General features: G+C 65.3%; 52 protein-coding genes and 7 pseudogenes (2 of these 59 cut by a window edge). 43 read left to right on the forward strand and 16 right to left on the reverse strand.

Annotation, left to right across the window (positions count from 1 at the left end; translation table 11 throughout):
* Positions 1–850: the 5' portion of a replication protein RepA gene (locus tag NBY65_RS30255; protein ID WP_150045525.1), read on the reverse strand. The gene continues 89 nt to the left of window position 1, outside the view; only the first 850 of its 939 coding nucleotides appear in the window; its start codon is at positions 848–850; the stop codon falls past the left edge of the window.
* Between the two features lie 869 nt (positions 851–1719).
* On the opposite strand from NBY65_RS30255, the gene NBY65_RS30260 reads away from it, so the two are divergent.
* From NBY65_RS30260 to NBY65_RS30275, 4 genes are all read left to right on the forward strand, one after another.
* Complete coding sequence (locus NBY65_RS30260) at positions 1720–2085, forward strand: hypothetical protein (protein WP_150045526.1); 366 nt, start codon at positions 1720–1722, stop codon at positions 2083–2085.
* Between the two features lie 335 nt (positions 2086–2420).
* Positions 2421–4076, forward strand: a complete 1656-nt coding sequence (locus NBY65_RS30265; RefSeq protein ID WP_150045527.1) for a Mu transposase C-terminal domain-containing protein — start codon at positions 2421–2423, stop codon at positions 4074–4076.
* Positions 4076–5014, forward strand: a complete 939-nt coding sequence (locus tag NBY65_RS30270) for a TniB family NTP-binding protein (RefSeq protein WP_239003242.1) — start codon at positions 4076–4078, stop codon at positions 5012–5014. The genes NBY65_RS30265 and NBY65_RS30270 overlap by 1 nt, the downstream gene beginning before the upstream one ends.
* 11 nt (positions 5015–5025) lie before the next feature.
* Positions 5026–6126 (forward strand): TniQ family protein, encoded by a 1101-nt coding sequence (locus NBY65_RS30275; RefSeq protein WP_162530895.1) that lies wholly within the window; start codon positions 5026–5028, stop codon positions 6124–6126.
* Positions 6127–6675: 549 nt separating this feature from the next.
* Here NBY65_RS30275 and NBY65_RS30280 read toward each other — a convergent pair.
* A complete protein-coding gene (locus NBY65_RS30280) occupies positions 6676–7743 on the reverse strand; it encodes an IS630 family transposase (protein WP_150045529.1) in 1068 nt (355 codons plus the stop codon).
* Between the two features lie 83 nt (positions 7744–7826).
* Between NBY65_RS30280 and NBY65_RS30285 the strand changes: the two genes are divergently transcribed.
* Positions 7827–8033 (forward strand): type II toxin-antitoxin system prevent-host-death family antitoxin, encoded by a 207-nt coding sequence (locus NBY65_RS30285; RefSeq protein ID WP_150045530.1) that lies wholly within the window; start codon positions 7827–7829, stop codon positions 8031–8033.
* Positions 8034–8082: 49 nt separating this feature from the next.
* Entirely contained in the window at positions 8083–8784 is a 702-nt protein-coding gene (locus NBY65_RS30290) for an IS6 family transposase (protein WP_150045531.1), read from the forward strand.
* A 43-nt stretch (positions 8785–8827) separates the two neighbouring features.
* Here the strand turns inward: NBY65_RS30290 and NBY65_RS30295 are convergent.
* The 4 pseudogenes from NBY65_RS30295 to NBY65_RS30310 form a co-directional block, all read right to left on the reverse strand.
* Positions 8828–9438: pseudogene (locus NBY65_RS30295) on the reverse strand (IS630 family transposase); the annotation flags it as partial.
* 319 nt (positions 9439–9757) lie between these two features.
* Positions 9758–10474 (reverse strand): annotated as a pseudogene (istB, locus tag NBY65_RS30300) (IS21-like element helper ATPase IstB); the annotation flags it as partial.
* A 13-nt stretch (positions 10475–10487) separates the two neighbouring features.
* Positions 10488–12009, reverse strand: a pseudogene (gene istA, locus NBY65_RS30305) (IS21 family transposase).
* A gap of 191 nt (positions 12010–12200) precedes the next feature.
* Positions 12201–12659 (reverse strand): annotated as a pseudogene (locus NBY65_RS30310) (helix-turn-helix domain-containing protein); the annotation flags it as partial.
* Between the two features lie 971 nt (positions 12660–13630).
* Between NBY65_RS30310 and NBY65_RS30315 the strand changes: the two are divergent.
* The 18 genes and pseudogenes from NBY65_RS30315 to tnpA all read left to right on the forward strand — a co-directional run bounded on the left by NBY65_RS30315 (position 13631) and on the right by tnpA (position 33442).
* Positions 13631–14929, forward strand: coding sequence for a Gfo/Idh/MocA family protein (locus tag NBY65_RS30315; protein WP_162530871.1), 1299 nt, complete (start codon positions 13631–13633; stop codon positions 14927–14929).
* Entirely contained in the window at positions 14929–16059 is a 1131-nt protein-coding gene (locus tag NBY65_RS30320) for a DegT/DnrJ/EryC1/StrS family aminotransferase (protein WP_150045378.1), read from the forward strand. Before NBY65_RS30315 ends, NBY65_RS30320 begins: the two co-directional genes overlap by 1 nt.
* On the forward strand, positions 16059–16778 hold the full coding sequence (locus NBY65_RS30325) for a sugar transferase (RefSeq protein WP_203330729.1): 720 nt from the start codon (positions 16059–16061) through the stop codon (positions 16776–16778). The genes NBY65_RS30320 and NBY65_RS30325 overlap by 1 nt, the downstream gene beginning before the upstream one ends.
* On the forward strand, positions 16778–17857 hold the full coding sequence (locus NBY65_RS30330; RefSeq protein ID WP_150045379.1) for a lipid II:glycine glycyltransferase FemX: 1080 nt from the start codon (positions 16778–16780) through the stop codon (positions 17855–17857). Before NBY65_RS30325 ends, NBY65_RS30330 begins: the two co-directional genes overlap by 1 nt.
* A gap of 57 nt (positions 17858–17914) precedes the next feature.
* Complete coding sequence (locus NBY65_RS30335) at positions 17915–19261, forward strand: hypothetical protein (protein ID WP_162530872.1); 1347 nt, start codon at positions 17915–17917, stop codon at positions 19259–19261.
* Positions 19249–21495, forward strand: a complete 2247-nt coding sequence (locus NBY65_RS30340; protein WP_275266341.1) for a GumC family protein — start codon at positions 19249–19251, stop codon at positions 21493–21495. Before NBY65_RS30335 ends, NBY65_RS30340 begins: the two co-directional genes overlap by 13 nt.
* A 70-nt stretch (positions 21496–21565) precedes the next feature.
* A complete protein-coding gene (gene murJ / locus NBY65_RS30345; RefSeq protein ID WP_162530874.1) occupies positions 21566–23206 on the forward strand; it encodes a murein biosynthesis integral membrane protein MurJ in 1641 nt (546 codons plus the stop codon).
* 83 nt (positions 23207–23289) lie between these two features.
* A complete protein-coding gene (locus NBY65_RS30350) occupies positions 23290–24588 on the forward strand; it encodes a glycosyltransferase family 4 protein (RefSeq protein WP_150045382.1) in 1299 nt (432 codons plus the stop codon).
* 10 nt (positions 24589–24598) lie between these two features.
* Positions 24599–25915, forward strand: a complete 1317-nt coding sequence (locus NBY65_RS30355) for a nucleotide sugar dehydrogenase (protein WP_150045383.1) — start codon at positions 24599–24601, stop codon at positions 25913–25915.
* Positions 25916–25953: 38 nt separating this feature from the next.
* The gene (locus NBY65_RS30360) at positions 25954–26439 is read left to right on the forward strand and encodes a hypothetical protein (protein WP_150045384.1); all 486 of its coding nucleotides are present in this window, start codon (positions 25954–25956) and stop codon (positions 26437–26439) included.
* Between the two features lie 139 nt (positions 26440–26578).
* Positions 26579–27937, forward strand: a complete 1359-nt coding sequence (locus tag NBY65_RS30365; RefSeq protein WP_162530875.1) for a right-handed parallel beta-helix repeat-containing protein — start codon at positions 26579–26581, stop codon at positions 27935–27937.
* Between the two features lie 259 nt (positions 27938–28196).
* A pseudogene (locus NBY65_RS30370) lies at positions 28197–29424 on the forward strand (IS256 family transposase).
* Between the two features lie 90 nt (positions 29425–29514).
* Positions 29515–30159, forward strand: coding sequence for a hypothetical protein (locus NBY65_RS30375; RefSeq protein ID WP_150045386.1), 645 nt, complete (start codon positions 29515–29517; stop codon positions 30157–30159).
* A gap of 334 nt (positions 30160–30493) precedes the next feature.
* A complete protein-coding gene (locus tag NBY65_RS30380; protein WP_150045387.1) occupies positions 30494–31657 on the forward strand; it encodes a lipid II:glycine glycyltransferase FemX in 1164 nt (387 codons plus the stop codon).
* A 10-nt stretch (positions 31658–31667) separates the two neighbouring features.
* Positions 31668–32330, forward strand: a complete 663-nt coding sequence (locus tag NBY65_RS30385; protein ID WP_150045388.1) for a class I SAM-dependent methyltransferase — start codon at positions 31668–31670, stop codon at positions 32328–32330.
* A gap of 208 nt (positions 32331–32538) precedes the next feature.
* Entirely contained in the window at positions 32539–32766 is a 228-nt protein-coding gene (locus tag NBY65_RS30390) for a hypothetical protein (protein ID WP_150045389.1), read from the forward strand.
* 27 nt (positions 32767–32793) lie between these two features.
* The gene (locus NBY65_RS30395; protein WP_162530870.1) at positions 32794–32934 is read left to right on the forward strand and encodes a hypothetical protein; all 141 of its coding nucleotides are present in this window, start codon (positions 32794–32796) and stop codon (positions 32932–32934) included.
* Between the two features lie 70 nt (positions 32935–33004).
* Positions 33005–33442: an IS66-like element accessory protein TnpA gene (gene tnpA / locus NBY65_RS30400; protein ID WP_162530876.1), complete on the forward strand. Its 438-nt coding sequence runs from the start codon at positions 33005–33007 to the stop codon at positions 33440–33442.
* Between the two features lie 258 nt (positions 33443–33700).
* On the opposite strand, the gene NBY65_RS30405 is transcribed toward tnpA, so the two are convergent.
* Positions 33701–34333, reverse strand: coding sequence for a UPF0149 family protein (locus NBY65_RS30405; RefSeq protein ID WP_203330757.1), 633 nt, complete (start codon positions 34331–34333; stop codon positions 33701–33703).
* The gene (locus NBY65_RS30410) at positions 34330–34566 is read right to left on the reverse strand and encodes a transposase domain-containing protein (protein WP_348539840.1); all 237 of its coding nucleotides are present in this window, start codon (positions 34564–34566) and stop codon (positions 34330–34332) included. The genes NBY65_RS30405 and NBY65_RS30410 overlap by 4 nt, the downstream gene beginning before the upstream one ends.
* A gap of 317 nt (positions 34567–34883) precedes the next feature.
* Here NBY65_RS30410 and NBY65_RS30415 point away from each other — a divergent pair, with 317 nt between their 5' ends.
* Positions 34884–35309 (forward strand): hypothetical protein, encoded by a 426-nt coding sequence (locus NBY65_RS30415; RefSeq protein ID WP_150045482.1) that lies wholly within the window; start codon positions 34884–34886, stop codon positions 35307–35309.
* Here the strand turns inward: NBY65_RS30415 and NBY65_RS30420 are convergent.
* Positions 35306–36289, reverse strand: a complete 984-nt coding sequence (locus tag NBY65_RS30420; protein WP_150045481.1) for an IS1595 family transposase — start codon at positions 36287–36289, stop codon at positions 35306–35308. The genes NBY65_RS30415 and NBY65_RS30420 overlap by 4 nt on opposite strands.
* Positions 36290–36387: 98 nt before the next feature.
* Here NBY65_RS30420 and NBY65_RS30425 point away from each other — a divergent pair, with 98 nt between their 5' ends.
* The 5 genes from NBY65_RS30425 (at position 36388) to NBY65_RS30445 (ending at position 40525) form a co-directional block, all read left to right on the forward strand.
* Complete coding sequence (locus NBY65_RS30425) at positions 36388–37593, forward strand: tyrosine-type recombinase/integrase (RefSeq protein ID WP_150045663.1); 1206 nt, start codon at positions 36388–36390, stop codon at positions 37591–37593.
* Positions 37590–38555 (forward strand): tyrosine-type recombinase/integrase, encoded by a 966-nt coding sequence (locus NBY65_RS30430; protein ID WP_150045664.1) that lies wholly within the window; start codon positions 37590–37592, stop codon positions 38553–38555. Before NBY65_RS30425 ends, NBY65_RS30430 begins: the two co-directional genes overlap by 4 nt.
* Positions 38548–39558, forward strand: a complete 1011-nt coding sequence (locus NBY65_RS30435) for a tyrosine-type recombinase/integrase (RefSeq protein WP_150045665.1) — start codon at positions 38548–38550, stop codon at positions 39556–39558. Before NBY65_RS30430 ends, NBY65_RS30435 begins: the two co-directional genes overlap by 8 nt.
* A gap of 176 nt (positions 39559–39734) precedes the next feature.
* A complete protein-coding gene (locus NBY65_RS30440; RefSeq protein WP_275266346.1) occupies positions 39735–39896 on the forward strand; it encodes a transposase domain-containing protein in 162 nt (53 codons plus the stop codon).
* On the forward strand, positions 39893–40525 hold the full coding sequence (locus NBY65_RS30445) for a UPF0149 family protein (protein WP_203330757.1): 633 nt from the start codon (positions 39893–39895) through the stop codon (positions 40523–40525). Before NBY65_RS30440 ends, NBY65_RS30445 begins: the two co-directional genes overlap by 4 nt.
* A gap of 165 nt (positions 40526–40690) precedes the next feature.
* Here the strand turns inward: NBY65_RS30445 and NBY65_RS30450 are convergent.
* A pseudogene (locus tag NBY65_RS30450) lies at positions 40691–41038 on the reverse strand (IS6 family transposase); the annotation flags it as partial.
* A 281-nt stretch (positions 41039–41319) separates the two neighbouring features.
* Here NBY65_RS30450 and NBY65_RS30455 point away from each other — a divergent pair.
* Entirely contained in the window at positions 41320–41607 is a 288-nt protein-coding gene (locus NBY65_RS30455; protein ID WP_150045667.1) for a hypothetical protein, read from the forward strand.
* A gap of 95 nt (positions 41608–41702) precedes the next feature.
* Here NBY65_RS30455 and NBY65_RS30460 read toward each other — a convergent pair.
* Positions 41703–42510: pseudogene (locus NBY65_RS30460) on the reverse strand (IS5 family transposase).
* A 119-nt stretch (positions 42511–42629) separates the two neighbouring features.
* On the opposite strand from NBY65_RS30460, the gene NBY65_RS30465 reads away from it, so the two are divergent.
* The 6 genes from NBY65_RS30465 to NBY65_RS30490 all read left to right on the forward strand — a co-directional run bounded on the left by NBY65_RS30465 (position 42630) and on the right by NBY65_RS30490 (position 48570).
* Positions 42630–43751 (forward strand): hypothetical protein, encoded by a 1122-nt coding sequence (locus NBY65_RS30465; protein ID WP_150045668.1) that lies wholly within the window; start codon positions 42630–42632, stop codon positions 43749–43751.
* Complete coding sequence (locus NBY65_RS30470; RefSeq protein WP_150045669.1) at positions 43735–43980, forward strand: hypothetical protein; 246 nt, start codon at positions 43735–43737, stop codon at positions 43978–43980. Before NBY65_RS30465 ends, NBY65_RS30470 begins: the two co-directional genes overlap by 17 nt.
* Positions 43981–44230: 250 nt before the next feature.
* Positions 44231–45139: a DUF3991 and toprim domain-containing protein gene (locus NBY65_RS30475; RefSeq protein WP_150045670.1), complete on the forward strand. Its 909-nt coding sequence runs from the start codon at positions 44231–44233 to the stop codon at positions 45137–45139.
* A gap of 200 nt (positions 45140–45339) precedes the next feature.
* Entirely contained in the window at positions 45340–46365 is a 1026-nt protein-coding gene (locus tag NBY65_RS30480; RefSeq protein WP_162530913.1) for an AAA family ATPase, read from the forward strand.
* Positions 46366–46459: 94 nt separating this feature from the next.
* A complete protein-coding gene (locus tag NBY65_RS30485) occupies positions 46460–47359 on the forward strand; it encodes a hypothetical protein (RefSeq protein ID WP_150045672.1) in 900 nt (299 codons plus the stop codon).
* Positions 47360–47373: 14 nt separating this feature from the next.
* Positions 47374–48570, forward strand: coding sequence for a vWA domain-containing protein (locus NBY65_RS30490; RefSeq protein WP_250265973.1), 1197 nt, complete (start codon positions 47374–47376; stop codon positions 48568–48570).
* Between the two features lie 39 nt (positions 48571–48609).
* Here NBY65_RS30490 and NBY65_RS30495 read toward each other — a convergent pair whose 3' ends face one another.
* The gene (locus NBY65_RS30495) at positions 48610–49179 is read right to left on the reverse strand and encodes a hypothetical protein (protein ID WP_250265974.1); all 570 of its coding nucleotides are present in this window, start codon (positions 49177–49179) and stop codon (positions 48610–48612) included.
* Between the two features lie 567 nt (positions 49180–49746).
* Here NBY65_RS30495 and NBY65_RS30500 point away from each other — a divergent pair.
* Together NBY65_RS30500 and NBY65_RS30505 are read left to right on the forward strand one after the other, a co-directional pair.
* Complete coding sequence (locus NBY65_RS30500) at positions 49747–49968, forward strand: hypothetical protein (RefSeq protein ID WP_150045862.1); 222 nt, start codon at positions 49747–49749, stop codon at positions 49966–49968.
* The gene (locus NBY65_RS30505; RefSeq protein WP_150045861.1) at positions 49965–50549 is read left to right on the forward strand and encodes a zeta toxin family protein; all 585 of its coding nucleotides are present in this window, start codon (positions 49965–49967) and stop codon (positions 50547–50549) included. The genes NBY65_RS30500 and NBY65_RS30505 overlap by 4 nt, the downstream gene beginning before the upstream one ends.
* Here the strand turns inward: NBY65_RS30505 and NBY65_RS30510 are convergent.
* Positions 50530–51078, reverse strand: a complete 549-nt coding sequence (locus NBY65_RS30510; protein ID WP_250265975.1) for a hypothetical protein — start codon at positions 51076–51078, stop codon at positions 50530–50532. The genes NBY65_RS30505 and NBY65_RS30510 overlap by 20 nt on opposite strands.
* A gap of 325 nt (positions 51079–51403) precedes the next feature.
* Here NBY65_RS30510 and NBY65_RS30515 point away from each other — a divergent pair, with 325 nt between their 5' ends.
* The 3 genes from NBY65_RS30515 to NBY65_RS33955 all read left to right on the forward strand — a co-directional run bounded on the left by NBY65_RS30515 (position 51404) and on the right by NBY65_RS33955 (position 54424).
* Positions 51404–53152 (forward strand): ParB/RepB/Spo0J family partition protein, encoded by a 1749-nt coding sequence (locus tag NBY65_RS30515; protein ID WP_250265976.1) that lies wholly within the window; start codon positions 51404–51406, stop codon positions 53150–53152.
* A gap of 358 nt (positions 53153–53510) precedes the next feature.
* Positions 53511–54287: an MOSC domain-containing protein gene (locus NBY65_RS30520; RefSeq protein WP_162530943.1), complete on the forward strand. Its 777-nt coding sequence runs from the start codon at positions 53511–53513 to the stop codon at positions 54285–54287.
* Between the two features lie 11 nt (positions 54288–54298).
* Positions 54299–54424, forward strand: coding sequence for a hypothetical protein (locus NBY65_RS33955; protein ID WP_275266351.1), 126 nt, complete (start codon positions 54299–54301; stop codon positions 54422–54424).
* Positions 54425–54947: 523 nt separating this feature from the next.
* Here the strand turns inward: NBY65_RS33955 and NBY65_RS30525 are convergent.
* The 3 genes from NBY65_RS30525 to NBY65_RS33965 all read right to left on the reverse strand — a co-directional run bounded on the left by NBY65_RS30525 (position 54948) and on the right by NBY65_RS33965 (position 56867).
* Positions 54948–55610 carry a hypothetical protein gene (locus NBY65_RS30525; protein WP_250265977.1) on the reverse strand — a complete coding sequence of 221 codons (663 nt, stop codon included), beginning with the start codon at positions 55608–55610 and terminating at the stop codon, positions 54948–54950.
* Positions 55611–55752: 142 nt separating this feature from the next.
* Positions 55753–56343, reverse strand: a complete 591-nt coding sequence (locus NBY65_RS33960; protein ID WP_150045851.1) for an ISAs1 family transposase — start codon at positions 56341–56343, stop codon at positions 55753–55755.
* Entirely contained in the window at positions 56295–56867 is a 573-nt protein-coding gene (locus tag NBY65_RS33965; protein WP_162530942.1) for an ISAs1 family transposase, read from the reverse strand. Before NBY65_RS33965 ends, NBY65_RS33960 begins: the two co-directional genes overlap by 49 nt.
* A gap of 579 nt (positions 56868–57446) precedes the next feature.
* On the opposite strand from NBY65_RS33965, the gene NBY65_RS30535 reads away from it, so the two are divergent.
* Positions 57447–57671, forward strand: partial view of a DUF1173 family protein gene (locus NBY65_RS30535; protein WP_250265978.1) — the start only. It continues 1029 nt past the right edge of the window; 225 of the gene's 1254 nt are visible here — the first part of the coding sequence; the start codon lies at positions 57447–57449; its stop codon lies beyond the right edge, outside the window.

Genomic DNA, 57671 nt, shown 5'->3' on the forward strand with positions numbered 1-57671 from the left:
TCCGTGCCTCAGGGTACACTGACAATGCCTCTTTCAATGGGCCAATGAACCGAGATTTGAACTGCCGGACAAGCTTGTAGCCAGCACCAAATTGCGTGTGTAGTGCACTCCAGGATACGGGGGTAGGCTGTTGGATGCTGTGTAGGCGGTAGGCGAGCCAGATGTAAATGTCGAGTGCAAGCGAGCTATTCGAGATCTTCTGCAGAGCAGCCTCAGCCACTGGAACCGGATGGTCCTTCAGGGCGGCGTAGAAGGTTGGCGACAGCTTGACCGTGTCAACCCAAAGCTGCATTTGATTGTCAGTTTTGTCGTAAAATTGGATGCCATGCTGGACGATGCTGTCCTTGGTGAAAGCGTTTTGCTTTTCGCCATGCCATAGAAAGGTCAGGCGGCAAGCTGAGATCCGGTCTGCTTGATCGCGGATTTCCCGTACCGTCTTGCCCCCAATGGATACTCCCATTCTGCCGAGCCAGTCTCGCATGCTTCGACCCAGCTCAACTTCGGGAGAGCTGGCCTGAACGGCGCGTGTTTGCAGATAGAGCAGGATCATGCGGGCACGGCTGCCATAAGGCACACCATGGACTTTTGTGACGCCCTGATGGTCAAACAGGACACCTGGCTCGACGACTAAGGTGATATTGTGGCCACGGCGTTCCCAGCGCTCTTCCGTGCCGAGCTGGCGATGAGGGAGGGCAGTTAGACAAAAACCAGAGTAGGTAATTCCGAGCGAAAGCGTTTCCTGCGCAAGAATGTAGGCGGCATTGTCTACTAAATGCCTTTCCTCAGCTGGCACCATAAGCCGCGCGTTAGCATGCCCGTGCTCTCGGACCAGACGATGGATCTTGCTCACAGCTGCCTCCTTGTGTGCCGGACTATCGACCGTTCCGGAGAGGTAGGCAACGTGGACTCTTGTGACGCACCCTACTAGCTAAGCTAGTAGTAATTAATCTATTTGCTTCGTCACAAAAGTCCACGGGATAACTTCGGACGTCAATAGGTTAGCCGGATACAGCGTCGCAAGAGTCCACGGCTGCGTCACAAGAGTCCACGGGATAATTCGGCTTAACTGTGGATAACAGCCCCTGCAGCATAGGCGTCGCAAAACCCCACGCGTCCGCGACTCGGAGGGGCGCGAATGGGCCAAGCGTCACAAAACCCCACACTGCTTGGCAGGATGCGGAGTAGGGCGAGCACCCAGACGTCGCAAAAGTCTACACCCGTTCCGGAACAGGCGGACCGCGGCTAAGAACTTCAAAAGTCGTGATTTCTAGCGTGAGGAAAGGAAAATGCGCTATTCGGGTGTGGCAAAGGTTCACGCTTTTGGCAGGGTGGAATCGAGATGAACTGCCCAGGCGTCACAAGAGTCCACACTTTTTGAGTCGCTACGGTCGGAAGGGCTGTCGCCATGAGGGTCACCGCCCAGGCCGACCAGAAGGACGATAACGTGGACGGCAGTTCGAGCAGCATCTTCTCGGACCTGCAGCAATTGCTGAAGGATCTGAGCACAGTTCAGCGAATAGCGGGACGAGTTTGGAGACCGTTTCAGATTCTGGATGCACCAATAGCACCGACAACGTCAGCTCGGTTATGCAGGGGAACTTGAGCACCCTGATCAGGTGCTATCAGGTTCCGCACAGTCCTGCCAACACGGCCACGCCAAGCGGTTGGCCAGGCCAATCGTGCTATTTACGGTGGCTCTCAAGGCCCGGAGGAACCGCCATGCCTCATCCATCCGCCGCCGGCGGCTCGGCTTTCACCTCGAAGGAACGCGACCTGATTCGTTGGGAAATGGGGCAGCGCTTTGGACAGTACCCGGGCCTGGTCGACGGCATTTACCTGCGCGCCTGGCACAGCGGCCCACAGAAGGGGCAGCCGAAGGTTCCGCTGGCAATGCAGGGCATGCTGGACCGTAGGCTGGTCGAGATCGTGCCGGATCGCATCGGCTTCAAAGCGGTGTTCACCGAGGCAGGGATCCAGGCGCTGCGCGAGATGGCGCAGGATCGCCGGGCGCTCGATCCGGCGCGTTACCCACGCTTGCGGGCCGAACTTGGTTTCGATGACGGGGCGGGTGCGGCTGTCGAGTGAGGGCCGCCTCTGGTCCTGTTGTTGGAGGGCAGACACAAGGCGGGCAGGGGGGCTGGCACGGCTCTCCGGGAGCTTGAGTTTCTGGCCGATGCCCACGGCATCCGGATTTTCGTTAAATCCTGGGCGCGCGGTCGCAGCGCGTGTGGATCATTAGGTTCGACTGTAGCCAGTCTGGCCCTGGTGCTGCTGTCGCGCACTTCAGTTAATGATAACGCCAATCCTTTCTTTTCAATGATCTACGTCTCCACTGGATCATGATAAAATACCTTAGATCGCGATAAAAGCACCAAGGATCGTGCTACATTTTCGCTATGAGTGTCGCCGGCACGGTCCACATGTCCGATCGTTCATCTTTACCCTCGGCTTCCGACGAGGTGTGGGCAGAAGCGGCGCGACGTGAAGCGGTCATCCGGCCATTGGCGCAGGCGCCGCGGCTGACGCGCGCCGTGGTCACGACCGCCGCCCATGTGCTGGACTTGAGCATCCCGCACGTTTACCGCCTGATCCAGGCCTTCCGCCGCCGGCCGGAAACGGCGTCGCTGCTGCTGTCGCAGCCCGGTCCGGCGAAAGGCCGGCGCCGGCTGGACCCGGCGGTTGAGGCGCGGATCGAAGCGGCGTTGGCGCGGGTCTACCTGCAGCCGGAGCGGCCGACGCTGCGGTACTTGTTCGTCCAGGTCCGGCAGGACTGCCAGGCCGCCGGCCTTACGTCGCCGTCCATGAACGCGTTGCGGGCGCGTGTCTCGGCGCGCAGCTTGCGCGAGCGGGTGCGGGCGCGCGAAGGCAGCGCCGCCGCGGACCGCTTCCGCCAGGTGACAGGCGGCCTGCGTACCGAGCGGCCACTGCAGGTCGTGCAGATCGACCACACCAAGGTCGACATCATGCTGGTGGACGACGTCATGCGCGCCTGCATCGGCCGGCCCTGGCTGACGCTGGTGCTGGACGTGCACACGCGCATGGTGGCCGGCTTTCTGTTGTCGTTGGATCCACCCTGCGCGGCCAGTGTCGCATTGGCCGTGTCCCATGCCGTGCTGCCGAAGGCCGCCTGGCTCGCCGACCGCGACATTGCGCTGGCTTGGCCGGTGCACGGGTTGCCGGAGACCATCCATGTCGATAACGGCGCCGAGTTCCATGCCCATGCGTTTGAGCGCGGCTGCCAGCGGCACGGCATCCGCATCGAGTACCGGCCGCCGGCGACGCCACGTTTCGGTGGCCACATCGAGCGCCTGATGGGCACGCTGATGGAGCGGGTGCATGCCCTGCCGGGCACGACGTTTTCCAGTGTTGCTGCCCGCGGCGCGTATGCGTCCGAGGCGGAAGCGGTGCTCACCTTGCAGGAGTTCGAGCGGCTGTTGGCGCTGGAAGTGCTGGGTCCCTACCACAACGAGGTGCACAGTGGCCTGGGGCGCTCGCCGGCTGCCGCCTGGGTCGCGGCGCAAGCGACGACACCGCTGCGGCAAGCCAGCGATGAGCCGGCGCTGCGCTTGGATTTCCTGCCGTTCGAGGAGCGGGTGATCCGACGGGACGGCGTACGGCTGTTCAACATTCTCTACCAGGATGGCGCCCTGGCGCATCTGGTCGATCGCGACGTCGGCCGGCTGCGGGTGAAGTATGACCCGCGCGACCTCAGCGCCGTCTTCGTGGAACTGCCGACCGGCGGTCACGTCCGGGTGCCCTATGCCGATTTGGGCCGGCCGGCGATCACGCTGTGGGAACACCGCGAAGCGGTCCGCCGCCTGCACGCCGAGGGACGCCGCGGCGTCGATGAGCCGGCGATCTTCGCCGCGATTGCCGAGCAGCGACACATCCTCGAAGACGCCGCCCGGCGCAGCAAGGCGGCCCGCCGGGCCGTCGCCCGAACCGGCCTGGCGGCGTCGGCCGCAGTGGCGGCGCCGAACCAACCCCCGCATCCACCAGCGGCGCTGGCAGAGGATGACGAGGCGCGCGTGCCGATGCCTCCCGAGGGCGAGGGGAGCGGGGTGGAGTTCTGGTGATGCCAGAGTTCGCCCATCTGCCCGCTGAGCTGCGGCCGATTGCCGGCCTCGATGCGGCAACCCGGATCGCGCATATCCGGGCCGAGCGCTGGATCCCGTATCCTACCGCCACCCGGCTGCTCGGCATCCTGCAGGAAGCCTTCGACCAGCCGCCCCGCGAGCGGATGGAGAACGTGCTGTTGCTGGGCGAGAGCGGCATGGGCAAGACGATGCTCATCCGCAAGTTCGAGCGCGCCAATGCGACCGCATTCGACATCGCCGCCGGCGTCGGGCGCCGTCCGGTGGTGGTGGTGCTGATGCCGCCGCAGCCGGTGGAGGGCGAGTTTTTCGACCGCGTGCTGGCGGCAGTCGATGCGCCCCTGGCAGTGCACTGGGCGAGTGGCCGCCCCGCCCGGCTGCGCGCTGCCGCCAGCCAGATGCTGCGTGAGCTCGGCACCCGGGTGTTGGTGATCGACGAGATCAACTCGGTGCTCGCCGGCACCGGTCGGCAGCAGCGGCTGTTCTTGCAGCTGCTGCGGTTCCTCTCCAATGACCTGCAGTTGGCGCTGGTCTGCGTCGGCGTGCCGGAGGCACGGCATGTGCTGCTCTCCGATAGCCAGCTGCGCAGCCGGTTCAGCGACGAGGAACTGCCGCGCTGGGCGCCTGGGGAGGAATTGCGTGCCTTCATCACCCGTTTGGTCTGGAGCCTGCCGCTGCGGGAACGCTCGCCGGTGGATTCGCCCAAGTTGCGCAGCCTGCTGCTGGAGCGGACCGGCGGCATCACGCTGGCGATCTGCAAGGCGTTCGAACGTGCCGCCGTCGCGGCGGTGCGCAGTGGACGCGAGAAGGTGGACCTGGAGAGTTTCGCCGATCCCGAGATCTGGCACGGGCTGACGGTACAGGATCGGCGCCTGCCACATCAGCCGCAGCAGACGCGACGTGTCGCCCTGCCAGGGTGACGCTACCGCCATTGCCGATTGCCCCGGCACCGGTGACGGGGGAGGCGCTGCTGTCCTGGGTCGCGCGCATCGCCGCCCGCTATCACCTGTCAGGCACCGCCATCCTCGCCCATGCCCTTGGCGAGTTGCCGCATCCGCGGCACACCGCAGTTCTGTCGGCGGCGAATGCAGGGCGGCTGCCAGCGGCGGAAGCGGCGCTGGCGGTCGTGGGTCACAGCTGCCCCGGACAGGTCCATGCCCTGACAACGCGGGGCCTGCTACCCGGCGTGCCGCCAGTGTGGGAGCGCCCCGCAGTGATGTGGTGCCCTGGCTGCCTGCGGGCCGCTCTCGCCGACGCCGGCGAGGTGCATCTGCGGGCGTCGTGGTTCGTCGGCTGTTGCGTCGTGTGTCCGACCCATTGGCTGCCGCTGGAAGACGGCCTGGCACCGGGCTGCTGTCTCTGGCCCGACCTGGATTTTGTCGCCGAGCGCGGCCGGTTACGACTACTTTGCCGATCCTGCCACTCACTGGTGGACGCCCGACCGGTGGAACACCCATGGCCCGAACGATGGCCGCGGCATCCGCCGGCGCGTGGCACCCCGATGGACGTATCGCTGCAGGTGGCGCCGGCAGCACTCCGGCGGGTGCTGGCTTTGCAGGAAGCCTTGTGGCGGGCGCTGGCCGGTCAGACGGGTTCATTCTGGGCCGGCCTGTTGCCGACGGACCTGCGGGTGATCGTCGAGGATTTGGTGCCGCTGCTGCCGCGGGTGTTCGGGTGGCGGTCCAGCCAGGACACGATCGCGGCCGTGTGGTCGGACGGCGCCATTCCAGGGGTCATTGCGCCCCCGCTGGACCACATGACACTGGCGCGGCTACCGGCATCGCTGGCCTTCACGGTTATGGTCTGTCTGGCCGCGGTGCTATCGTCAGTCTTCGCCACGCCAGTGGCTGGCGTCGCCTGGGACGACGGCACCGCTGTCTCGGCACGGACACTGTGGCAACTGCTGTCGGTCGCGGATCAGGACCGGCTGCTCGAGAGCGCCAGCCAGTGGCGCCCTGACCTGCGGGCGGCGCTGTGGGAAGCCATCGTCCTCCCAGAGGAAGCCCTGCTGGCCAGGCCGGAGGTGCAATAGTGCCTGGCGGGCTGCCATGGGAACGGGGCGCCACCGATAGGACTGATTTTCTTGCCTTATCGCCGATTGTGGCAGCATCTTACCTACAATGGTAAGCGGCCATTATCGCGTATGAGCCTCAGCCAAGCCCCGCCGTCACCTGCCTGCCGGCTCGCGCGACGGGGAGGGGCGGTCAGCGTCGCCACGCTCAGGCGCCAAGGAGCAGCGCCGCAGGACGCTGGCACAGAAAGGCGATCAGCAAAGTGACAAGGCAATCTACCCGCGACGACTTTATCGCGATCCCAGGCATTTTCTCATAATCCAGGGCACTTTTTATCCCGAACCAGGGGATTCTTTATCGCGATCCAGGGTACGAAACCGGCCGAACAGGCTCCGCCGGACGGAAATTCTCATCATCCAGGGCACGCGACAGAGTGCAACAAGCTGTTGTTAAATTTATAAAATCCCCAAAAAAGGCACTCCCCCATCACCCGCGATAATGCAGGGTTATCACGTCTGAAGAGCATCTTGCATAAAACCCGCATTTCATGTATTTTGTGTGATAAACCTCTACGCGGATGAAATCTGTGTTTGTTGCGCGTCGATGAAGTGGAAGCGATCGGTGATGAGCGACAGGAGGTCGTTCTTCCAGCGGCTGCTGTCGCTGAAGAAGTCAATGATCCCGGCTTTGAAGTCGGCAAACGTGGGATAATAGACGTTCCATAGCGCGTGCTTCTTGAAAAACCACCAGAAGCGCTCGATCAAGTTGAGGTTCGGCGCATAGGGCGGCAGGTAGACCAGCTTGATCCGCTGCCCATCTTCGGTCGCCAGCCAGTCGCGTACCACCTTCGCCCGGTTATAGGTGGCATTGTCGAGCACCAGGGTGATGGCCGTTGCCGTCGGATGGCGGACCGCGAGTTCGGCGAAGAACGCCACCATCTCCGGGCCAGTCATCTTCTTGGCCTCGCGGGTTACCACCTCACGGCCAGGCCAGCTCAGCGCACCCGCCAGCGTCACGTTCACCCGCCCGTGGTTGCTCTTGAGCATCCGCGTCTCGCCACGCCGGATCCAGCCGCAGGCGGGATGGGCGTCGTAAGCCGGGTGTGTCGCATCGACGAAATAGAGCGGCTGTGCCGGGTTCGCCTCGGCGATGGCCATCAGCGGTGCCAGCGTCTGCGCCAGGAAAGCCCGTTGTGCCTCGGCATCCGCCTTGGCAGGCACGCATTTCGGCCGCTTCCAGACAAAGCCCATGCGCACCAGCAGTTTCGCCATCGCATGCGGCGTGTAGGTGACACCGAAACGCGCCGCCACGAAGCCGCAGACCGCTTTCGCCGTCAGATACAGCCGGGCCGACAGTTCCGTCGCCAACTCGGCCATCTGCGCCTCGGTCAGGGTCGGGGCGTGCCCTTCATAGGCCAACCGCTCGATGCCCGTCCGGCCCTCCAGCGCGTAGCGCCGTCGATGCTCACGTACCGTCTCTGCGTCAATGAACAGCGCCTCCGCCACCCGCTCAGCAGTCCAGCCATCGTCGAGCAGAAGCAGCGTGTTCATCCGCCGGTGCACCGCGCTGTTCGTCTGCCGACGCATCATCGCCAGAAAATGCGCCCGGTCCGCAGGGGTCAGGATGTCACCCGCCATGGAAGGAGCGAATCAAGCTCGCTCCCCCAAGGCAAGCAGATTCTCACGGAGTCGGGGTTTATCAGCAGGTTGGGAGGCTACAGATGTCCACGGGTGATCCCGTCGTGACCACGGCAGGCGAACTGGTGCGGCAGTTCTCCCACTACAGCGACATCGCCCTCAAGCGCCCGGTGATGGTGACCAAGAACGGCCGCCCGCGCACTGTGCTCCTGTCTGTGGAGGAATACGAGCGGCTCAAGCGGCGTGACCAGCAGGCGTTCCAGGCGGTTCTGTTGCAAATTTTGCGATAGAATCGTGGTGGGGTAGGATCGGCCTGGACGAAGGGGCGGGGATGGGGTGGTGGCGGGCTTCAAGGGACGGCATTTCACCGGCGAGGTGATCCTCTGGGCGGTGCGCTGGTATCTGATGTTCCCGATCAGCTACCGGGACCTTGAGTTGATGCTGACGGATCGCGGCGTGGCGGTCGACCACACCACCCTGTTTCGTTGGATCCAGGCCTACGCGGCCGACCTGGAGAAGCGACTTCGGCCCTATCTGCGTCCCTGCACCGGCTCCTGGCGGGTGGATGAAACGTACATCAAGGTGAAGGGCCGCTGGACCTATCTCTATCGGGCGGTCGACAGCCGGGGCCAAACCATCGACTTCCTGCTCAGCGCGAGACGGGACGCGGCGGCAGCGAAGCGGTTCTTCCGCAAGGCGCTGGGCCAGCCGCACACGGTGATCCCGCGGACGATCACGGTTGACAAAAATGCAGCCTATCCGAAGGCGGTTGCCGAGATGAAGAGAGGCGATGAGCTGTGGCGACGGACCAAGCTGCGGCAGTGTAAGTACCTGAACAACATCGTTGAGCAGGACCATCGGCGGATCAAACGATTGACTGATCCAGGTCTGGGCTTCGGCTGTTTCCAAACGGCGCGGCGAACGCTGGCGGGCTACGAGGCAATGGCGATGATGAGGAAAGGACAGGTTCGAAAAGTCGGTGGTCGGGACATGAAGGCGCAGGCCGCCTTCATTGCTGGCTTGTTCCAGATCGCCGCCTGAAATTCACCTCATCCAAGGCCACACTCATACCAATGCCCACTGATCAGAACCGGTGAGCCCAGTCGCGCAGTCCGATGGACATAATGCGCCAGGGCTGGTCCATGAACCGGCACCAGGCGTGGCAGCAGTGATCGAGGATGGCCTCATAGGAGCGGAACACCAGGTTCGACAGCCAGTTGTCGCGCAGGAACTGCCAGACGTTCTCGGTCGGATTCAACTCGGGGCACTTCGGCGGAAGTGGCAGCAGCGTGATGTTGGGCGGCACGATGAGGCGTGCGGAGGTGTGCCATCCCGCCTGGTCGAGCAGCAGCACGGCGTGTGCGCCAGGCGCCACCGCGGTGGCGATCTCGGCCAGGTGCAGGTTCATCGCCGCGATGTTGCAGCAGGGCAGCACCAGCGCCGCGCCCTTGCCCTCCTTGGGGCAGATGGCACCGAAGATGTAGGTGGAGGCGGTGCGCAGATCCTGCGGTGCCGAGGGCCGCGTGCCACGGCGTGCCCAGCGGCGGGTGATCTTGTTCTTCTGACCGATCCTGGCTTCGTCGGCGAACCAGATCTCTATGCGGTCGGGGGAGAGGCCCTTCTCGGCCGCGATCTTCTCCAACTCGGCTGGGAACTTTTTTTAAACGCATCCACCGCGCCTGCCGCCTGGGCATGTCGGTCACGCTGATTTCGGCACCCCGGCACGCTCCAAACCGGCAGGGCATCACGCTGCAAACCGGCACCCGGACACGCTCGAAACCGGCACCGGATCACGCTGCAATCCGGCGCCTGCTCCGCAGGGTTATGGGCACCCGCTCCAGCGGGTCTCTACTGGCAAAACGACCTTACATTGACTCCGCCCTGCGGAGCAACTAACAGTTAATCATTCAGTCTTTCTTCCTGTTGTGGATAAGTGGCTGTGGATTGCGTGAATATCGGGGATAACTTCATTGGCCTCGATACTCGTGCTGCTCTTCCCGTCCACGACCGCCTTGCGCGGACGCCGCGAACCGCCGCGCAGCTCGATGCGGTAGGCGTTGTGGACCAGTCGATCCAGGATCGCATCGGCGTAGGTGGGATCCGCAATTTGGTCGTGCCAGCGATCCACCGGAATTTGCGTCGCCAGAATGGTCGAGCCGCGTTGGTGGCGGTCGTCGATCACCTCCATCAGGTCGCGCCGCTGCTCGCCGGTCAGCTTCACCATCAGCCAGTCGTCCAGGATCAGCAGCCGCACCTTGGCCAACTGCGCCAGCAGCCGGGCGTACTTGCCTTCCGCCCGCGCCATCGCCAGGTCGTCGAGCAGCCGCGAGAGGCGCTGGTAGCGCACCGACACGCCGCCGCGCGCCGCCTGGTTGCCGAGCGCGCAGGCGACAAAGGATTTCCCCACGCCGGTTGCCCCCAACACCAGGACGTTGGTGTGCTGGCGCAGCCAGTCGCCGGTCGCAAGCTGGCGCATCAGGCTGCGGTCCAGCCCACGCGCGCCCTGGTAGTCGAAGTCCTCCATGCAGGCGGCCTGGCGCAGCCGCGCCGCCCGCAGGCGCTGCGCCAGCGCCACGCTCTGCCGTTCGATCTCCTCGCGATCGACCAGCAGGGCCAGCCGTTCGTCGAAGGACAAAGCGGCGATATCCGGCTGGGCAAGTTGCTCCTCCAGCGCCCGCGCCATGCCGGTCAGGCGCATCTGCCGCAGCTTCTCGATGGATGGGTGGATCATCTCCGGCCCCCGCTCAATTGTAGTAGCTCGGCCCACGCACGTTGGCGTGCTGGCCGAGACCGTCGTCGGATCGTGCTTGCAGGAAGGGCTGGCGCTGGTCGGCCTTGAGTAACTGCTCGACGTAGCGCGACGACAGCGCGCCCGCCGCCAGCGCCCGCTCGCAGGCCAGTTCCAGCCGCTCGCGGCCGTAGCTCTTGGCCAACCGCAGCACGCCCAGGCAGGCACGCATGCCCTGCTCGGGGTGCTCGCGCGCCTCCAGCAGTCGCGCCACGTAGGTGGCGGTGGCGATCCCCACTGCCGCCGCGTCCTCGCGCAGCTTCTCCGGCGTGCGCCGGGCCATTGCCTGGTGCGCGGGCGGCATGTGCTCGGTCAGGGTGGTATGGTGGGCGCGCCGGAAGCTGCGGACGTGGGTGGCCACCCGCTCGGTGTTGGCGAACACCGTCACCGCGGTGGCGGTGAGGAACACGTCGACCCGTTCGTGCACCAGCCGATACGGCACCGAGTAGAAGTGGTCGTCGACGGCGATGTGGTAATCAACGTTCACCCGGGCGACCAGCCACTGGCCGATGACAAACGGCTCGGCGGGCAATGGCTTCAAGGCCGGGCGCTCGATCGCCTCGAACAGCGCGCGGCGGCTGCCCTCCCGCGGCGGGCTGAACGGGCGGTTGTTCCACGCCTCCACCAGTTCGGTGATCGCGGCGTTGGCCTCGGCCAGCGACAGGAACCGACGGTGGCGCAACGGTGCCAGTACCCAGCGCTCCACATGCTTCATGCTTCACGGCGCCTTCCACCGACGACTTGTCCCGTGGACGCCGCACCCGCGCCGGAACGACCGCGATGCCGTAGTGCTGCGCCAACTGCTGGTAGGCGCGGTTCAGCACCGGGTCGTAGTACGAGGCGTCGGTAACCCCGCTCCTGAGGTTGTCCGGCACCAGCTTCTCCGGGCAGCCGCCAATCGCCGCCAACGCCCGCACGTGCGAGCCCAACCAGTCCTCCTGGCCCTGCGTCCAGGTCGCCTCGGCGTAGACCAGGTGCGAGCACGGCAGGCAGGCGACGAACACCTGCGCCTCGCGCGGCACGCCCAGGTCCATCACCGTCAGCGTCATCCCGGCGTAGTCGACCTCCAGCGCTTCGCCCGCGCGGTGCACCTGGCGCATCACCGTCGGCCGCGACGCCCGCTGCCAGGCGCGGAAATGCCGCAGGAACTGGGTGTACTGGTAGCCGTCCGGCTGCCCGGCGACGTACTCCAGCCACAACAGCCGCAGCGTCACGCCACGGCGACGGGATTCGCGGTCAATGACCTCCCAGTCCGGCAGTGGGCGCGACATGTCGCGCAGTTCGCGCGGCGGAAACAAACGCCGATCGAGCTCCTCGTCGCTCAGGGCGCACAGTTGCGGGTAATCCAGCCCGGTGGCGGCCACCCTCAGCAGGTAGTCCTGTACGGTCGACCGGGCCAGCCGCGCCCCGGCCGCGACCTGGCTGTCGTTCAGTCCCAACTCGAATTTCAGGCGCAACACTTCCTTGATCCTGCGCATCAACGTTCTCGTCCTCGGCATCCATCACTCCCGGTGAAAGGGAGGGATGTTCTTGGCGATTACTCGCCTGCCAGGAGAGACCCGCCCCCCGCAGCCGGTGCCGCTTCACCCCGTGCCAGGGTGCCGGTTTCCTGCGTGATCCACTGCCGGATTGGAGCGTGATCCACAGCCGGTTTGCTCCGTGCTGTACACTGGGCATGATGACGCGGCCGCGCCGACAGCTTGCGAAAGCCCATCTCCCTCATTTCCCGCCCCAGCGTGCGCCGGTCCACCGGCACGCGGAATTCCTCCCAGAGCCACTGACACAGGTCGATCTGTCGCCAGCGCACCACCCCGTGCACCGCTGGGATCGGCCCGCTCTCGATCATCGCGGCCAATGCGGCCCGATGCTCCGCCGTCAGGCGGCGCGGTTGGCCCGGAGCCTTGCGGTCGATCAGCCCCGCCGGACCAGCGGCGTTGAACTTCAGCACCCAGTCCCGCACGATCTGAACCGTCACCCCGCCCAGCTTCGCCGCATCCGCACGGCTCGCGCCGTCGTAGATCGCTGCCAGAGCCAGCAGGTGGCGGGCCTGTCCCGCCTCCTTCGTCGCTCGCGCCGCGGCCCGGGCCGTCGCGGCATTGAAGTCACCCCGCAGCGGGATGGCGGCCATGGCGAACCTCCTCTGTTCGCCATCTTGAATCAAAATCCCGCCGCGTCGCGCAAGCCCCTTCAGGAGTCTCGCTCAGAGAGCCTTGGTATCAGCCCAACTTCAAACTTTGCAACACAACCAGGTAGGCCGACATCCCAGGCCTGCCGTCGCGCCACAACTCGTTGCGCGAGCGAATGAGCATTGTCTCTTGGATTAGTTGCAAAATTGTATTTTTTGATATCGCTTGGAGAGCTTCATTGGTGGTTATATCGCAACGGTTTATTGATCTCACAGATGTGAGTATCGGCCATCAGATACTGGATATCCTAAACGCAGAAACTGATGTTCTATGCCTGTGCGAAATATTATAATGTAGAAAGAAAATGCAGAGGCACTAGGAATTTTGCTGTTAGGCTAATGCAAATACGAAAACTGACCAGTTTCATCAGAATAATCTCAAGAACGATTCGTGTCGTTGACATATGTTGTGATATAGATTTGATTGTAGATTTATTTAGCAATACAAAAGTATTTTTATGTTTTAATGACCAAGAAAGACGCCATGTCCAGCACTGACATTCAGTCTCCTTCTCTCGCTGAACTGCACCGACTTCCTCCCCCGCCGCGTTCGCGGACATCTTCGTCGGGCCGCGCGTGGCGCGCTACGCCCCGGTACGCACCTCCTCGAATCGCAACTCTGCGGGCGGTCCCGCATAGGCTGGCTAGTTCAACCATTTTTGAAGCGTAATAATTAGCCCGGATCTCGGCATCGGGCTGGCGGAACGTCCAAAGTCATCAGATCCATGGCCTGCCACCAAGCCGCATGTGCAGGTGCATGCGAGGTTCTGTCGTCGCCACGGCAACTGGACCTGCTCTGTGCCGGGCCGGAGTAACGCCAAGGAGGCGGGCCGTGGCATGCCTTGGCCAAAGAGGGCTTGTCTCCAGCAGGTCTTACCCGGCCGGCACGTCCCTGCCGGATGCGGAGCCTGCAAATGGATTGGACCAAAGGAACCAACGCCTGTTCCTACCGGGAACAGGCGCGACAAAGAAGGAAGCCGCAGTTCATGACCTTGAAGAGGAACGACGTACCGGCCAGGTCCAGCCAGTGCAACGGACGGCCGGACCATGCCGTCGCTCTTTTGAGGATGCAGGGTGAGCATGACGTGCTGCCGCATTACGGGTTGGATCGCCGCCCAGAGACCGCCGGCCTCCGCGTCGCCGTGGTCGGCTGCGGCTACTGGGGTTCTAAGCATGTGCGCGTGCTCAGCGCCACGCCCGGCGTGGCGGGTATTACCCTTATCGAGCAGGATCTGGCCCTGGCGCGTTCGCTGCAGGTGCGCTTCCCGACCACCACTATCTGCACCAGTCTGAACGAGGCGCTCCCGTATGTGGACGCGGTCGTCATCGCCACGCCGCCGGAGAGCCATGGTGAACTCGCTCTCGCGGCGTTGCGCGCGCGAAAGCCAGTGCTGGTGGAGAAGCCTCTGACAACCTCGCTCGATGAGGCGAGATTGCTCGTCGCTGAGGCTCGCCGTTCCGGAGCCCTGCTGATGGTGGGGCACACCTTTCAGTTCAACCCTGCAGTGCGCGAGTTGCGCCGCCGCCTACAGGCCGGCGAGTTGGGGGAGATCTACTATATCCATTCAGCACGCCTGAATCTCGGCCTCTATCGGCCCGACGTGAATGTCATCTGGGATCTCGCCCCGCACGATATCTCCATCCTGAATTTCCTGCTCGATGCCGTGCCGCGCTCGGTGGATGCCTGGGGCGCCTCGCTCGCCTTTGGCGGCATCGAGGACATGGCCTATGTGAAATTGCAGTACGACGACCCGAAGGTCACCGGCTACGTCCACCTGTCTTGGCTAGACCCGCGCAAGACGCGTACTGTCACCATCGTAGGCAGTCGAAAGATGGCGGTCTATGACGACATGGCCGAGGAGCCGTTGCGGATTTTCGACCGCAGCGTGCATGGCCACGAGGGATCCCCGCCGTCCCACGAGCGGCCCGCCATGTACCGCTACGGCGACATTGTGGCGCCGTATATTCGCCCGGATGAACCACTAGCCCTGCAGGATCGCCACTTTATTGACAGCATCCGGCAGAACCGGGTGCCCGAGGCGAGCGGGGAGCAGGCGCTCGGCATCATCGCCGCGCTCGAGGCCATCGACCGTTCGATGCGCAACCGTGGCCAGGTCACGGTCCCCAGCCTGGCGGAGCTGGAGCCCCGGCGCGATATGCGCCCGCCAGTGGGGGACAGGCACGCCGAGGCAAGCAGCACGGAGATGCGGTAATGGCGGTTCCCTTCCTCGACCTCTCGGCCATGCATGCCGAAGTCGCAGCCGAGATCGACGGTGCCTGGAGATACGTTATCGGAACGAACCGCTTCGTGGGCGGTCCTGCCGTCGATGCCTTCGAGGCAGAATGGGCCGCCTATTGCGGCACACGACACTGTGTCGGCGTCAGCAGTGGCACCGCTGCCCTCGAACTCGCGCTTGCGGCGCTCGGCATCGGGCCGGGCGCAGAGGTCGTCCTGCCGGCGAACACCTTCATCGCCACCGCTTCCGCCGTCGTGGCGGCAGGCGCCATGCCGGTCTTCGCGGATGTGGACCCCGAGACCTTGCTCCTTACGCCCGAGACCATCCGCCCGCAGCTGACATCGCGGACCGCTGCCATCATCGCCGTGCACCTGTTCGGCCAGCCGGCCGACATGGATGCCATCAACGCTCTTGCGGAGCAATGTGGGCTCTGCGTCATCGAGGATGCCGCACAGGCGCATGGCGCGACCTGGCGGGGGCGCAGGGCGGGCAGCCTGTCGCGGGTGGGCTGCTTCAGCTTCTATCCCGGTAAGAATCTCGGTGCTTTCGGCGATGCCGGCGCCGTGGTCACGGACGACGTGATCCTCGCAGATCGCATCCGTGCGATGAGCAATCATGGACGCCAGGGCAACGATCCCTACCAGCACGACATCCTCGGCGGCAACCACCGCTTGGACGCGCTGCAGGCGGCCGTCCTTTCCGTCAAGCTGCGCCGCCTGGACAACTGGAACGCGGCGCGCCGCCACGCCGCCTCGATCTATGCGACGGCGCTGAAGGGGCTGCCGGTCCGCATGGTCCGGGTCGCCCCCGATGCGGAAAGCAGCTACCACCTCGCCGTAATCCGCGCGACGGCGCGCGATGCGCTCCGCAGCGCCCTCGCCGCCGCCGGCATCGGCACCGGCATCCATTATCCGATCCCCTGCCACCTGCAGGCGCCGTTCCGCTCGGTGCAGCAAGTTCCCTTGCCGGCTGCCGAACGCGCGGCGCGCGAGGTCCTCTCACTGCCCATCTATCCGCACATCAGCGATGCGCAGCTCCGCGAGGTGGCCGGCACCGTTGCGGAGATCGTGGCGGAGCCCATCATTCCGCGGATCGGAGCCGGCTGATGCGGCCGGCAAAGATCGCGCTGGAGACCGCGCAGGCCGGTGCAGGCCCGGTCCAGTCCTGGCCCGCCATGACCGAGGCAGGCCACTGGTCTCCCGGCCAGCCTAGCCTTGCCAAGCGCAGCCTGGACATCTGCCTGGCGCTGGTTACTCTGCTGTTGTTCTCGCCCGTGATGGCGCTGGCGGCCATCCTGGTGCGGATGTCGGGAGCGGGTCCTGTGTTGCTGCGGCAGACCCGGGTCGGCCGACACGAACGGCGCTTCGAAATGCTGAAGTTCCGCACGATGCACGCCAATGCCGATGATCGCGCCATGCGGGCCATGATCGCACGGGAACTCAGCGGTGACCGTTCAGTCGGCGGCAGTGAGGGCGTGTTCAAGCTCAAGGACGACCCGCGCATCACCCCGGTCGGGCGCTGGCTGCGCCGCCTGAGCATCGATGAACTGCCGCAGCTCCTCAACGTGCTCCGCGGCGACATGTCCATGGTGGGCCCGCGCCCCTCCCTGCCCTGGGAGGTGGAGATGTTCACGCCCGAGCAGCGGCGCCGGCACGAATGCCTGCCGGGCATCACCGGCCTCTGGCAGGTGAGCGGCCGGAGCCGCCTTTCGACACCGGAGATGCTCGAACTGGATCTGGTCTATCTGCGCGAGCAGTCGCTGCGACTCGATCTCCGCATCCTCCTCCGCACGCCCACCGCGGTGCTGTTCGACCGGAGCGTCTGATGACCGTCCCCGGCCTGAAACGCCGGCAGGAAGCCGCCTGCCGCGCGGTGCCCCGGCTCATTGAGCCCGACCGCGACGCATCCTGGGCGGCGGTGGCGGACCACCCGCTCACCGGCCTGTTCTCATCGGCGCCCTGGGCGCGCGCGGTCGCGGGCACCTACGGCTTCACCATTTCCGCCGCCGTGCAGGAAGGGGCGGACGGGGCGACCTCGGCCTTGCTCTTCTCCCACGTCTCCGACCTCCGGGGCGACAGGATCGTTTGCGGGCCGTTCTGCGACTACTGCGATCCCCTCCTCGACGACAGCGCCGCCTGGGAGGATCTCGTCGCCCCCCTGATGGCCCTGGGGATTCCGATCACCTTGCGGTGCCTGCGCAACACCATTCCCGCGCAGGATCGGCGCTTCTCGTTCGCTGGCCGGGCGGCCTGGCACGGAATTCATCTCGCCCGTCCCGAGGCGGAGCTTTGGCAGGGCCTCGACGGATCCGCCCGCCAGAACGTGCGCAAGGCGCAGCGCCTCGGCGTGACGGTGCGCGAGGGCCGCAGTCTCGAGGACGTGCGGACTTTCTTCGACATGCACTGCCATGTGCGCAAGACGAAGTATCGGCTGCTGCCGCAGCCTTTCGCGCTGTTCGAGGCGCTGCATGCGAATTTCGCCCCCGAAGACCGTCTCTGTGTCATGCTGGCTGAATGTAACGGCGCGGTGGTTGCGGGCATCCTCTTCCTGATCTGGCGTGATACGCTTTACTACAAGTTCAACGCCTCGACTGACCGGCAGACCTGCCCCAACGACCTCCTCGTCTGGGAAGGCATACGCTTCGGCCAGCGTCGCGGGCTGATGCGTTTCGATTTCGGCGCGTCCGACTACGTTCAACCCGGGTTGCTGCGCTACAAGCGGAAATTTGCGACCGAGGAGTCCGAGATCCTGCGCCTGCGCTGGCAGCCGCCCGGCTATGCCGACCCGCGGGCCGAGCAGGCGGGCTTTGCCCTGTCGCGGATGACGCAGTTGCTGACTGAGCCTGGAGTGCCCGATGTCATCACCCGTGCGGCAGGTGAGGCTTTTTATGCCCAGTTCTGCTGAGCTGCGGCTGCCTGACGCGCCGTGATGGAAATGGTTTTTCTGGTTGGGATGCTGGGGTTGGCGATCTTCGCCGCCATCCTCGCCCGGCCGCTCTTTGGCGCCTGCCTGTTCCTTTTCGGCAATCCGCTGCTCGTCGGCATTGCTCGAGGCGAGATAGGAACGGTTCTAAGGCCGAATGAAATTCTCCTGCTGTTCATTCTTGGTGCGATATCGCTACGGATCCTGTTGCTGATGGTCTGCGCGCGCTATAAGGCGCCGCGCTTTGACAGTATGGATGCCGCCCTGCTCGCCCTGGTGGCCACGGGGTCGGCACTGCCTTTGGTTTTGCAGCAGATACGAAACATTTCACCAAGCGCAGATGACCTGCTTTATGCAGCTGTGCTAGTTAAATACTATGCCCTGTTCCGGCTGTTCCGCGGCTGCGTGAGGAATGAGGCTGACGTGCTCGTATGTTTGAAGGTGTCCTTCGCCGCTGCGGCGCTGGTGGCGGTGGTCGCCATCCTGCAGGTTGCTCACTTCTTCGGCATCGCAGAATTCTTGCTAGCCTATTACGATTCGCCATTCGAGGGCCATCAGGGAGTCATAACGACCCGGGCGACTTCCACGATTGCCTCCACCTTCGGGTTCGGCGATCTCATGATCATCAACCTTGTCGCGGTGCTCGCGCTGATGCGCCTGCGCAATCGGGTGAACTGGACGCTCGGCAGCGCCGCGGTACTGTTCCTGGTAGGCTGCGTCGTCTCGGGAACGATTTCAGTCTACCTCGGACTGGCCGTCGCTCTGCTTGCCTTCGGCCTGCTCACGCGCAGCCTCCATCGCCTCCTGCCCGCCAGCATCGCCGCAGCCGCCGTTGCCGCCCTCGCCTTCTGGCCGGTCATCGAGAACAGACTTGAGGGCTTCACCCGTCTCTCCGGGATGCCAAGTAGCTGGGAAGGGCGGCAGGCAAATCTCGAGCGCTTGGTCCTCCCCGCGCTGGCCTGGAATGACAAATGGCTGTTCGGTGTGCAGCCCGCACCTCGGATCCCGGCGCCCGAGGCCTGGCGGGAGATGGTCTATATCGAGAGCGGCTATTTGTGGCTGCTGTGGATCGGAGGCGTGCCTTTCCTGCTCGCGTTCTTCGGGTTCACCGCCTTCGCCCTGTACCGGCTTGCGCAGGTCGCACGGCGGCGCACGGATGTGGTCGAGTGCGCCGCCACGGCTGGGTTCTGCTGGGTCGCCGCAATGGCAGTGCTGATGCTCTTCGATCCGCACCTGACAATCCGGGGCGGCGCCGACCTCTTCTTCCCACTGCTGGCCCTCGCCCTGGTCCCCGCGGCTTCCACCCGGCAGTCAGCACCTCACACCATCCTGCCGGAGCGGTTCTGCCAGCCGGGCCTGGAGAAGGATCTCGCATGGAAGCGTTGAACTTGCCACGTCCTGCAGGGCCAATCGTGGAACCGACTGGTGTGACGGCAAGGCCAGCTACGGACGTCATCAGCCTCCTCGCTGTCATAAGCGCGCTACGGCGACACAAACGGCTGATACTCCTGACCATGTTGCTGACCAACCTGCTGGTGGTCGCGGCCGCAGCCGCCCTGGCGGTCCGCCCGCACTACACGGCGACGGCAACGCTGATGATCAACTCGACCCCCCTGCAGGCTGTGGAGGGAGACGGCCTCGTAAGGCCGTCTGCCAGCCAGGCGAATGATTCGACGTGGGTTCCGACGCAGGCAAGCCTCCTGCGCTCGCCTCTGCTCATCGCCCAGGTGATCGGGGCACTGGGCCTGGAGCAGGACCCGGAGATCAGACCGCGTCTCTCCGTCCGTGAGCGGCTGCGGCAGGGTGTGAGTGCCGTCCTGGAGTTCGGCGGCTTTGCCACCTGGTTGCCGCCTCTGCCGAAGCTGGAGCCGCTGTCCGATACGGAGGCGGCCGTGCCAAGATTCCTTGAACGGCTCTCGGTCGGGCAACAGCGCGAGTCACGCCTGATCACAGTGTCCTACCGGTCGACCTCGCCTGCGAAGGCCGCCCGGGTCGCCAATGCCGTTGTGCACCAGTATCTTGACGAACGGGCCAGGGCGAAGCGGGACACCGTGGACCGGACCTATCAATGGACAAGCGAGCGCCTGACGGAGTTGCGCCGTCAGCTTCAGGAATCGGAAGCGGCTGCTACCGATTTCATGGCAACATACGGACTGGGGCGACCGGGCAGCAGCATGCCGGACGCGAACCAGCCGCCCAGCTTACGGCGCGAACTGGCTGCCGCCCGGACCGAGAGGGCGTCCAAGGAGGCGCGCCTCGCGCAGCTAAGGGACCTGCAGGCGCACGGGGAAAGTTACGACTCCCTGCCGGAGGTGGCGGGGTCCGCCATCATCCAGAGCCTCCAGAACCAGGCCAACCAGTTGCAGGCCCAATTGGCGCAGGTCTCCGCTATCTACGGGGATCAGCATCCCTCGGTGCGCGAGGTCGCGGCGCAGAGGGACGCGATCCGCCGACGCATCGCCTCCGAAACGGCGCACATTGTGCGCGGCCTCACCAATGAGGCACAGCGGGCGCGCAACCGGGAACGCGATATGGAGCAGGCGATCCGCACCAGCCTGCAGGAGAATGCGGTGTCGGAGGGTGCGGCGGTGCGTCTGACGGAACTGACGCGCGTGATCGACACCCAGAGCGAGCTCTATCGGTCGCTGCTCGGCCGTCTTGAGGAACTCGGCAAGCAGCGCGCCCTGGCCGGCGCCGACGCCGAACTCGTCGCCGCCGCCATGATCCCGCGCGAACCGGATTTCCCGAAGCTGTGGCTGCTGCTGAGCGGTGGGCTGGCCGGTTCCATGATCCTCGCCTTAGGCCTGGTGGCGTTGGCGGAGCATCTCGACCGGGGTATGCGCGCTTCCCACGATGTGGAACGTGCGTTGGGTCTGCCTACTTTCGCGCTCGTACCGCGGGTGAAGACCGGGCGCCTCGGCCCGCCGCACTGTCATGTCATCGAGCGGCGACCATCCGCCTATGCGGAGGCAATACGTGCCCTGTTGCTCGGCATCCTGCATGCGTCGCGGCAGACAGCCAGAGTCCTGCTTGTGACCTCGGCTTGGCCGGAGGAAGGAAAGACGACCCTCACCGTTAGCCTAGCCGCCATGGCCGCCCGCAGCGGTCGCCGCACGGTAGTCGTGGACCTTGACACGCGACGGCCGGGTGTTGCGCGGGAACTCGGCCTCCGCGTGGAAGCTGGCGTCGCTGAGTATGTGCGCGACCGCCGGCCGCTCGAGGACGTCATCCTCGCCTGCCAGGGCGAGCCGAACCTGCATGTCGTCGCCCTGCGGGAGTCGCTCGAAGATCCCGCTTTGATCCTCGACTCACACCGCCTCAGCGAACTCGTCTCGCATCTTCGGCGCCATTTCGATTTCGTGCTGCTCGACCTGCCCCCCACGCTCGGCGTCACCGACGCGCCGGCGGTCGCATCGCTCGCCGATGCGGCGCTCTTCGTCGTGCGCTGGGGCAGCACCACGGAAAGCGCTGCGTTGAATGGCATTGCACCCCTCGAACGGGCAGGAGCAAACGTTCTCGGTTGCGTCCTGACGCAGGTGGATCTGCGGCGCCATGCGCTCTACGGCTATCACGACGCGGGCCAGTTCTACCGAAACTACAAGAGGTATTTCCGTCAGTGATCACCCTTTGGGATGGATGCCCAAGACCACGTCGCGCAGACTGCGGCCGGCATGCCGGAGCGTTGCGAGCATGAGCGCCTCCGGCATGCGCGAGGCGGTGGCCGGCCGCACGGATGAACTGCGCCATATGGCGACGGATTCCCGCGTTGCAGCGGGAGGGCTGATCCTCAGCCGGATCACGGGCTTCGTGCGCGTCTCCGCCACCGCCGCGGTGCTCGGCCCCACCTATTTTGGGAACCTCTTTCAGGTTTCGGCCGTGCTACCCAACGCCTTCTACGGGATGCTGATTGGCGCGCTGATTTTGGCGCTGCTCGTACCGCCTCTGGTCGGCCGACTGCAGACCGAAGGGGTTGGCAGCGCGCGTCGTTTCGCCAACGCCTCCCTGGGGCTGATCATCGCGATCCTGATGGCCGTCGCCGTTCTCGCACTCGCGTTGGCGCCCTTCGTGCTCGGCATGTTGGCCCCGGCCGACATGGGCAGGCAGTTGGTCGCGCTCGGTCTGCCGTTGCTCCTGATGCTGATGCCGCAGGTCGTCCTTTACATCGTCGCCGGAGTGGGCGCGGCAGTGCAGCAGGCACATGGCCGCTTCGCTCTGTCCTCCGCTGCATCCGCTGCGGAGAACATCGGCGTCGTTGCCGTAATGGCCAGCTGCGCCACCCTGTTCGGCACGGGCACCGAGATCGATGCGGTGACCATGCCGCAACTCGTGCTCCTCGGTGTGGGCACGACGGCCTCGGTCGCCTTGCATGCGGGCCTGCAATGGTGGGGGGCTCATCGCCTGGGTGTTTCGCTGTGGCCCAGCTTCGCTTGGGGGGATCCGGATGTCCGGCGCATGCTTCGGCAGAGCCTCTCCTCCATAGGCTATACCAGCCTCTACTGGGCAGAGTTCCTGCTACTGCTAGCAGTGTCGGCCACCATACCAGGCGGCGTCGCGGCATTCCTCATTGCCCACAGCGTATGCCAACTGCCGATCCAGCTCACGGCGAAGCCACTCAGCTCGGCCCAGCTCCCCCGGCTCGCGGAGTGCTTTCATAAGCACATGCCTGCCGAGTTCTGGACCATCTATGATGGTGGCCTCCGGCTTGCTTTGTTCGTGGTGCTGCCGGCGAGCATGGTCTTGGCCGCAATCCCGGAGACGCTGGCGCATGCCATGGCCTTCGGAGAGATGGCGACGCCCGACGGCGTCGCCCTGATCGGCTGCTGCATCGGCGGCATGGCGCTTGGCACCGCGGGTGAGATGGTGCTGATCGTCGCGACCTCCGCCTCCTATGCGCGCCGCGACACCCGCACCCCGGCCTATGCCATGACACTGCGGCTCGTCGTCATCGTGCTTGCCGCGGCCATCGCTCAATTCGCCTTGTTGGGCACCAAACGTCTTTGGATGGCCGGGGCCGCCATGGCCGCCGCCAACCTGGTCGCTGGTGCCTATTTGCATTGGCAGCTCCGTCGCACATTGCCCGCCGGGAATGCGACACTCCGGCGCGGCCTAGCCCTGGATCTGGGCTTCTCGGTCGCCGCCGCATTGTCCGCGGTCGGCCTGGCGACGTGGCTTGAGGGCATGCCGGGGACGATCCTGGAGCACATGTTGGTCGCGGCCGCGGCGCTTGCCGCCAGCTTGGTCACCTATGTGCTGCCGCAGTTGGCCCGCGGCTCGCAGGAGTTGCTGATCCTCGTGCCGGCCCTGCACCGCGTCGGTCAAGGGCCGTACTGATGTTGGGAAAAGGACCCGTCAGACGCTGGCAGATGCGCGGCGGCAGGCCAGACACGGGCGACGGGATTGGGGAGATGTCAGGGATGAAAGGTGACGCAGGGGCGCAAGGCGTTCCACGCTCGATCCTGCTGATCGTCGAGAATTGCTCCGTACCGTTCGACCGGCGGGTCTGGCAAGAAGCCTGCGCACTGCGCGACGTCGGTTACAGGGTTTCAGTGCTCTCGCCCCGGGATCCTGGCCAGCCGCGCCATGAGGTGCTCGAAGGTATTGAGGTTTATCGGCACCCGGCCCTGCCAGAGGCTTCCGGCGTGGCGGGCTATGTGCTCGAGTACGGCGCGGCGCTGTTCTGGGAGACGCTATTTGCCTGGCGCATCTTCCTCCGCACTCGCTTCGACGCGGTGCATGTGAGCAACCCGCCCGATACACTGTTCCTGGTCGCCGCGCCTTTCAAGCTGCTCTTCGACCGAAGGGTAGTCTTCGACCACCACGATGTCTGTCCCGAGCTCTACGAGGCCAAGTTCGGACGGCAGGGACTCGGCTTCCGTCTCCTGCGGCTTCTGGAGCGCTGGTCCATACGCAGTGCGGATGTGGTGATCTCGACCAACGACTCCTATCGCCGCGTTGCCATCGATCGCGGCGGCAAGGATCCCTCGAGCGTCTTCGTCGTGCGCAACGGACCCGACCTCGACCGACTGCGGCGCGTACCGCCGCAGCCGCATCTGAAGGCGGGCCGGCGTTATCTGGTCGGCTATGTCGGCGTCATCGGCATCCAGGAAGGGCTGCAATACCTTGTGCAGGGGGCGGCGCATCTTGTGCACAACCTCGGCAGAACCGACATCCAGTTTGCCGTGATCGGCAGCGGCTCGAACCAGCCTGCTGTTGTCGAGTTGGCTGCGCGCCTGAAGGTGGGAGAGTTTTTCACCTTCACCGGCCGGATACCCGACGACGCGCTGCTCGCCTACCTCAACACGGCGGATGTTTGCGTCAACCCCGACGAGTGGAACCGCATGAACGACATGTCCACCATGATCAAAGTTATGGAGTACATGGCGCTCGGCAAACCGATCGTGCAGTTTGACATGACGGAGGGACGCGTCTCCGCGGGCGAGTCGGCATTCTACGCCCGACCCAACGATGCGCACGACTTCGCCCTGAAAATCGCCGGGTTACTCGACGACCCCGAGCGGCGCGAGCGAATGGGGTGCCTCGGGAGGCAGCGGATCGAAGATGATCTCGCCTGGATGCACCAGGCGCCTAAGCTTATTGCCGCCTACGAGACGCTTTGGCGCAGCTTGCCGGCACCCAGGACGGAAGCGACCGAAGCGCCGGGGGGCAGCATGAACGCGGCAGCGGCTTGTAGATCGCCTGCCGGGGAACGGTAGGGAGCGCAGCATGCAGATCTCTGTCTTCGGCATGGGCTATGTCGGCGCGGTGACGGCGGCCTGCCTGGCCGACATGGGCCACGAAGTGATCGGCGTAGACGTCAACCGTGACAAGGTCGGCATGATCAATGCCGGCCAGGCGCCGGTGATCGAGCCGGGCCTGCCGGAGCGCATCGCCACCGCTGTCTCGACCGGGCGTCTGCGCGCCACGATGGATCCCGAGGAAGCCGTGTGCAACAGCCAGATGTCTCTCATCTGCGTCGGCACGCCAACGACCGAGACAGACGGCGTTGCGCTCGATGCGCTGCAGAACGTCGTGGACCAGATCGGCACGGCACTGCGGCACAAGACAGCGGTGCATGCGATCGTCATCCGCTCTACCATCCCGCCTGGCACGACCGAGGAGCGCGTCGTACCCATCCTAGAGATGGCCTCTGGCCGACGGATCGGCAAGGAGTTGGAACTCTGCTTCAATCCGGAGTTTCTGCGCGAGGGCAGCGCCCTGCATGACTTCCACCATCCGCCCTTTACGCTGATCGGCGCCAAGGATGTAGATTCTCCGCTGCTGATCGAGGAAATCTACCACTCGATGCCGGCGCCCATTTTCCGGACCGGATTCGGGGTGGCGGAAGCGGTGAAATACGTGTCCAACGCCTTCCATGCCCTGAAGATCACCTTCGCCAACGAGGTAGGCAGTGTCCTCAGGAGTCAGGGAATGGACGGCCGCGAGGTGATGCGCCTCTTCTGCGAGGACCATCAGCTCAATATATCCGCCGCTTATCTCCGTCCTGGCTTCGCCTTCGGCGGCTCCTGCCTGCCGAAGGACAGCCGCGCGCTGATACACCTCGCGCGAACACAGAAGGTGCGGACGCCCCTGCTCGAGCAACTGATCGTCAGCAACGACACGCATATCGAGCGGGCCTTCCAGCTCATCACGGCGCATGGCAGGCGCCGGGTCTGCCTGTTTGGCCTCGCCTTCAAGCCTAATACCGACGACCTCCGCAATTCACCCTTCGTGGTCCTGGCGGAGCGCCTGATCGGGCGGGGCTATCCGGTTCGGATCTTCGACCGCTGCGTCGAACTCTCGAGGCTCATGGGCAACAACAATGAATTTATCAGGCACGAGATTCCGCATCTGGAAACCCTGATGGCTGCATCCCCGGAAGACGCGATGGACGGCATGGAAGTCATCGTGGTGGGACATGCCGGACCGGATGAGGTCGCCGCGATTCTTGCCGGTCATCGTGGCCGGCAAATCGTGGACTTGCAGGGCGTAGACGCCCTGCAGGCGCTCGGACCCGACCGCTACCAGGGGATCTGTTGGTAATGCATTCAGGGAGGGAGGCCTGCAGAGGAGCCAATGCGATGAAGGCCGACCCTCTGCGGGTCTCAGCGGATGCGACCTACCATGGACACATTGCCGAGAAGCACTGGGCCCGGTACCTGACGGCAGTCGAGGAGGATGTCGTCCTGGACGCGCATCGCCAGGTGGCCCGGTCGTCGGCGGTGCTCACTATCGGCGCCGCTGGTGGGCGGTGGTCCATGCTGTTCGCGGCCCGCGGCTGGCAACTGATCTGCGGCAGGCACCTGCAGTTCCGGTTGCAGGGCGAAGTCGGCTTCGATGGGTACAGCACCTGCTACGGGACATGGAGGAGATGGAAGACGCGGCTGCGGCAACGCGGGTTCGAGATCCTGCGCGAGGAGGGCCTGTGTTGGATGCTCTTTTCGCGCGAGAGCGACTTGCCCCTGACCAGCCCGCTTATAGCACTCAAACGTCACCTCGGGCTCTGGCGGCTGCCCAATGTGAATCCCTGGGCCGTCTTCCTCGCGCGTAAGCATGCCGGCGCCTAGCAGACACCCGCAATCTCTCCGCAACGTGGACCGTCGCGGTGCGGACGGGTGCCTGACATCGAGGGGGCCGGGTGAAACGGCATGCGTGCCCCGGCGGCGGGATCGGGCCCGTGTCCCGGCACGCACCGCCATTTCCATAATGGGCAGGCATTTCCTGCGCGTTGCGGCCGCACTGGCCTTGCTCGCCTTCCTGGCGGTTCGTCCCGCGGACGCCCAGGCGCGGCAGTGGCACGTGGACCAAGCAGGTCCTGCGGTCGGCGACGGCACTGCCTGGGCGACGGCCTGGGGGAGCTTCCATGCGATCGACTGGGGTAAGATCGCACCAGGCGACACTGTCTACATTTCGGGCGGCAGCAGCGGGCAGACTTACAAAGAACCGCTGACCGTCGGTGCCAGCGGCAGCGCCGCCGGCGCGATCACCATCACCAAAGGCATTGATCCCGGCCACAACGGCGCAGTCGTAATCGACGGCCAGGGCGTGCAGCCGCTCGGCGTCGAGATCTACGGCCAAAACTACGTAACGGTCAGCCAGCTTGAGGTGCGCAACACCGCGACAGCCGCGTTCAGCGTGAAATCCGTCACTGCCGGCGTCGTGCTTGAGGACAACAGCGCCTATTCCGGTGATACCGGCGACGGGACGTCGCGCGGCTATGACGTGCGGGACTCGGTGGGCCCGAACGCGGTGGTGGTGCGGCGGAACAGCTTCAGCACGCCGGCTTCGACGCAGGCGCAGACTGACGGGATCTGGTCATCGAACAACAACGGGGTGGTGTTTGAGAACAACCGGATCGTTGTCTCCAACAGCGACACCACCGGCCACAGCGACGGCATCCAGTCCTTCCAAGACATCAGCATCACCGTTCGCAACAACTGGTTCGAGCAGGCCAACAACGCACCGATCAACAACCACGGCATTTGGCTGCAGAACGAGCGCTCGGGCGGCGTCATCGAGGTCTACAACAATGTCGTACTCGCGCCCAACCTGATCGCCGATGCCGCCGTCTCGCACGAGCAGCTGTCGGACTGGGGACATATCAGCGTCGTGCAGTTCTGGAACAACACCATTCTGGGTGGCGACCGGGCGCTGCAACTGAACAATGCGCCGCTCGACGATGTGCGCAACAACATTATCTGGACCGAGCACGCTGGCGGCCGCGGCATCGACCTCAAGGGCACGGCGCCGGCAGCCGACCAGATCGATTACAACCTGCTTTACGCCCCGAACGGCTATGCCGGCTATATCGAGGGGATCCACACCTTCTCCTGGTCGCAATGGCAGGCCCGCGGTTACGATGTCCACGGCCTCAGCGCCAACCCGCAATTTATCAACCCCACCGCCAAGGACTTCAGACCCGGGCTCCGCTCGCCCATACTGAACGCGGGCGAGAGACTGCCTGGCATCTCGGTGGGGTTCGGCGATATCGCCGTGCCGCACGGCGCACGCCCGAACCTCGGTGCCTATCAAGAGCAACCTTCCGGTGTGACTGGGAGCCGATAACGGGAACCGGCAGCGGCATCTGCTGTCCACCGCCGCTCTGCAAGTGGAATGGATCAATTCCAGGTGCGTTTGCATACCCAGATCATTCATGCAGCACAACGGCACACCCACACTGGCGCAGGCCGTTCTCCAAGGTGAGTCCGCCATGAAGACTACGATCGGTGCCGTCCGGGATTTGGTTGGAAAGCGGGGTGACGTAGTCTCCGGTTGAGTTGCGCAACCAAAGCCCGGCGTTGGCGCGCCGGGAGGAGACCACGCCATGAAGACGGATAGCATGAAAGCCGCCGAGACGGGGGCGTTGTTTGCCGGGCAGGCCTGGTTCGACCCGCTGGAGGACGCGGGTGCGTGGTCGCATCCGCATTTTCATTGAGGATCTGCTCGAGGAGGAGCTGGCAGCCGCTCTCGGCCGGGGACGCTACGAGCGCGGTGAAGCCAAGGGGCATCGGCACGGCAAGCGGGAGCGGCAGATGCTGGGCTCGTTCGGGCCGGTGACGATCAGCGTGCCGCGGGCCCGGCTGAGCCAGCCCGACGGCACCACCCGGGAATGGCGCAGCGCCGCGCTGCCGCGCTATGCGCGCATGACCCGCCAGGTCGAGGCGCTGATCGCCGGGGCCTACCTGTCTGGCACCAACACGCGGCGGGTCAAGCGGGCGCTGGCGGCCTTGTTCAAGGGGGCGGTCGGCAAAGACGTGGTCAGCCGCACCTGGCGGCAGGTGAAGACGGACTGGGACGCGTGGGGGCGCCGCCCGCTGGCCGAGGAGGATGTCGTGCGCCTGGTGCTGGATGGCACCGTGGTCAAGGTACGGTTGGACCGCAAGGCCACCAGCATCTCGCTGCTGGTGGTGCTGGGCATCCGGCGCGACGAGCAGAAGGTGCTGCTGTCGGTGCGCAACATGGGCGGCGAGAGCGAGGCGGCCTGGCGCGGCGTGCTCGATGACCTGGTCGCGCGCGAGCTGCGCACGCCGGAGTTCCTGATCATCGACGGAGCGGCGGGACTGGAGCGTGCGCTGGCGTCGCTGTGGCCGGACGTGCCAACGCAACGTTGCACTGTTCATAAGCATCGAAATTTGCTGGCGCACGCGCCGGAACATCTGCACGAGGAGATCACAGCCGATTACACCGACATGATCTATGCCAGTACCGCCAAGGAGATCGCGACGCGTCGGCGCGCCTTCCTGCGCAAATGGCGGCTGAAATGCCAGGCCGTTGCCGACAGCCTTGAGGAAGCCGGGGATCGGCTGTTCACGTTCACCCGCCTTCCCGAGAGCCAATGGAAGTCAGCACGCACCACGAACGCTATTGAACGGCTGCACGAGGAGTTCAAGCGCCGCATCAAGACGCAGACGGTGCTGCCCTCAGCGGAAACCGCCGCCATGTTGTTCTGAGCCCTCCTTGCGTCAGGGCAGATCACGATGCGCAAGGTCGATGGATGGAGGACCCTCACAGCAAAGCCGAGCGGCGTGAACATCGTTGACCTCGCCGCATGAGCCGCTAACCTCAAGACGCCGGAGCACGCTCCCGCAAATTCCCACCACCTTCGCGACGGCACCACGATCTTCATCGCAACACTTTGCCTCGTGGTCGTTCCCTCCTTTGCCCACGACCTCACCGTCACCGGCCGGGTCCATGCCTGTGCGGTGACCCAGGATGCGCTCTGTGTCCTGACCGATGAGGGCGAGGGCGTGCGGGTGGCTTATGAAGACGGTCCCAAGGCGTCTCGCGATCCGCGCACCATGCGGCTCGCTGCCTTGGAAGAACAGCGACGGCAGGAGGCGCAGCGGCGCGCCGAGGGACGTGCACGTCGCGAGGCAGAAGAGGCGGCCACCCTCGCTGAGGTGCAGCAGATGCAGCGCGAGCTCGACGCACAGGCCCCGATTCTCAACGCGCCTTGTCAGCGGCTCGAACTCTTCACTCCCGTCAAGCTGATGATCGAGGACATGGACGACCCGCGCGTCAGCCGTTACCATGTCTACAAACTTTACAAGGCCCCCTCCTATCGTTCCACCTTGACGGGCGGTGCGATCGCCGCTCTGAAGGACACGGTCATCGACCCGACGGTCCAGTTCGGGCAGTCCACGGGCCAGTCGACCACGGCGCTCGAGCAGGAGCGCCTCATCTGCCGCGTCACCGTCATCTCGAACCACGGTGAGCAACTGTTCGCCTTCGCCCCGAAGGCCTTCGAAGAGGAAACATTCGTCATCGGCCATTTCACCGGCCACTGACTGCCCGCCGCCACCCAGACAAGTCCACCAAATCGCCGGACTCACCATTCTGTGAGAGCTTGACACATGGAAAATCTATCACTTTCCTGCACCCCTTCTGTGTGGATGGCCATCTCACGCCGACTCTCGACCTCCCCCTCAGCCCCTACCGCTGGGCCCAGGCAAACAGGCTTGCAAACGACGCTTTGGCATTCTCGCCGCCGTAACACTGACGGGAGCAGATCATATCGGGGAAGGCCGGTGGGGCACGTCGGGGCGCTGCCATTTAGACTGTTCTGAGACCGGGACGCTAATTAGTGCCGAGGCATGCGATGAGTCCGCGAGGCATCCAGAGATGATGAACGAGGGAGACGTTCTGCTCCGACACGACGAGGGCAGAGGCGTCCGTGCCGAAAACGGAGCCTTCGCTCTGCAATGCGACGAAGCGCGACCTGACCCCGCCTGGGACGCATTCATTGGAAGCACACCCGGCGGCGACCTGACCCAGACGACAGCATGGGCGACAGCGCGACAGCAGATCGGCGTGAAAGCCTATTGCGTGCAGATGCGCAATGCCCAGGGGCGCCTGATCGGGGGGTGTATAATCCAGGCACGACGCCTCGCGCCGGGCATGTGGGTCGGCATTGTGCCGCGCGGGCCGGTGCTCGCCACCAGCGAACCGGGCGCAGCGCATGCGCTCCTGCAAGCCATACGCAGGGAGGCACGCCAACGTGGCATCGGCGTGCTGGTGGTGCAGCCGCCCGAGGCCGCGGGTCTCGTCGAAGCAAAAATAGTCGCGGAGGGCTACCGCCCCGGATGCCCGAGCATCGCGCCGGAGGCGACACTCCGCCTGGACCTGCGGCGCAGCGACGCGGACCTGCTCGAGGGAATGTCCGCGATGCGACGACGCAATATCAGGAAGGCGTTGCGTACCGGCTTTGCAATTGCCCCTGAAAAGGACGTGGACCTATTCCACCGGCTGCACGTCGCGACCGCTAGGCGCCAGGAGTTCCGGCCCGTCACGCTGCAGGACCTGCATGCACAGGCCGATGCGCTGGGACCGCTGGGGTTGTGCACGGCCCTGATCGCTCGTCAAGGCGGCGAACCGATTGCAGGCCTCTGGCTGACCCGGTTTCGCGGCACGGTCACGTTCAAGCTCGCCGGATGGGACGCAAATGCCGCCGCCCGGACCAACGTCAATGAAGCCTTGCAGTGGCAGGCCATACAGTGGGCGCGCGCGCAAGGGGCGGACACTTACGATTTCGGCGGCTTCGACCGCAGATATGCGGAACGCATACTGCGGCAAGAGCCGCTCGGAGAGAAATTCACCCAAACGCACAGCAATTTTAAGCTGCAATTCGGCGGCCAGTTGATTCTGCTGCCGCGCGCGCGGTTTTCGGCGACATGGCCCGCCGTCCAGCCGCTGCTCGGTCCGATTGGCGAGCACCTGCTTGCGGGCGCCTGGGCAAGACGACTTGCACACCGCATCCGGACCGCCAGCAGCACAGCCGTCCTGTAGGAGAGAGGAAATGCCGATCTTCCGCCGCTTCATCCGGCCAACCTACCTCTACCTGTGCTACCTCGCGTCACGCGTCGAGGATTCCAGGCTGGGCATCACGACGACCGACGAGTCCGTGGCACGCGCCCTCGGCCGGACGACAAGCGATTTCCGCTTGATCAACCGTGCCACCGGATACCTGTCGATGCGGCGGATCCTGCGGCGCCTCAAGGCTGGTTCAGAGGATGTGCTGCTCGATTACGGATGCGGGGCCGGGCGGGTGATCTGCGTCGCAGCGCGCCATGGAGTTCGCCGGGCAATTGGGGTGGACATCGACCCGGCGTTCTGCGCCATCGCCGAGCGGAACGTGGCATCCCTGAAAGGGGTGGCCGTGAGGCCGGAGGTGATCGAGGCGGATGCGGGACAGTTGGCTGTGCCCGACGAGACGACGATCGTGTTCATGTACAATCCGTTCGGAAGCAATACGTTGCGGCAAGCCCTAACGAACATCCAGGAATCCGTCGCGCGGAGGCCTCGTCGCGTTCGCCTCGCTTATGGCAACCCGGTCCATGCGGACCTCGTCGGATCCTTCAGCGGGTTCCGCGAAATCGATCGGCTCTGGATGTCGTGGCGCCCCGGCGAGGCGTGGCTGCGGACACAGACCTTCATCATCTATGCCGTGGATCCGCCCTGAGCGGAGACGATGCCGTGTCATACCGACCTGCTGATGAACTGATTTTTTGATGCAGGGGGTGCGTCAGGGGGGTGATGCTGCTTGCTCCGGTCATGAGGGAGGCCCCGGTGGTAATACCAGCCGCCCAAAGTGTTGACTCTTATGTGAGTTTTTGAATTGGCGTTGGTTTGGTTCACTCTGGTCGTAGGATCGAACGACGGGAGGGGGCATGGGCCGGGCGGTGACGATCACGCGGCGGGAGTTCAATGCGGCTGACCGGTTCTGTTGCAAACTCGGTGAACAGGTCGAGCGCTTCCTTGGACGAACTGAGATTCAGGCGGCGATGTCGAACAAGCTGGCGATGAAGGCAGCCTGGGCCTTCATGTCCCGACCGTCGATCCTGCGAACCTGCCCTTTCCTCATCATGAGACTGTCGGAAATTTCGTGTTCGGGATGACATGATGGGAAGGAAGGAGAATCCCTCATGGCCCGACGCAAGGAGCCGCGCATTCCGGACGCGGTGCTCGACCAACTGCTGGCGGGAACTGACCCGAAGACAGCCTTTGACCCGAAAGGCCTGCTGGACGAGCTGAAGAAGGGTAAGCGCCCGGCCTGCCCCGTGTAGCGGTGTGTAGCGGGACGCCGGTAGCTGCGGCTCCTGGGAGCTCCTTCTGTAGCTCCATAAGGAGGGCGTGGTGGCCGAAGTGGAGATCGTGGCGCGCGTGGAGCGGCGCCGGAAGTGGACGGAGGCCGAGAAGGCGGCGCTACTGGCCGAGGTGGAGGCGGAGGGCGGCCGTGTCTCGGTGGTAGCGCGACGACATCGGGTTTCGGAGAGCGTTCTCTACGCCTGGCGGGCGGCGCGCAAGGCCGTGGCGACGGCGTCCGCGGAAGGAGGCGGGGCGCCGCTTGCGTTCGTGCCGGTTGGGGTTGTCGGTCGAGCCGACGATGGTGGTCCGGCTTTGCTGGCGGCCCCGCAAGCCGCCCGGCCTGACCGGCCTGCGCAGCACGTGGCGCCGGAGCGTGTCGGCATGATCGAAGTGGAGTTGCCGGGGGGTGCGCGTCTGCGGATGGACGCGTTCGTCAACGAGAAGGCGCTGCGCCGGGTGTTGCAAGCGCTCAAGGGGGTGGCGTGATCAGCCTCGCGCCGGGGACCAAGGTGTACTTGGGGTCACGCCATAGGACGGGCCTCGACTTTGGCCATTTCCGGTGGAGCAGAGCTGAGGACCGCCGTAACCATTGCGACTTGATCACCTGGTGCTGTCACGCGCGCGCGGCGAGACTGGCGGGGGTGCGGACGATGATTGGAGACGCAGCAGGTGGCGGAGTGCTGGTGCAGCCGCGCGGCTGCTGAGGTGAGGGTGCGGCGGCTGCGTGCTCCGCACGCCCGGTGGTCAGCGGCCGTAGCGGGTGGGCGCCCAGAATTCGCGCATGGCGACGACGGCGGACGGGATGTTGCGATGGGCGTCGAAGCGGGCCAGCTCGGTCAGTGGTCCCGGGGGCGGGGCCCCCGGGACCCGGCGGCCGTCGGGGTCTGTGCAGTGGGCGAGGATAGGGATCAGCCAGAGATGGGCCTGCCGGCGTGCGGGCAACAGGGGGCGCCAGTATTTCGGATTGAGCTGGATGGCGGCGTGGAAGCCGCGGCACCAGGGCCCGACATCAACCGCACCCGATTCGCTGCGGTCGAACCGCGGCGTGAACTGGTCCGGCGTCTCGCTCAGCGTGGCGGCCAGCGCATTGTGATATTTGGCGACAGCGGCGATGGCGGCGAACTCCGGCGTGTCGCCGTGGCAATACGCGTCCTTGCTGACGCCGAGCAGCGGGCAGATCCAACCGAGCGGTTCATAGGTAACCGGGCCGACGACGATGGCGGTGAGAAAGCCGTCGAGCATGGCCAGGCCGTCGGCGATGGGGGTTCGCGGACGGGGTGTACGGAGCCAGCGGTCGAGTTCGTCGAGCGGCATGGGCGGACGAGCCACGCTGGCTGCGGCCGATGACGGCACTGGCTTGGTCGATCGGCGCGTCATGCTGCTTCCTGCAACGACTGAGGCATGCGGGCGGCCTTCCAGTTCCAGGCCAGCAACTCGTGCAGCTGATGGCTCTTGGTGCGGCCGGAGACGATGCGCGCCAGCACGTCGGTCAACCAGGTCAGCGGATCGACGTCATTCAGCCGGCACGTATTCAGCAGCGACGTCAGGATCGCCCAGGTGCGTCCGCCACGTTCCGATCCGGCGAACAGCGAACTGTGCCTGCTATGCAAATCTCTGCATAGCCGGCACTATGTACAGCCGCGGATTATGCGCAGTCCCGCTTGGCGGGGCTGCACGGAGCAAGCTCTGCTAAGCTCGTTGGCGAGGTGTCCTGCCAAGAGCTCTGCATAGTTCTACCGTCGCCACTTGCGGGCATTCCGCTCGTGGGAGACGGACATGAACGACGAGACTGCGGCGCCGGTCGCCCGGGCCGCGCTGATGAACAGCGTGTTCGCGGTATCATGTAGCAAGCGCCACTGCTGGCCGGTTCGGGTTCTGAGATCGGCCATCTACCCTCGTTCCACTGGAATTCAGGAGGAGGGCGACGGTGGCCGAGCAGCAAGTCATCCGTATATTGCGTGACAAGCGATCCGAGTTGGCCGGGCTGGTGAAAGACCTGGAGCAGCAGCTGGGCGAGCGCCGCGCCGCCTTGACGCACCTGGACGCGACCATGCGGCTGTTCGATCCGGAGATCCGACCCGAGGGGATCGGTCCTCGACCGCGGCGACGTTGCAACGCCTGGTTCCGTCCTGGTGAAAGCCTTCGGCTGATCTACGACGTGTTGCGCGATGCGCCACGGCCAATGACGACACGCGAAATCGGCGAACGAATGATGGATCTGAAAAGCATCCCGGTCAGCGACGACCGCCAGCGCGCGTTGATCCAGAAGACTGTGTTGGCGTCACTGAATCGCGCCAAGGAGACGATCGAGCGGGTCGAGACCGCGGGCGTGGTCGGATGGCGGGTGCGTTAGGCCACATGGGCACGCTGCCAGTAACCGCAGAAGTCCACCGACGGTCGGCAGCGCAAAGCCAGGCGGACCACCCCATGCACCTGCTCGCCGTTACTGACGCGCCTTGCGTCTTCCCGCCAGGCGGCTTCCTGGGCATAGCGGAGGAGATACGGTCCGGCGATGTGGTGGTGGTGCCCCAGCTCGCTGCGGCGCAGGCGGGAGAAGTAGGATTCCGCGCCGTTGGTGCAGGCACCGTCGATGCTGTAGCCTTCCTGATGGTTGATCCGCCGCATCGGAAACCTCGCGTGCAGCTTGTTCCAGGCCGCGCTTTCATCGGCATGCAGCACGGTCGCCTTGGCGATCCGCTGGGGAATGAGCGGCAGTGCGGCATCTTCGGTCGGCACCACCTGCACCAGCGTGGGACCACCGCGTTCGCGCATGACCACGACGACCTGGCGCTTGCCGGACTGGTTTTTGACCAGTCGCCGGTCGACGCGATCGGTCGCCAGGTTCTTCGGCCGGACGTGGCCACCGAAGTAGGCGCCGTCGAGTTCGACCTCACGTCCCGCGCCGCCGATGCGCACCGCTTTCGTGCCGGATGCCATAGCCTCACGCATTTTATGCGCCAGCACGAATGCCGTTTTATATTGGACGTCGAGCTCACGGGAGAGCGCGAGCATGCTCTTGCCTTTGACCTCGTTGCAGAAGGCGACCACGCTGAGCAGGTAGGTGCGCAGCGGCAATTTGTGATGGGCGAACAACGTGCCCGAGGTGATCGAGAAATCGGCGTGGCAAGCTTTACAACGCCAGCGCGGCCGATCCGGTGATCTTGGGCAGGCATAGCAGACCATGCAGCCGCAGCCGGGACAGACCGGCTTGCCATCGGTCTCAGGCCAGCGCAGGCGCAAGAACACGTTCACCACGCCGCTCTCCGACATGCGCATGACCTTCGCCGCGCTGAGTGAGCGTGCCGCTGCGGAAAGCAGGAAATGTTGCGCCATGCCGACCCGTTGCACGAAACTCCGTGCGCCCATCTTGCCAGAGAGGGGCGCCGAGTACAAGCCCGATTTCACCAGTGGCGCATGCTACATAATGGCGCGTGTTCGGGCCGTATGTGGCACAGTATTGCTGCTATCTGCGCGACAGGCGCTACGCCACGCACACCCGGCACATTTACCTGGGCTGTGTCGCGCACTTCGCCCGCTGGCTTGCTGCCGAGGGGCTCGGCTTGGAGGACGCTGACGAGCAAGCAGGGCGGCGCTTTGTCAGCACTCACCTGCCGCACTGCGACTGCCCGTCGCCCGTCAGGCGCACGCCGCATGAGGTCAGGGCCGCCCTGGCCCACCTGCACCGGGTGCTCAGGGGCTGCGGCGCGCTCGCGGCGCCGCAGCCCGGCGAAATCGGACCCATCGCGTCGGAACTGGCTGCGTTCGACCGTTACATGAGCGCAGTGCGCGGTCTCGCTGCCAGTACGCGCCGTCAGCGCGTCCGCATCGTCGGCGCGTTCCTGACCGGGCGTTTTGGGAACCGCCCGCTCGCACTTGCGGATCTCACCACGGCTGAGCTGAGTCGCTTCGTGCTGGGCAGCGGCGATGGCAGCAGGCGGAGTGCCGGAACCATGCAGCTGATGACTGACGCTTTGCGCTGTTATCTTCGGTTCCGCAGCCTTGCCGGCGATCCGGTTGGCGCGCTGGCGAAGACCATTCCCACCGCGGCGCACTGGCGCCTGGCCAGCTTGCCGGAGGTGCTCTCGCCGGCGGAGATCGATCAGCTCCTCGGCTCCTTCGGTGAGGCCATTCCCTCGCGCAAGCGGGCCTACGCCATGGTGCGTTGCCTGACTGACCTCGGCCTGCGCGCAGCCGAGGTCGCCCGATTGCAGCTGGATGACCTGGACTGGCAGGCAGGTACACTGCGCATCGCCCACGGCAAGTCCCGCCGTACCGACCTGCTCCCGTTGCCAGTCGAGACAGGGCGAGCGATTGCCGACTATCTGCACGGCGAGAGACCGACGACGACGAACCGAGCCGTTTTCGTCCGCCACGTCGCTCCCTACGACGAGCCGATCCGTACAGGCGTCGTGCAGAGGATCGTCCGGGAGGCATATCGCCGATGCGGTTGGACCCGTACGCGCGTTCACATCCTCCGCCACAGCGTGGCGAGCCGGCTGCTGCGGCAGGGCCTGCCACTCAAGGAGATCGCCGACGTCCTCAGACACCGCAGCCTCGACACGTCAGCAATTTACGCCAAGGTCGATGACGTGCGGCTGACTGCGATAGCGCTGCCTTGGCCCGGGAGGACGGAATGACCCCGGCACTGTCTATGCTGTCCCTGGCTCAGGCCTATTTGGATGAGCGGCGGCGCTTCGGATTCGTGCTCGCCACCTCGGGTGCGCATCTGCTGAACTTTGCCCGATTTGCCGATCGGACCGGGCACCGTGGCCCACTCACCGTTCAACTCATGATGGACTGGGCACAGGGCGAGGCAAAGCGTGCCAACCCGGCCAACTGGGCGAGGCGTCTGGGGATCCTCCGCCCGTTTGCCAGGTATCGCGCGCTGGTCGAATCCGGCACGGAGGTCCCCTGTGCCGACGTCTTCAACCACAAGCGGCGACGACCCACGCCGCACATCTACACCGTCGCGGAGATTGCGGACCTACTGGCCGCGGCACGCCGGCTGCCGCCAACAGGGACGTTGCGCCCGCTTACCTATGAGACGTTCTTCGGCCTGGTTGCGGCTACCGGCCTGCGGCTTTCGGAGGCGCTGCGCCTGCGATGCGGTGACTTCGACGCCGATGGCGGTACGCTGACAATCAGGCAGACCAAATTCTGCAAGTCCCGTCTCGTGCCACTGCACCCCACGACCATCGCAGCAGTGTCCCAGTACCTCTTGGCACGCCAGCGCTTCATCTCGGCAGAGCCAAACGCGCCCTTATTCGTGTCGCTGTCAGGGACCGCGCTTGCCAAGAAAACCGTGCACTGCGTCTTCGCCCGGCTGCGCGCGGAGCTGGGCTGGGTCGCCCGCGGAACCCTGCCGATGCCGCGCATCCACGACCTGCGTCACAGCTTCGTCTGCCGCCGGGTGACACTGTGGCATGAGACCGGGGCCGACATCGACAACGCGATGCTGGCGCTCTCGACCTATGTCGGTCATACCAAAGTCTCCGACACGTACTGGTATTTGACCGCCGTACCAGACCTGATGGCCGTGGCAGGAAAACGCTTCGAGATGTTCGCAGCGGCGGACGCGGGGGAGGCCAAACATGGCTGATCCCCCGCAGCCTCCATCCTTCGCGACGCTGCTCCAGCGCTTCTTCGCGGAGCACCTTACCCAGCACCGGTCTGTCAGCCCGCGCACCATCGCAGCTTACAGGGACACGTTCAGGCTACTGCTGCTGTTTGCCGAGCGGCGCATTGGCAAGGCACCGGCTACCGTTGCCCTTACTGATCTCGACGCATCGCTCGTACTGGCCTTCCTGGACCATCTCGAGGCTGAGCGGGGCAACAGCGCGCGGACCCGTAACGTCCGCCTCACCGCCATCCGCTCGTTCCTTGGCTATGCCGCTCGCCACGATCTCTCGGCCCTACCAACCATCCAGCAGACCTTGGCCATTCCCGTAAAGCGTTTCGATCGGCCCATGCTCGGGTTTCTGTCGCGCGACGAGATGCAGGCTGTTCTCGATGCCCCGGACGCGCAGACCTGGGTTGGCCAACGGGACCGAGCGTTGCTGACAACGATGTACAACACAGGTGCCCGTGTCTCGGAGATCATCGGTACGCGGATCGCTGATCTTGTCCTCGACGGCGCGCCATGCATCCACCTCCGCGGCAAGGGACGCAAGCAGCGCGCTGTCCCGCTCTGGCGCACGACGGCAACGCTACTGCGGGCCTGGACGCGGCAGCTCAACGGCGCGGTCGCCGGCAGTCCGCTGTTCCCGAACCGGGGCGGGACGGCGATGACACGCTCGAACGTTACACAGCGGCTTGCGCTGTGCGTCCAGGCAGCCGCTGCCGACCGACCGCACCTGCTCGGTCGCAGCATTTCGCCGCATACGATCCGGCATACCACCGCTATGCACTTGCTTCAGTCAGGGGTGGACATCACCGTGATCGCATTGTGGCTTGGCCACGAGAGTCCAGCGACAACGCACATGTACGTCGAGGCTGACCTGGCGATGAAAGAGCGCGCGCTCGGCCACCTACAGCCGCCGGGCACCGCCGTACCGCGCTATCGGCCACCCGACGCGCTGATGCGCTTCCTCCAGAACCTATGAACTATGCGCAGTTCGGCATGAGCGTCGGCTTGAAATGCCGGCATCTCCACACCGGACTGCGCATAATCCGCGGCTGCACATAGTGCCTGCTATGCAAATCTCTGCATAGCAGGCACAGTTCGCTGTTCGCCGGATCGGAACGTGGCGGACGCACCTGGGCGATCCTGACGTCGCTGCTGAATACGTGCCGGCTGAATGACGTCGATCCGCTGACCTGGTTGACCGACGTGCTGGCGCGCATCGTCTCCGGCCGCACCAAGAGCCATCAGCTGCACGAGTTGCTGGCCTGGAACTGGAAGGCCGCCCGCATGCCTCAGTCGTTGCAGGAAGCAGCATGACGCGCCGATCGACCAAGCCAGTGCCGTCATCGGCCGCAGCCAGCGTGGCTCGTCCGCCCATGCCGCTCGACGAACTCGACCGCTGGCTCCGTACACCCCGTCCGCGAACCCCCATCGCCGACGGCCTGGCCATGCTCGACGGCTTTCTCACCGCCATCGTCGTCGGCCCGGTTACCTATGAACCGCTCGGTTGGATCTGCCCGCTGCTCGGCGTCAGCAAGGACGCGTATTGCCACGGCGACACGCCGGAGTTCGCCGCCATCGCCGCTGTCGCCAAATATCACAATGCGCTGGCCGCCACGCTGAGCGAGACGCCGGACCAGTTCACGCCGCGGTTCGACCGCAGCGAATCGGGTGCGGTTGATGTCGGGCCCTGGTGCCGCGGCTTCCACGCCGCCATCCAGCTCAATCCGAAATACTGGCGCCCCCTGTTGCCCGCACGCCGGCAGGCCCATCTCTGGCTGATCCCTATCCTCGCCCACTGCACAGACCCCGACGGCCGCCGGGTCCCGGGGGCCCCGCCCCCGGGACCACTGACCGAGCTGGCCCGCTTCGACGCCCATCGCAACATCCCGTCCGCCGTCGTCGCCATGCGCGAATTCTGGGCGCCCACCCGCTACGGCCGCTGACCACCGGGCGTGCGGAGCACGCAGCCGCCGCACCCTCACCTCAGCAGCCGCGCGGCTGCACCAGCACTCCGCCACCTGCTGCGTCTCCAATCATCGTCCGCACCCCCGCCAGTCTCGCCGCGCGCGCGTGACAGCACCAGGTGATCAAGTCGCAATGGTTACGAAGAATCGCTTCGCTGCCGCCGCGTCCCGTCTCACGCTGAGCAGGAAATCGATGGTCTGGCCCCGGCTGTCGACCGCCCGATACAGGTAGGTCCAGCGGCCTTTCACCTTGATGTACGTCTCGTCGACCCGCCACGAACCGGTGCAGGGCCGCAGATAGGGGCGAAGCCGCTTCTCCAACTCGGCCGCGTAGGCCTGGATCCAACGAAACGGGGTGGTGTGGTCGACCTTCACGCCACGATCGGCCAGCATCAGCTCGAGATCCCGATAGCTGATCGGGAACATCAGATACCACCGCACCGCCCAGAGGATCACCTCGCCGGTGAAATGCCGCCCCTTGAAACTCATCACCGTCAGGCTCCACCACCGCTCATCCTACGCGATCATACCCGATCTCCGACCCACGTCGAATTTCGCAACAGAGCCCCAAGCACGTCCATAGACCAACAACTTGACAATGCCCTTCGACGGATTCCGCCGCAAAGTTTGCAACAGATCCTTTGGTTGAACATACAAACCTAAATTAGCCCGCACGGTGTCTCAAAGTCATTGACACATTCCGGTTACGGTATTTTACTTTATGCACAATACAATGCATTGTTTGTACGAGACATGAAGGAAGCAACGCCACGATGACCGGTTCAAAAGCCAGCATGTCACCCGAAGGATGTGCACGGCAGCTCAGAGAAAGCGTGCGATACGCTAAAGCACAAATATATGGAACCATTGAAACGCTTGACCAGATCTTGGCTGCAGCCATCGAGAAGGGCTCCATGAGCGAGGGGCAGATCGCTGAAGCTGCCGAGGTGCTCAATATCGCCCGCGATTCGGTAGTGCATATCGCCCACGATATCAACAATCTGGCCGAGGCCTTTATGAGCGTGCGCGACCTGCTTGCGGTGACACAGCGCTCAGATTGAGATCTTGAACGGTTCTGTTGCAAACCCTGCGGCCGGTCGAACAGCGCCGCTGCGTGAGCGGGTTTCACGCCATTCCTAAGAGTCTGTCTCTGAACTCATGCGGAACGAGCGAGCCGCCGGGTGAGCAGCATAACGGAGGCGGCGTAGAGGAAGGCGGTAGCCGAGGCGATGGTGGCCTCGAAGTCTCGGGCGAGACGGCGGTTTCGGCCGAGCCACGCGAAGCACCTTTCGACCACCCAGCGCCTCGGGTGAACGGCGAAGCCGACCTGACCGGCGGGCTTGCGGACGATCTCGATGGCGATGCACGTCGCGGCAGCCACACGCTCGGCGGCGTAGGCGGCATCGGCAAAGACACGCTCGATGAACGGGAAGCTGGCGCGCGACGCCTTGAGCACGGGCGGTGCGCCGTCGCGGTCCTGCACGCTGGCCGGGGTCACTTGGCCGACCAGCGGGCGTCGGTCGGTGTCCACCAGAAGGTGGCGCTTGCGTCCGTTGATCTTTTTGCCTGCGTCGTAGCCGCGCGGGCCACCTGCCTCAGTGGTCTTGACGCTCTGGCTGTCAATCACCGCCGCCGAAGGGCTGGCCTCGCGACCGGCGCGCTCGCGGTCAGCCATGACGAGGTGGTGGTTGATCACCTCAAACACGCCAGCGCCAGCGGGCGAACCAGCCATAGACCGTCTGGTGCGGCGGGAAGCAAGTCGGCAGCATCCGCCACGGAATGCCGCCGCGGAGCACGTAGAAGATCGCGTCCACGATATCGCGCAGTGGCCATTCCGGTGTGCGGCCCCGTGGTGAAGGTGGCGGCAATAGCGGCCTCAGTACGGCCCACTCGGCATCGGTGGTGTCGCTGGCGAAGCGCAGGCCATCGCGCCTATGCTGGGCGCGGGTGGTCGGGGTCCACATCAGGTGTCCATCCAACTCGGTCGGGACTGTCGCATGATTGGGGGTGAGAACAAATAGGTGATAATCTATGGCGCTATTCTCTCGGTGGGATGGCGCGGGTGGCATGGGTTGTACGGCTGGTGGAGACCAGTGCTGGTAGCGATGACCAGGGCACGAAGGTGATGGAGATCGCGAAGCCGGCTGATCTTCGCGACATCGCCAATCTGGGCCTGAACCTGGCCGAGGCAAAAGAACTGCTGGCCGCCATCCAGCGAGAGGTGGTCGCTGCCCAGGCCAGGGAACATGCTGTACGGCGGCCGACTTGCCGATCGTGCGGCGGCGCCTGTCACATAAAGGATTACCGCCAGCATCGGATTGCAACCCTGTTCGGCCAGGTGACCGTACGGCTGCCGCGGTTCCGCTGCGGCGGCTGTGGCGAGATCGAGGGCGGTGTTGACTGGCCGTCGCATTGCCGATCGGCTCCCGAACTCGATCGTCTGCAGGCCCATCTTTCAGCGCTGATGACCTACCGCGTGGCGGCCGGTGTGTTGGAGCAGATGTTTCCCATCGAGGCTGGCAGGAATCACGAGACCCTTCGCCGCCATACCATGACGCTCGGCGAGCAGCTACGGCATCGGCCGGTGGCCACGCTGGTGACGCCGGCAGCGGCGATTTCCATCAGCGTGGACTCGACGTTCATCCGTAGCTGCGAGGAGGGGGAGCGACATCTGGAAGTCAAGGTCGGCAATGTCGAGACCGAGGCTGGCTCTCGACAAGTGTTCGGCGCCGTGACCGGAGCGGAGACGAATCTCGTAGCGCTGATCGGCCACAGGTTGGACAGCGTTGGTCGAACCGGCACCACGGCACTGACCGGTTTCACTGACGGCTGCGCCGGTCTGCGCTCTATTCTGGTCGCCAGCGGCGTCGCCGAACCACCCATCCTTGATTGGTTCCACATCTCGATGCGGCTGCAACAGCCTGGAGCAAACCGCGGGCACCTTGTCAACCGACACACCGGCACGGCGAGAGGCGAAGGCGGTGATCGTGACAGAAGTCGACCGGCTGCGCTGGCGTCTGTGGAACGGCAAGGCCAAGGATGCTCAGGTCAGTATCGAGCGCATCCGCAAAGTCATGCACGCGTTCCAGGGGGAAGTAGCAGGGCGCCCATCGCATGTGCCGTCATCGCGCAAGCTGTGGACTGCATTATTAGCGCTGGACGGCTATCTGGTCGGTCAGGCCAACTGGATGGTCAACTACGCTGAGCGCCATCGTGTCGGCCGGCGGGTCGGGACAGCCATCACCGAAGGCACTGCCAATTTCCTGGTAAACCGCCGGATGAACAAGTCGCAGCAGATGCGCTGGACCCGCCATGGTGCCGATCTTCTGCTGCAGGTTCGCTGCGCTGTCTACAACGGCACCTTCGGTCTCAGCTTCGGGCAACGCTTTCAGATCGCCAACGATCAGCATCCGCCAGCAGCCCTCGCGGCCTGACCCCCAATCATGAGACAGTCCCTCACGGGCCGCTTCAAGTCTTTGATAAAACGATGATCTGCGACTGGCGGTGAGATCTCTGCCGCTTGCGCCTGGCCCGCGGCAAGGATGCGGCCCTGCGGTCCCGCGCCGGCGGTGCGGCGCGCCCTTGCCCCGGTCCGGCTTCGCGGCCTGCGGGCGCCATCCGGCGCCGCGTCAGGACAGGCATTCGCCCCTGCTCCGTGGCGCCCCGGTGGACAGGAGCAGGACGATGCGGACCGACGACGCGGAGATTGCGGCATTGCGCGCGCGGGTGGATTGCCGCGCCGTGCTTGAACACGCGGGATGGCGGATGGACATCCGGGAGAGCACGCGCCGCGCGGTGAAATACCGCTGCGGCGCTGGCCGGATCGTCATCGTGACACATGGTGGTCAGGGCTGGTTCGATCCGCTCTCCCCGGCCAAGGGCGACGTGTTTGCCCTGGCGCAATATCTCTGGGGCGGCAGTTTCCGGGACGCCTGCCTGGCCTTGCGATCGCTGGCCGGTGTTGCCCTGGCAGCGCCGGCAGCTCTGCCGGGCCGGCCAACCGGCGCATTGTTACCACTGGCGCAACGCTGGCAGTGTCGGCGTCCGCCGCGTCCCGGCTCGCCGTGCTGGCGCTACCTCACCGAGGTTCGTAGCCTGCCCGACGCCACTCTCGGCCGCGCCATCGCTGCCGATCTGCTGCGCGAAGGACCGGCGGCCAGCCTGTGGGCACTGCACCGCGATGGTGCCGGCGGCATCGCCGGCTGGGAGATGCGCGGTCCGCACTGGCGCGGCTTCGCGACCGGCGGCAGCAAGACCCTGTTTGCCATCGGCGCCGTGGCGCCGGCGCGCGTCGCCATCACGGAGGCGGCGATCGACGCGCTCAGCCTGGCCACGCTCGAAGATTTCGCTCCGGGTAGTCTCTACGCCAGCACCGGCGGCGGCATCGGGCCGGCGACCGAACGCCTGATCGCCACGCTCGCCACAGCCACGACCGGCGCCGAGATCGTCGCCGCGACCGACGCCGATACGGCCGGAGACCGCTACGCCGTGCGCATCGCGGACATCGCGGCTGCTTCCGGCGTGCGGTGCAGCCGGCTGCGGCCGGTGCGGGGAGACTGGAACGACACACTACGAAACGGCAACGCCCGATAGCCAAAAGCCAGGACGGCACCGGAGGTGCATGCCACCGCGCCGCCCCCCGGACGGGCAAGCGGTGGGTCCTCGCCATGCTCGCCGGGTGCTGTGCCCCGGCTGTGCGTGGCTGCGGTCCCGCGCTCCGCGCGCGCTGGCCCGCCGGGAGCGCCCGGCGGCTTGCGAGGGGTGTTCAGCCCCGATCCTGGAAGGGACGCAAGATGAATCTCGCCGAATTCGAAACTGTGCTGCTGGAGATCCTGCGACACAACCAACGCCTCGCCGATGCCGGCGCCCCGGTGACCAGCTTCCTCATTCCGATGGCCTGGGGTGATCCCGGCCTCGGCAAGACCACCATCGTCGAGGCGGTCGCCGCCACGCTCGGCTGGCAGGTGATCCAGGCCGACCTGGCGACCCGTGATCCGGCTGAACTCGGCGGCATGCCGTGGGTGGAGAACGGCCGCGCCATTCGTTGCCGGCCGGACTGGTTGCCCGACAGCGGCCAGGGCATCCTGTTCCTCGACGAACTGCCACAGGCCGGCGTGGCCAACATGAACATCGGTGCCACGCTGGTGCGCGAGCACCGTATCGGCGAGCATTTTCTCCCGCGCGGCTGGATGGTGGTCTGTGCCGGCAACTTCCAGCACAACCGCGCCGGCACCAGCGCCATGCCCTCGCACCTACGCAATCGCCTGCTGCACCTGACCGTCGAGGCGGATGCCAATGCCTGGGCGCAGTGGGCGAGCCGCAAGGGGCTCGACCCGATGCTGATCGCCTACAACCGCTTCCGCGCCGCCGAGTACCATCACCGGTTCTGCGCTACCTCGAATGCCTACCCGACGCCACGCTCGTGGGAGATGGGCAGCCAGGTGCTCGGCCTCGACCTGCCCGAGGCGCTGCGCCGCGAGTGCCTCGACGGCACGGTTGGCGAGGCTGCCGGTGCCGACTTCGCCGGCTTCCGGCAGGTCTGCCAGAGCCTGCCGGATGTGCAGGCGATCATCGCCGATCCCACCACGGCACCGATCCCGTCGGATGCGATGACCCTCTACGCGCTGATAGGCGCGCTGGCCTACAACGCCCGGCCCGGCAACTTCGCTGCCATCATCACCTACCTCGACCGGCTGCCCGAGCAGGAATTCGCCGTGGCCGGCGTGCTCGACGCGACCGCCCGCGATGAGACGCTACGCCTGACCACGGCCTACACGCGTTGGGCCGCCGCGCACGGCGAACTGCTCAGCGCCAGCTGAACGTCGCCGCTTCCACAGCACCCCGCCCCGGACGGCGTGCCGCCGGGCGCCGCACGCGCGCCCGCACACGCTTTCCCATCCCAGGAGATTTCCGATGCACATCTCTCCCCGTGATGCGCTGCTGCCGGCCATCGACCTGTCGGCCCGTGCCCTGCTGGTTGCCACCCGCGTCCGCGTCTGGAGCGGCGAGAAGCGCGACCGCTCCATCACCCGCGAACTCTGTGACAGCAAGGGTGCCGAGCAGAACGCCATCCGCGCCAACAAGAGCCTGCTCGGGGACGCCATCGCGCCGGTGCAGACGGCCGAGCGCATCGTCCGTGCCGCCGTGGCCGAGCGCACCCTGCCCTGGATGGACGACGGCACCCGCATCCTCAAGGGGACTGCCTACCTGGCCTTCACCGACGCCATGGCGGAGCCGATCCGTGGCTTCGACGACGCGGTCAGCGCCTTCATCGCTGCCTATCCCGACATCCGCGAGCAGGCACGCCGACGCCTCGGCGACGCCTACAGTGACAGCGATTTCCCCAGCCAAGGACAGCTGCGGCAGCGCTTTGGAGTGAAGCTGACCTTCCTGCCGATCCCGAGCGCCGAAGATTTCCGCGTGCAGCTGGCCGCCGACGAGATCGACGCGGTGCGCCGCAATGCCGAGGAGGCGCTGCGTGGCACGGTGAACGACGCGGTCGCCAGCCTGCTGGAGCGGCTGCGCGAGCCGGTGGCGCGCATGGCCACCCGCCTGCGCCTGTTCAGCCGCGAGGACGGCCGGACCCGCCATCCGTTCCGCGACAGCCTGGTCGAGAATGTGCGGGCCATCGTGCAGCTGGCGCCAATGCTGAACTTGATGGATGACCCGCGCATCGCCGGCTTCTGCCGCGAGATCGAGGACCACCTGACCGCGTATCATCCCGACGATCTGCGCGCCTCGCCGGCGTTGCGCAACAGCGTCGCCGACAAGGCCGACGACATCCTGCGCCGCATGCAGGGCGCCTTCGCGTGACGAGGGGCAGGCGAATGTTGCCCCCCATCATCCCCCGGGCACGGGCGCGGCTGATGACCCGCGCCCCGTTCTTCGGTGCCCTGGCGCTCGGCCTGGACTGGATCGCCGAGCCCGGGCTCGACACTATGGCAACCGACGGGCGGGCGATCTTCTACAACCCGGACTGGTGCGCGGAGATCGGGACCGAACGCACCGCGGCCGTCATCGCGCACGAGGTGCTGCATATCGTGCTGAAACACCATCTGCGTCGTGGGGCGCGTCTCCCCGGGCTGTGGAACGTCGCCGCGGATTTCGCGATCAATGCCACCTTGCTCAAGGATGGGTTTGTTCTGCCGGACGATCTGCTGATCGACCACGCGGGCCGTTTCACCGGCCTGCCGGCGGAAGCGATCTATGAACGGCTGCTGCAGGAGCAGCCGACCCGCCCGGCACCGGCCGCGCCCGACGTTGGGCCATCTGGCCCGGGAGCAACGTCTTTGGACGCGCCGGCCTCCTCCGGTACCGCCGGGGAACCGCGCTGGGGACAGGTTCGTGACCTGACCCAGGTGGATGGCTCACCGCTGCCGGAAAGCCGCCGGCGGCAGGCGGGTCGCGATCTCGACGTACGGATCCGGCAGGCCGCTGCCATGGCCCGGCGCGCCGGCAAACTGCCCGGCACGCTTGTGGAGATGATCGCTGCCAGCGCGCCGCGCATCGACTGGCGTGACCGCTTTCGCCAGGTGTTCGACGGCACACGACGCGAGGCGCTTGACTGGGGACGGCCCAACCGTCGGTTTCTGCCGCATGGCCTCTATTTGCCGGGTTGGCGCCGCAGCGGCGCCGGAGTAATCGCCTTCGTGCTGGACACCTCCGGCTCGATCAGCCCGCGCGAGCTCGCCGCCTATACGGCCGAGGTGCTCGGCATCCTGGAGGAGACCAGCCCGGACCGCATCGTCCTGATCCAGTGCGACACCGCCGTCCGCCGCGTCGAGGATCTGCGGCCCGGCGAGGGCTTCGACAGCATCGAGGTCGAGGGGCGTGGGGGCACGAAGTTCCAGCCGGCGTTCGACTGGATCGCTGCGAACCTCCCGCAGGCGGCGGCGATCGTCTACGCGACCGACCTTGCCGCCGCGGACGAGCCGGTCGATCCAGGCATCCCGACGATCTGGCTGACGCCGACGCGCGGCCGGAGCACCGGCTTCGGCGAGGTCGTCACACTCGATCTGGCCTGAGCGTTCCGCCGCGGCGGAGCCGCCTTGCGCGAGACAAGGTCAGTCGGCGTGCATCATGCCGTCGCGGCAGAGCCGCTCCGTTTCTGTGGCCAGATCGAATGGCACCCACGACTCGTTGCGCAGCGCGAAGCCGACCGCGCGCGCGACGCCCTCGGCCTCCTCGCAGCGGAGATGCGCCTCCAGCAGCCGCGTTGCCGCGTCGAGAGCAAGCCGGTCAGCGTCCACCTCCTGCGCCGGTGCGTCATGATGGCCGGCCGCCGTCATGGCCACGAACCGCTGCCGTGCTGCCTGGGCTGCCTCACCGGCCTCGTCGGCGACCCGGCAGGCGGCGACCGCCGGCGCCACCGCGGATGCCAGCAGCGCCTTCAGGGCGAGTCGGCGCTCGGGACCAGGCTCCGCGCGCACGTGGTTGAGGATGTGCCCGGCCGTCTCCCGGTCCACCACGTGCCGCAGCATGGCGTCGGGCACAGGCAGCCCGAACGTCTCGGCACGCTGAAGCACCTGCCGCACATCCGGTGCCAGTTCGCGAAGCAGATCGAGCGTCGGATGCATCCGGTGTTCGATCGGGAACCGCACGACATTCGTGGCGGCGTTCTGCGAACCGCTCATTGCTTTCTCCATGTCCTGCCCGTCCCTGCTACGGTCCGATGCCGGCAGGCGACAAGCCTCTCCGCTGAATGTGAAGGCTTTCCTGGCCGGGATGGGCACCAGCCGCCGGGGACGATGTCTCGGGAACAGCGGACTGCCGGCATTCCGGCCAGGCATCGCGGGCTTCCCCATCGGCGCCTGGAGGCGGGCGGCGGCATCGTCACGGTCACCTTCCGGGTCAGCGCCATGCGAGCGCTGAGCTGCCGCGATCCGGGACCATTGTCTCGATCGGCAGCCAAATCAGCCTTATGTGGACGACCCCCGAGGATCAAGCGGCAACAACACTTTCTTGCTTGTGTGCGGCTGGCTGGAAAAGTACTCCTCCCTGGAGGAACTGCGCACGCCCCTGGCCGAGGCCAAGGCCACCGAGCTCAAGGCGCTCGAGGCAGATCTGGCCGCCAATGATAACCGGGACAGGAACGACCAGACGCTAACGGCTGGGGGGCAGCCTGAGAGGGGGCCTCCTACAACTCGCCACATGCTGCCCGGCACACTATCTATTGCCCTGTTGCCCCACGGAGCAAGGCCATGCCTGACCAGAGTGTCCCCGCTGCGCCTTCTCCCGCCTGGGCCAGCTTCGAGGCGGTCGAGGAGGCAGCCCGAGCGGCCCGTGCCCATCGCGTCGCGAGCGGCGAGGTTATGACGTATATGGCCGATGGGTGGGTCGTCCGCGAGTATCCGGACGGCCATATCGAGCGCCTGGCACCCGTTGCCGAGTTCCGGGACGAGGACTTCCCGTATCCGGCATGACGCGCCTGCTCGTCCATGCCGGGCCGAACGGCTCAGGAAAGAGCAGCCTGCGTGACCAAGATGCCCAGCCGGATCCGGTCGAGGTGGTGATCGACCCTGACCAGATCGCCCGTGGCCTGAACCCAGCCAACCCACGCGCGGCCGGCCGCACCGCCGGAAAGGCCGCGCTCACGCTCTTCGGGCACAGTCTGGCGGCGCACAGGTCGATTTCACTGGAGACGACCCTTGCGGGGCCCTCCGTTCTGCGTCGCTTCCGGGCCGCCAAGGCGGCCGGCTATGACATCGAACTCCGCTACGTTGCCCTGGAGACCGTGGCGCTGAACATCCAGCGCGTGTGTGGAGCGTGCCGCCAGGAGCGGCCTTTCATCGCGCCAGCAGATATCCGGCGCCGCTATTCGGCCAGCCTCGCCAATCTTCCGGAGGCCCTGGCCATCGTGGACCGGGGGATCCTGGCTGACAACTCCGGCGCGGTGCATCGGGTGGTTCTGGAGATGGCCGAGCAGCGGATCACCCGCACCGTGCCGGACCTGCCGGGCTGGTTGCTGCCCCTGATGCCGCAGATCAGGTCCCTGCGGTCCTGATCCGCTGGAGGTCCAGCACACCCTTCGCGCCCCAGCCCGTGGCCCCGGTCGGCACTTCCGGCCGGAAGTGCTCGTACAGGCGGAAACCGACCCTGTTCAGTTCTTCCGGCTCCATGGACCGCGCCAATTCCTCCATGGCATGCCGCACGGCCGGCAGGTCCTCCCCGAACGCCCGCTCGACGTAGCCAGCCGCCGCCTTCGGTGCGGCTGGCTTGTCGTGATCGAGGGCTCGGACGGAGCCTTTCTCCTCCACCACCGGCACATCGCGGCCGAGCAGATGCACGGCTTTCGGCGCGTGCGTCCTCTCCTTCTGCAGCTTGCGGGCCTCGTCGCGCAGGTCGCCCACCTCCCGGTGATCCTCGGCGATGCCGAGCGCCTTCGCCTTCACCCGCGCGCTCGAGCCGGCGACAGCTCGGCCGAGCGTGATCGCGGCATCCCGGTCATAGCCCAGCCGCTCGGCAACCACGGCCGCCCAAAGCGTCAGGACCGGCGCCCGGTTAACCCTGATCCCGTCCTTCGTCTCGGCCATGCGCTGCCTCCTGTTCATCTCTCCCAACGGGGCAAGACGCCGGGAGATGCGTCCTCGCGGCACCTCCCTCCGGCACTGGCCGGAACTGAAACTGCTCCGGCGGGTGCGCACACAAGAGGCCAGGCGAGCATGGAGGAATGGGAACGGGTGGCATCGCATCCGTCCCGGCACCGCTGCGCTCCATCGCCGGTCACGCACCCCGGCCGGCTGGGCCGCAGCCCTCCGGGCCGCGTCCCATAGCGCCGGCTCGGGCCGCTCACCGGCAATGGTGCCAGGCCGACCGCGCTGCGCGTCGGGTGGGGTCAAGCAACCAGGAGTGACCGCAATGGAACTCAGGACCGTCAATCCCCGCAGACTGAAGTTCAACCCGAACAATCCCCGCCGTACCAAGGCAACACCGGAACAGGACGCCCAGCTGGTCGCCAGCCTGCGTAAAATCGGTCTGCTCCAGCCTCCGGTGGTCCGTCCCATCGACAACAAGCTGATCATCGTTGCCGGCGAGCGCCGCGTCCGCTGCGCCATCAAGGCCGAGATGACGGAAATCCCAGTGCTGGTGCGCGATGCCGATGACGGCGCCGACGCGGTACGCAGCTTCGCTGAAAACATCGTGCGGGCGCAGATGGGGCCAGTAGACCAGTGGCGGGCAATCGAGGCCCTGATCGGCGACGACTGGACCGAGGAAGCCATCGCTGCTGCCTTCGCCTATCCCGTCCGCTTCATCCGTCGCCTGCGCCTGTTGGCGAATATCCACCCTACGATCCTGGATCACATCGCCAAAGGCGACATGCCCCGCGAGGAGGAGATCCGCATCATCGCCGCGGCGGCACTGGAGGAACAGGCCGAAATTTGGAAAAGGCATAAGCCGAAGCGCGGCGAGACGGCTACCTGGTGGGACATCGCCCGCCCTTTGCAGAAAACCCGTCTGCTGAAACAACACGCCCGTTTCGACGATGACAGCACCCGCCGTCATGGGATTGTTTGGGAAGACGATTTGTTCGGCCCCGGCGACGAGGACAACCTCTACACCACCCAGGTGGACGCGTTCTTTGCCGCGCAGGAGGAATGGCTCACTGCCAACTTGCCGCAAAACGGCGTACTGCTCACAGTGGATCAGTGGGGCCGGCCGGACCTGCCGCCCAGGGCCCAACGTATCTGGAGCACACCAGGTCCCGAGGATCGCATCGGCCATTATCTCGACCGGCGCACCGGTGAGGTGGAAACCGTCACCTTCCGTCTACCCCCACCGAAAACAGCCAAAGCCGTCGCCACGAAAGGCGATGGCACCACGGCCGCCACCGGTAACCCGCTCCCCTCGCGTCCCGATGTGACCCAGAAGGGCGTCACGATGATCGGCGACTTCCGCACCGATGCGCTGCACGAGGCCCTGCAGGAAAGCCCCGCCGACGATTCTGTGCTGATCGGCCTACTGGTGCTGGCGCTGGCGGGGCAGAATGTGTCGGTCCACTCGCCCCGCGCGCACAGCCGGTTCGACCGTCTGGCGGTGGCTGGACGCCTGATCGAGGGCGGCATGCTGACCAACGATGTCAGCCTGCTGCGCGCGGCGGCCCGCGAGATGCTTCGCTCCGTGCTGTCGTGCCGGGAGGGGATGACGAGCAGCGGCATGGTGGCACGGATTGCCGGCGATATCCTCGGCGCCGACCGGTTCCTGCCGAATATGGCAACCGAGGAATTCCTGTCCTGCCTGAGCAAAGCGGCCATCGAGCAGGTCGCCAGGGCCGAGAACGTCCTGCCGCGCGACACCGGCAAAGCTACCCGCGCGGCGCTGATCGGGCATGTCGGGCGGGGGACCTATCTCCTGCCGGCGGCACGGTTTGCGCTCACCGAGGCCGAGCGGACAAAGCTGCAGGAGAGCCTCTCGATTGCGTCCAGGGAGGGCCTCACGGATGAGGACGTCGACCCTGACGAGGCGTGGAACGACCAAGCCGAAGGCACCGATGAACCCGACGATGCCGTGCTTGATACATCGAATAAGCCGTCCAAGCCGAATGGTGGTGCCAATGAGGACGAGCGCATGACACCACCAACGATGCCCAGGCACCGCGCCGCGGCCTGATCCATTCGGCGGCCTCACAGGGCCCCTGCGGCTTACCCGCTTTCTGGCAAGGAGGACCACATGGACCGGGACACCATCATGGCGCGTCTCGCCATGCGTCGCAGTCGCCGCCAACACAAATGCATCGGCGCCTGCCGTAGCGAGAGAGCGGCGGCCTGCGTGATCTCCCCCGGCGTGGTCCCGCCGTCGTAGAGACGCGGAACGGCGTAGACGCCTCAGGGTCTGCCGCCGCCTTTTGATTGACAGTCGTCAGTAGGGAGAATCTGCTCGCAGTCTGCGAGAAGGGGGCGACTACGGCTAATTGGGCCAGTGTTGGGCGGCTCTGGGTCGTCCGCCACCGATGCCAGAAGGATCAGCGATGTCGACGAAGATCAGCGGTTTATTTCATTATCCAGTGAAAGGATTGAGCGCACAGGCTCTGTCCAGCGTCCGATTGGTCTCGGGCGAGGGCTTTCCGCTCGACCGTGTCTACGGTCTTGCGCGCCACGACAGCGGCTATGATCCGGTGGACTACAAGCCACTCCCGAAGACGCGTTTCATCGTGCTTGTGAAAGAGGAGCGGCTGGCCGCCCTATCCACTTTCGTCGACCGCGACACGAGGAGGCTCGAAATCCGCGTGCAGGGCCAGCTGGTGCTCCAGGAGGAACTGGAGACCGAGGTAGGCCGGAACAACGTGAGCAGGTTCTTCTCGACCATGTTTGACCTGAACGGTGGGCAGGAGCCGGTCGTGGCCGTCGGCGGTGAGAATCGCTTCACCGACATCTCCGTGCATTCGAAGGCGATGATGAACGCCATCTCGCTGGTCAACCTGAACAGCGTCAGGGATCTCGGAGCCCGGACAAACGCGGAGATCGACCCTCTGAGGTTCCGTGCCAACCTCTACTTCGACGGGCTGGACGCCTTCCAGGAACTGGAGATGTTGGGACGGGAGATCCAGGTTGGCCCGGCCAGGCTCAGGATATTCAGGCGGACGCGGCGGTGCGCCGCAACCGATGTCGATCCCGTCACTGCCGAGCGGAACATGACAATCCCTCGCTCCCTCATGCAGCATTTCGGCCACGCCGACATGGGCGTCTATGCCGAGGTCCTGGAAGGGGGCGTCGTCGAGATTGGCTCCCCGATCTCCATCGGCTGAGGAGCATGGTCATGACCCTGGAAAACAGCCTGATGCTCGTGGTGCACTCGCGACGGATGCTGACCGAGACCGTCTGCGAGTTCGACCTGAGACGGACGGTGGCGATCTGCCCGCCTTCGAGGCAGGCGGCAGCCTGATCGTGCGGCCCCCCTGTTCCGAGCTGCGGAACTATTCGCTGTGCGACGACGACCGAGAGCGGCACCGATACGTCATCGCCGTGAAGTGCGAGGCGGCCTCGCGCGGCAGTTCGCGGAGCATGCATGAGTCGGCTTTGGGTTGAACACGGCGCTTCGCGTCCGCAGCATCCAGCGTCTGGCGTGTGCGCCCCGGCCGGGATCTTGTCCTCGGGCATGCTCATGCTTCCCAGCAGCGCATCGGTCCTCACGGTCAGGCGCGACCCCGGTGCGCCCTATTGCTGCACCAACTCAAGCTCTGTGCTTTTGGAACCTGTATCTCGGGGTGCAGGTACCATGGGGCAGGTCGCCGAACTCTGCGAGAACGACCACTGGCAGACAGGACGATGAATCGAGGATTGCCTGCGCGCAGGAGATCCAGCCACTATCGCAGGGATAACCGGCCTGAACAGCTGGATACCAGAATGAGCAGGCTGCAGCGAGGCCGGAGGCAAACCCCCGGCCAGCAGCGATCATCCCCCAAAGGTCAGGCCGTCTTGGCGGAGCCGAAGAACAGCGCTTCTGCCTCTGCATGCACATCGAACGGTACCCAGGGCCCACCGCGGCGTGCATAATCGACCGCCCGCGCTACGCCAAAGGCTTCTTCAGCGTGCTGGTGTGCCAGCAGGGTCAGTTCGGCTACGGTCTCAGTCAGTGCATCGGCACGCGCCTGCAGGCCGGACGCGGAGAAGCTGCCTGCCACCAACGCCTGCGCCGCCTGCATTTGCATCTGTTGAGCTTCCTGATCAGCCTTAAACGCATTCCGGCATGCGGCTACCGCCGTTTCCAGCACGGGACGCAGCAGAGCATCCAATGCTGCCCGCCGTGCCTCATCTGGTCCAGACGGCACCCGCGCCTGGATGAGCTCGGCAGTGCGCCGGTCCGCCTGATCGCGCAGACCGGATGGTGGTTCGTCAAGACCGAACGCTTCAGAGATGATATCGATCCGCCGGCTGTCTGGCGCCAGATCATGCAGCAGTTCCAGGCTGGGCCTGGCCCGTAGTTCCACGGGGAAACGCACGACGTTCCGTGTCCCGGGGATGATCTCGACCCGCATTGTTCTCTCCTCAATGAGAAGTGGCAGTGTAGCTTCCATGCTGAGGAAATCAAGTAATTCGTTGATAAGAACTGGACTTTTCTGTTTGATCATGTGAAAAACCCGCAAGGATAGGCAAGATCTGCGGACGGCTGTGTGAACCCTGACTGCAGCTCACGCAAACGGGAATTCTCAAGAGACATTTGCATACACGTGTTCGTATACTGGCAACGATCTGAGATGTGTGCAAGGCTGTTCAGTTCTGTGGGACAGCGAGAAGGTTGAGAAGGTTATCCAGTCCGGCGAGCGCGGCGCGGTAGCGATCCTGCGGCAAGGTGCCGACGCGGTTGGCCATGAGGATGTTGAAGGCAAAGCTGCGCAGGCGGGCGATGATGCCGGGGTTGGTGCGGATACGTGAGGTGTCCTCTCCCATGGTGACGTCACGGCTGTAGTGGGAGGTGGTCTCGACCTTCCAGTGGGCGCGGATGGTTTCGGCGGCGCGCGTGGCGGTGAGTGGTGCGTTCGAGATGTAGAAGGCGATCTCGGCAGAGTGGTGCAGCAGGCCGGTTTTGCTGTTGCGGGTGAAGACGGTGCGCTCGACCTGGATGATGGCGGCGACATGGTCCTGCCAGTCGGTGTCGGCGAGTCGACCGGCAGGATCGAAGACGGTGACGCGGCGGCGTTCGTCACGGTTGCGGCCAGTGTCGTGACTGTCGGCGGAGGTGAGCGGCACCGTGGTCGCGCAGATATCCTGGATCTGTTGGTGCAGGGTCGGCTGGTTGTCCTTGACCTGGACGATCAGTGTGATGTCGGCAGCAGCGGCGACCTCAAAATGTTTTTTTGGCAGTGCAGCGCATCAAGGGTGACAAGAGCACTGTTGGCGAGGCCGAGTTCAGCGAGCAACGCCTGGGCTGCGGGGATCTCGTTGGACTTCTCGGCGACATCGACATGCGCCAGCACCAGGGCAGTGTCGGTGGCGAAGGCACTCAGCATCTGGGCGGCGGCGCGGTCGTGGAAGGCGTCGAAGCTGCCGCGCAGGGTCTTACCGTCGAGCGCGATACTGCCCTGTCCGGGGATGGCGCGGGCCGCCTGCAACAGGGCCGCATGGCGGCGGAAAGCCGCCTCCACCCCGGCTGGATCCAGCCCCTGAAGGATGGCCCGGACCGCCGTGTGCGAGGGCGCCCGCCGCCAGCGCAGTCCGAACGCAGCGTTGAGCCGGTGGCGGTGAACATCAATGAAGGTGACGATACCGCGGTAGGAGTTGCCGCCCGTCACCAACGCCAGGATCGAGAACAGCAGCACGTGGGGGAGTTTGTAGCGCTTTCCTTCCGCCCGGCGCGGATCGGGGATCTCGGCCAGCAGGTCCAGCAACGGCGTGAATGCAGACACGGCAACCTCCAATGCGGCTGCCGCCCTATGAGTCAGATCGTCCGCCGTTCGGGAATCCCCTTTCTCATCAGTCAGTTCACCTTGCCAGGCACCTGTGGCCCACCGGACTCACCACAACCAAGATCAGAGAACTGAACAGCCATGGAGATGTGTGTCGGCCCCGGATTGAACCAATGCGTCACGAACTTCCATTTGGTGAAATGTGCCTGAATTCGAGAAATGAATGCAGGCACGTTGATTCTGACGGGAAGCACCCGCTAACGGGCAGAAGGACCAGGATTTTCAGCAGAATCTTGAAATCAGGGTGGGGCGGGCACGCTGATGATTCCTGAATGTGCGGTGTCTTCCCAGGCGTCCCAATCCACGATCAACCTGCACGCGCAGTTTTTCCTTGCAGAATGACAGCGCCTGCGATCTTTCCAGAAAAAATCTAAACAGATCGGAAGACAGAAGGCATTCCGTCGAGCAAAGCGGCCCCGCCCCTGCCCACGAAACCCAGGCCAACAGCGAAGCCATTGCATCTTTCCAGGCCGAAAGCGGCCGATCCCCCAGGAAAGGGCCATGCCAACCTATCGATACGAAAGTACCACGATTGACCCGGATAACCCGACCGATCGTGTCCGCCTCGAACAACTGCACAGCCGCGGCGCGCGCCTCCTCTGCCCCTGTGTCGATCCGCCGCTCGAGATGTATCTGGCGCGTACCGCCAGCGGCATCATCGTCAAACGTATGCCGGAGACCGGCCCTCACCACGCCCCCAGCTGCCCCTCCTGGGAGCCGCCGCCG

This window comes from Rhodovastum atsumiense, from assembly GCF_937425535.1.
In the GTDB taxonomy this organism is placed as follows: domain Bacteria; phylum Pseudomonadota; class Alphaproteobacteria; order Acetobacterales; family Acetobacteraceae; genus Rhodovastum; species Rhodovastum atsumiense.

Coding starts and splice junctions, on each gene's coding strand:
- NBY65_RS30480 (WP_162530913.1), top strand. CDS start 45,340: ATGAATCTCGCCGAATTCGAAACTGTGCTGCTGGAGATCCTGCGACAC.
- murJ (WP_162530874.1), top strand. CDS start 21,566: ATGAGCGCCTCCGGCATGCGCGAGGCGGTGGCCGGCCGCACGGATGAA.
- NBY65_RS30260 (WP_150045526.1), top strand. CDS start 1,720: ATGCCTCATCCATCCGCCGCCGGCGGCTCGGCTTTCACCTCGAAGGAA.
- NBY65_RS30455 (WP_150045667.1), top strand. CDS start 41,320: ATGACCGGTTCAAAAGCCAGCATGTCACCCGAAGGATGTGCACGGCAG.
- NBY65_RS30505 (WP_150045861.1), top strand. CDS start 49,965: ATGACGCGCCTGCTCGTCCATGCCGGGCCGAACGGCTCAGGAAAGAGC.
- NBY65_RS30525 (WP_250265977.1), bottom strand. CDS start 55,610: ATGATCAAACAGAAAAGTCCAGTTCTTATCAACGAATTACTTGATTTC.
- NBY65_RS30515 (WP_250265976.1), top strand. CDS start 51,404: ATGGAACTCAGGACCGTCAATCCCCGCAGACTGAAGTTCAACCCGAAC.
- NBY65_RS30265 (WP_150045527.1), top strand. CDS start 2,421: ATGTCCGATCGTTCATCTTTACCCTCGGCTTCCGACGAGGTGTGGGCA.
- NBY65_RS30350 (WP_150045382.1), top strand. CDS start 23,290: ATGAAAGGTGACGCAGGGGCGCAAGGCGTTCCACGCTCGATCCTGCTG.
- NBY65_RS30330 (WP_150045379.1), top strand. CDS start 16,778: ATGACCGTCCCCGGCCTGAAACGCCGGCAGGAAGCCGCCTGCCGCGCG.
- NBY65_RS30315 (WP_162530871.1), top strand. CDS start 13,631: ATGGATTGGACCAAAGGAACCAACGCCTGTTCCTACCGGGAACAGGCG.
- NBY65_RS30395 (WP_162530870.1), top strand. CDS start 32,794: ATGGCCCGACGCAAGGAGCCGCGCATTCCGGACGCGGTGCTCGACCAA.
- NBY65_RS33955 (WP_275266351.1), top strand. CDS start 54,299: ATGACCCTGGAAAACAGCCTGATGCTCGTGGTGCACTCGCGACGGATG.
- NBY65_RS30485 (WP_150045672.1), top strand. CDS start 46,460: ATGCACATCTCTCCCCGTGATGCGCTGCTGCCGGCCATCGACCTGTCG.
- NBY65_RS30360 (WP_150045384.1), top strand. CDS start 25,954: ATGAAGGCCGACCCTCTGCGGGTCTCAGCGGATGCGACCTACCATGGA.
- NBY65_RS30385 (WP_150045388.1), top strand. CDS start 31,668: ATGCCGATCTTCCGCCGCTTCATCCGGCCAACCTACCTCTACCTGTGC.
- NBY65_RS30520 (WP_162530943.1), top strand. CDS start 53,511: ATGTCGACGAAGATCAGCGGTTTATTTCATTATCCAGTGAAAGGATTG.
- NBY65_RS30490 (WP_250265973.1), top strand. CDS start 47,374: ATGTTGCCCCCCATCATCCCCCGGGCACGGGCGCGGCTGATGACCCGC.
- NBY65_RS30495 (WP_250265974.1), bottom strand. CDS start 49,179: ATGAGCGGTTCGCAGAACGCCGCCACGAATGTCGTGCGGTTCCCGATC.
- NBY65_RS30270 (WP_239003242.1), top strand. CDS start 4,076: ATGCCAGAGTTCGCCCATCTGCCCGCTGAGCTGCGGCCGATTGCCGGC.
- NBY65_RS30320 (WP_150045378.1), top strand. CDS start 14,929: ATGGCGGTTCCCTTCCTCGACCTCTCGGCCATGCATGCCGAAGTCGCA.
- NBY65_RS30430 (WP_150045664.1), top strand. CDS start 37,590: ATGACCCCGGCACTGTCTATGCTGTCCCTGGCTCAGGCCTATTTGGAT.
- NBY65_RS30500 (WP_150045862.1), top strand. CDS start 49,747: ATGCCTGACCAGAGTGTCCCCGCTGCGCCTTCTCCCGCCTGGGCCAGC.
- NBY65_RS30355 (WP_150045383.1), top strand. CDS start 24,599: ATGCAGATCTCTGTCTTCGGCATGGGCTATGTCGGCGCGGTGACGGCG.
- NBY65_RS30475 (WP_150045670.1), top strand. CDS start 44,231: ATGCGGACCGACGACGCGGAGATTGCGGCATTGCGCGCGCGGGTGGAT.
- NBY65_RS30445 (WP_203330757.1), top strand. CDS start 39,893: ATGACGCGCCGATCGACCAAGCCAGTGCCGTCATCGGCCGCAGCCAGC.
- NBY65_RS30435 (WP_150045665.1), top strand. CDS start 38,548: ATGGCTGATCCCCCGCAGCCTCCATCCTTCGCGACGCTGCTCCAGCGC.
- NBY65_RS30325 (WP_203330729.1), top strand. CDS start 16,059: ATGCGGCCGGCAAAGATCGCGCTGGAGACCGCGCAGGCCGGTGCAGGC.
- NBY65_RS30470 (WP_150045669.1), top strand. CDS start 43,735: ATGGTCAACTACGCTGAGCGCCATCGTGTCGGCCGGCGGGTCGGGACA.
- NBY65_RS30420 (WP_150045481.1), bottom strand. CDS start 36,289: ATGGCGCAACATTTCCTGCTTTCCGCAGCGGCACGCTCACTCAGCGCG.
- NBY65_RS30405 (WP_203330757.1), bottom strand. CDS start 34,333: ATGACGCGCCGATCGACCAAGCCAGTGCCGTCATCGGCCGCAGCCAGC.
- NBY65_RS30380 (WP_150045387.1), top strand. CDS start 30,494: ATGATGAACGAGGGAGACGTTCTGCTCCGACACGACGAGGGCAGAGGC.
- NBY65_RS30285 (WP_150045530.1), top strand. CDS start 7,827: ATGTCCACGGGTGATCCCGTCGTGACCACGGCAGGCGAACTGGTGCGG.
- NBY65_RS30510 (WP_250265975.1), bottom strand. CDS start 51,078: ATGGCCGAGACGAAGGACGGGATCAGGGTTAACCGGGCGCCGGTCCTG.
- NBY65_RS30280 (WP_150045529.1), bottom strand. CDS start 7,743: ATGGCGGGTGACATCCTGACCCCTGCGGACCGGGCGCATTTTCTGGCG.
- NBY65_RS30390 (WP_150045389.1), top strand. CDS start 32,539: ATGGGCCGGGCGGTGACGATCACGCGGCGGGAGTTCAATGCGGCTGAC.
- NBY65_RS30365 (WP_162530875.1), top strand. CDS start 26,579: ATGGGCAGGCATTTCCTGCGCGTTGCGGCCGCACTGGCCTTGCTCGCC.
- NBY65_RS30340 (WP_275266341.1), top strand. CDS start 19,249: ATGGAAGCGTTGAACTTGCCACGTCCTGCAGGGCCAATCGTGGAACCG.